This window comes from Nostoc sp., from assembly GCF_036919495.1.
GTDB lineage: Bacteria > Cyanobacteriota > Cyanobacteriia > Cyanobacteriales > Nostocaceae > Nostoc.
Genome location: NZ_JBALBZ010000153.1, coordinates 1 through 57671, shown reverse-complemented (window position 1 = coordinate 57671; position 57671 = coordinate 1). Strand labels below are relative to the sequence as shown.

Here is a 57671-nt window from a genome sequence, read left to right as displayed (position 1 = left end):
AGATTTCATTAAACCTGGAGAAGGTTAATTTGGTGGAATTGGTTCGCCAGAGTCTCAATGACCATGCACAAGTAATAAAGAGATCGAACCTGAACGTAGTCCAAGACCTACCAAACAAGCCTCTGTGGGCTTATGTTGACCCGACGCGGTTCTTCCAAGTCTTTGGAAACCTTCTTGATAACGCCTTAAAGTTTTCCCAGCCAGATGGAACGATCTGGGTGGATCTCTCATTTATTCCAGGTGAAAATGGCTCAGGCAGCGTAGGGGTATTATCTGTAAGAGACTCAGGCATAGGGATAGACCCGACAATTTTACCAGAACTATTCGAGCCATTTACCCAAGCCGATCGCAGTTTAGATCGTTCGAGGGGCGGGTTAGGTCTGGGATTATCGGTAGTAAAAAGTCTTGTGGAACTTCATGGTGGTAATGTTGAAGCTTCAAGTAGAGGGATCAATTTGGGAGCAGAATTCAAAGTCACTCTCCCAGTATGCGAAGAGATTACAGCTTGGGATAATGACCCGGAAATTATAGAAGCGGCTAAAAAATCGTTGAAGATTTTAGTCATCGAAGATAACGAAGATTCAGCCATAACATTACAAGCAGTGCTTGAGTACTTTGGGCATGAAGTTTCCATTGCCAATAATGGAATTTCAGGGGTAGAAACTGCAAGAGAGTTTGAGCCTCATGTGATTATTTGTGACATCGGACTTCCCGAAATGGATGGATTCGCCGTTGCACGGGAATTGAGTAAAGACTCTAAATTTACTCGCTCAATTCTGATTGCGCTCACCGGCTACGGTGGCCAGGAGGATCGGGAGCTTGCGCTTCAGGCTGGTTTTAAATGCCACTTGACCAAGCCTGTAGACTTTGAAATACTTACGGCAGAAATTGATCGATACTTTCTCATGAGTGCGTAAGCGTAGCCCATCGTAGAAATCGCTTTTATCCCATTAAATTATCTGTTGCAGGCTCACCTGGATAAAAGCGATCGCTCAAAATTTCCTCAAAAGGATATAAACATTGCTGGGGAAAAGTTGAGAGTGGCAGATTTGTTTCTCCTGATGCTAAATCCCTACCATTTTCATAAGATTCCTGAAGTGCTTCTTCAAGGTAAGGTTTCAGACTAGGATTTTCGCTCAACAACTTGATAATTTCCCGTCGTTGTATTCTAATTGTTGCTAACCAACTACGACTGCGTTGCTTTGGTTGATATTCCCATTTGAGCAAATGTCCAATTAATATACTAAGGTGATTTCTCAACTCTTGGCGTTCCTTTCTTCCCAAAGATTCGATTTCCTCAATTAAATTGGGCAAGTCAAGCTTGTTCCATTGGTGATGACGCAGAAGGTTAGCCTGTTCTTGAGTCCAACTGTAAAAGTCTGCTTCATAGAAGTTTAGCATCAGGTTTCCCTCTATTTGTCTGGTTTGTGGTGTTTGCATAGTGGGTTCAAAACCTGGTGAACCTTCCTTAATTCTAGGGTGCTTTAGCCTGGACGAAAGTCTTTTAATTATTCACACTTACCTATTTACACTACAATTAGTGCGTGATACAGCCAAAGAGTAAGTCGAATGAGCTTTTACTTGCGGAAAACACCAAAATGAGTAAGTCGAATGAGCTTTTGAGTAAGTAAAATGCCATTTTAATAAATGAATTAGGTATTTTGATAAAGTAATCAGCAAATATACTTGAAGAAGAATTCAGAATTTATAAATCAGAATTCAGGAGCAAAGCCGGAAATGCTCTGCGGCTTGACCAGAGGCAGCAGCCCTATTTTGAATATATTCCCAGCCTGGAGGCTGGGAACGAAGCAACACAAAGATTTAGGCTTTTATTAGTAGCATTCCATCAGTTACAAAGCCTTTTTTATTACGAATTACGAATTACGAATTAGAAAGTTACCACGCTGCGAATCGATTCACCTTTGTGCATCAATTCAAAAGCATCATTAATTTGCTCAATGGGCATTACATGGGTAATTAAATCATCAATATTTATCTTACCTTCCATATACCAATCTACAATTTTCGGCACATCTGTACGCCCTCTAGCGCCACCAAATGCTGAACCTTTCCAAACGCGCCCAGTTACTAATTGAAAAGGACGAGTGCTGATTTCTTGTCCAGCACCAGCAACACCAATAATCACACTGACGCCCCAACCTTTATGGCAGCATTCTAATGCTTGACGCATAATTTTGACATTACCGATACATTCAAAACTGTAATCAGCACCGCCTTTCGTTAAATCAACTAGATAGGGCACTAAATCACCTTCTACTTCCTGGGGATTGACAAAGTGCGTCATGCCAAACTTTTCGGCTATTGCGCGTTTGCTGGGATTAATATCCACCCCGACAATCATGTTTGCCCCTACCATCCGCGCCGCTTGGATGACATTTAAACCAATACCACCTAAGCCGAAAACCACAACATTTGCTCCCGGTTCCACCTTGGCAGTATTGATGACTGCACCAACACCAGTAGTCACACCACAGCCAATGTAACAAACCTTATCAAATGGGGCGTCTTCCCGAATTTTTGCTAGGGCGATTTCTGGTAGCACCGTATAGTTAGCAAAAGTGGATGTACCCATATAATGATGAATCATCTGTCCATCAATGCTAAAGCGACTAGTGCCATCGGGCATCACACCGCGTCCTTGAGTTAAGCGAATGGCTTGACAGAGATTAGTTTTGAAGCTCAAACAATATTCGCACTGGCGGCATTCGGGAGTGTATAGGGGAATTACATGATCCCCTGGTTTGAGACTGGTGACACCAGCGCCTATCTCCACTACTACACCAGCACCTTCATGCCCCAAAATTGCCGGAAACAAACCTTCGGGATCGTCACCAGATAGAGTAAAAGCGTCGGTATGGCAAACTCCGGTGGCTTTCACCTCAACTAACACTTCGCCTGCTTTTGGCCCAGATAGTTGAACGGTTTCAATTGTCAACGGCTTACCTGCGCTGTAAGCTACTGCTGCTTTAACTTGCAACATCAGCCCTCCTATATAGTTTTGTTATTGGGCATTGGTTATTCGCCTTATTTCCCTCATCCTCCCGTGCTTCCTACTCCTTTCCCAGTACCCAGTACCTTTTAGCCATTGAGCGTATGATACACTTTTGTCTCACTTAATCGTATTTACTAAGGACGATCGCCGCTATAACGATAAATATTACTTTGTTAAGATATCATTCTCTAGCTAGATTGGTTAAAGGCGGCAACAGCTGTATTGAGAACGATGTAAACTGGATGTCAGCAGCAATCGCCAAAAAATAATTTGTCCACCCCTCGATTAATACATTTTGTCACAGCTTATGAACCCTGCCCTAACTCAAATTGGCGCTCAAATGTCCAACCTGACTGGCGTCAGAGCAATCATGAAGGATATTATCGAAACATTACGAGCGGGTGCAGGGCAGCAGTTTATTAATTTGAGTGCTGGTAATCCGTTGATTTTGCCAGAGGTAGAACAATTATGGCGGGATTGTACTGCACAGCTTTTGGCTAGCCCAGAATATGGTGAGGTAGTTTGTCGCTACGGCTCAAGTCAGGGCTATGCACCGTTAGTTGAAGCGATCGCTAACGACTTCAACAAACGCTATGGGTTAAACTTAAGCGATCGCAATATCCTCATCACTCCCGGTAGTCAAACCCTCTACTTCTACGCTGTGAATAGCTTCGGTGGCTACACCCCTAGCGGCGAGTTAAAACAAATCGTTTTGCCCCTCAGTCCTGACTACACCGGTTACGGCGGTATCTGCTTAGTTCCAAAAGCCTTAATCGCTTACAAACCGACTCTCGATATTGATGAAGCCGCCCACCGATTTAAATATCGCCCCGACTTCAGCCAACTGTCGATTACAGAAAATACGGGTTGTGTCCTCTTCTCTCGCCCTTGTAATCCCACTGGTAATGTCCTCACTGATGATGAGGTGAAAAAGATTGCCGCCCTAGCTGCGCCTTACAATCTGCCCGTATTAATTGACTCAGCTTATGCACCTCCTTTCCCGGCATTGAATTTTACCGAAATGACACCAGTGTTTGGCGATAATATCTTACACTGCATGAGTTTATCAAAAGCGGGATTACCAGGAGAAAGGGTTGGTATTGCCATTGGGGATGAAAAGTGGATTGAAGTGCTGGAGTGTTTCCAAGCAAATATTGGTCTTCATTCTTCACGTTACGGCCAAGCGATCGCAGCTCTTGCAATTAACTCTGGTGCTTTAGTAGAAATTTCTCATACTGTCATCCGTCCCTTTTACCAAAATAAATTTACTGTTTTAGAAACCAGCTTAGAACAAGCAATGCCCAAGAATTTACCTTGGTTCCTCCATCGCGGTGAAGGAGCAATTTTTGCTTGGTTGTGGTTACAGGATTTACCCATCAGTGACTGGGAATTTTACCAGCAACTCAAGCAAGTAGGTGTGATTATTGTCCCTGGAAGTACCTTCTTCCCCGGTTTAGAGGAAGAGTGGGCCCACAAACACCAATGCTTCCGCATCAGCCTTACAGGCAGCGATGAAGAGATTGCCACTGCTATGCAACGTTTAGCAAAAGTGGCTGAGGAAGCTTACAAAGGTGCGGCGGTGACTGCCTAGTACCGCAAGGCGGAATTAAAAATTAAAAACTAAAAATTAAAAATGAATACAGAGGAAGCATTTCATTGATTTGGAATGGTGAGGTAGTCCGGTCTTCTCCCAAAGGGAGAGGCTAACGCCAAGGGGGTTCCCCCCATGAGGAACTGCCGTTAGCGCAGCCTTAGCGAGTCATCGAGCGTCAGGGGTGGTTTATTTCCGCCGTCTTGTACTAGTAGGAAAAATGGAAATGAAACACGAAGAAGCTAATAAAGAGATCGGAGGCAAAGGGGCAGAGAGGCAGAGGGGCAAGAGAGTAAGAGAAAATTCAAAAATTCAAAATGTCCAATCTCCAGTTCCTAATCCCCAGCCCGTAGTTCCCAGTACCCAATCTCTAGCCCCCAATCTCGACGATTGGCTAGAGATTGGTAAGATTGTTTCCCCTCAAGGATTGTCTGGGGAATTAAAGGTTTATCCTGTATCAGACTTCTCCGAAAGATTTGAGGTGCCGGGAAAACGTTGGTTGTTGCGCTCAGGTGACACAGAACCGCAACCAATCGAATTATTAACAGGACGTTATATCAGTAACAAAAACTTGTATGTGATCAAATTAGCTGGCGTGGAAAATTGCGATCAGGCGGAGGCGTTGCGTGGTTGTAAGTTAATGGTGCCAGCAAGCGATCGCCCCCAACTAGGCGAAGATGAATATCATGTCCTCGATTTGATTGGCTTGGAAGTCTTCATGCAAGCATCTGGCGAACTCGTTGGTACGGTGGTAGACATCATCCCGGCTGGCAATGATTTGTTAGAAGTAAAATTGCACCCATCTTTTGCCACTGACAAACAACAAATGACAAATGACAAAAAGCAAAAAACTGTTTTGATTCCATTTGTGGAAGCGATCGCACCAGTAGTAAACTTAAAATCCAATCGGATTGAAATTACGCCACCACCTGGGTTATTAGAAATTAATAATTAGGTCATTCCTTAAGCTACCCTAATTAATCTTAATCTCCGGTTTTTTCTTGGCAACTTGCGTTTAAATCAAAACTTTGACATTCTGTAGCTTCTAGTAATTGCCTAACCGTATTACCAGGCTGACAACTAATTAAAGTTGCCCCCATTGCAGCCAGTGTAATAACAGTAGCTAGTCCCAACAAAGTAGCTCGTTTTCTAGGTATTATTGTCCTGAGTAACGTATCTATCCTAGTGGCAGTACCAACAACCTGAATTGGTCTAAGTGCTTCCAAAGCAACAGCCGCATTAGCATAACGACGTTTCCGTTTGCGTTCCACCATTTTTATCAACCACGACCGAAAACGCGGACTAATTTGAGGAACTAATTGCTGAAAATTAAAGCGATAGTTTTCATCAATTAATTTTCCAATCTCAACAGAACGGGTATTAGTAAGTAAGCAAATCAGTGTTGCTCCTAAACTATATAAATCTGATGCCTCAGTTAGAGAATCACCAAACTGTTCCTCTGGTGGCATAAAACCTGGTGTTCCTGCTACAAAGCTACTCAGAGCTACTTTTGCACCCTGTATCCTAGCCAAACCAAAATCAACCAAATAAGCATTTAGTTGCTCATCAACCAAAATATTCTCTGGCTTAATATCACGATGAATAATTGGCGGAATTTGCTTTTGTAGATAAACCAAAATCTCTAAAATTGACAAAGCAATTTGCTTTATTTCCTCTGAATTAAAGCTGCTCGTTAAGCCTAAAGATGGGGCCTTTTTATATTCCTGAACTAGATAAAAAGCCCCTGGTATTTCAAAAGAATCTACATAGCGAGGGATGCGAGAATGATTGAGTTGCTGCAAAATTTCGATTTCGCGCTGATATACTTTCACACCTGATAAATCAGCATCCGCACGAGCAAAACAAAATTCTTTAATCACCACTTGTTGCTTAGAGTTGAGGACATTAGCTAAGTAAGCAATGCGTCCCCCTTCTCGGTTGCGTCCTAGTTCGCTAATAATTTGATAGCCTTGTTTGGAAAAATCTGGATGGTGATTTAAGGGAATTACCCCTTTATTATGTCCATTACGCACATCAAGCTCCATTACACACCATACGAGTTTGATTCTGTCAAGGTGCAATTATAAAGATTAAGATCCACTCTCCCAGATTGTTAGCGCCATTTTTACCCGGCATGTGCCAAGGCGCATCGGCTGAAAGTGTCTTTGCATTTGCGTCTTGGCGCGAAATTCTTAACTTTGCGCTAGCCAATCGACAATCTGGGCATTAACAATATCTGGAACTTCATCGTGGGGACAATGACCGGCATTGGGAATGGGAACAATTTTGATCTCTTTGCCATTCTCACGCGCCTCTTCGTAAATCTTTGCCCCGGTGATTGGTGTCCAAGGATCATCAGCACCCCAAATTACTAATAGAGGACGTTCTACTTTGGGCAAAAGTTCCTCTGGGCTTGGGCCAGGAGGAGCGGTGAGAATGGAGGCGAAAACTTGTTGCGCTCCTGGGTCGCAAGAGGGAGTATAAAGTAAATCGACTAATTCATCGGTGACGGCTTCACGATTCCGGTAAACTTGGTAGAGGGTGCGGCGAATTTGGGCTTTTTGACGGATGCGGTTATAGACAAATTTACCTGTAATTGGCGATCGCACAAACCGATTAAAAGCTGCCATCACCATCCGTAGTGGTGGGTTCAATTCGTGGGGACGATGACTCAAGCCACCCGCAGAGTTAATTAAAATACCACCAGCAGCAATTTCTGGATGTTCTACCAGTACAATCAAGCTCAAAAGTGCGCCGATGGAGTTGCCAATAAATACAGCAGGTTCGTGTATGTGTGCTGTGCAGAAATCTTTTAGCAGTTCCACCCAAACTTCCACAGTGTAATCAATGGTTGCTTTATCAGAACCGCCAAAACCTAAAAGGTCTATAGCAAATACTTGGTAGCCAGCATTAGCTAAAACTGGGATATTTTTGCGCCAGTGTCCAATGGAAGCACCGAAGCCGTGAACCAATACCAGAGGGCGTCCTGTACCCATGACAGTATACTGAATTTTGTAATCCTGCCAAGTCCAAATGAATTTTTCAAAAGCGTCTTGGGTTGCAAGCGGCTGTGTAGTTACAGTCATTATGAAGATTAATAAAGTCTTTCTTCAATATAGTAATGTTCTCTGACCTAAAATCAAGTCTGAACAAAATCCTATTTTTGAACTAGTCCCAATGAACAAGATGCAGAGAAGTGGGGATACGGAAACGCTTGCGTGCTTTGGTTGATTGTGAGTGAACTTCGTGCAAAAGTTGTAAAAGCCAACAAAGCTAACCCTGCATTAGTCTTTAGTAACCTTGATGGTACAGGTCATTACTTCTATGCCACAGCTTCGCAACAATGTTGCAACGCTGTAGCTACTCTAGCTGTATACGCCTGATAATAAAGGTAGGCGTTATCTTCACATAAGTTTATGTTTTTAACTTGGTTCGACAGCAACTCTTGGCTGCTGGAAATCGGCACAAAACGAATACTAATTGACCCTTGGCTGGTTGGTTCGTTAATTTTCAGCAACTTGGATTGGTTATTTAAAGGCTCGCGATCGCAAAATCGCCCAATACCATATAACATTGATCTGATCTTGCTATCTCAGGGTTTAGAAGACCATACTCACCCACCAACGCTTAAATTACTCGATCGCAACATCAAGGTTGTAGCTTCTCCCAATGCTGCCAAGGTTGTACAGCAGTTAGGTTACACCCAAGTAACAGTATTGGCTCATGGTGAAACTTTCACTTTAAATAATCAAGTTGAAATTAAGGCTTTTCCAGGCTCTCCCGTTGGCCCCACTTTGATAGAAAATAGTTATCTCCTCAAAGAATTGGATAGTGGTTTAACTGTATACTACGAGCCTCATGGGTATCATTCCCCAGAACTTAAGCAAGCTGCACCTATAGATGTAGTAATTACACCGTTTATTGACATGACATTGCCTTTGCTTGGGTCGATTATTAAGGGACAAAATAGTGCTTTAGAAGTAGTAAAATTGTTAGAACCTCAAGTAATATTACCTACGGCGGCTGGTGGTGATGTGGCGTTTGAGGGATTGCTGATGAAATTGATTCAGACTAAAGGAACTGCTGAGGAATTTCGTTCGTTACTTGAGAAAAACAATCTTTCAACGCGGATACTTGAGCCAAAACCAGGCGATCGCTTTGAACTACCATTAGAAAAACGAGCATTAACAATCTAAATCAGAACCTGGAAAGTTCGCGTATCGACGCGCAGCAACTACTCTTTTAGAAGGCCTCAAGGCAATCTGTAGGCTAGGCGCAAAGATGCAAAAAACAATTCATCCTTCGATTCAGCAATGCTGATAATTGCTGTACTCCCCCAATATCACTTAAGTAGGATATAAGATAAAACAATCTAGAAATCAACCGAAAATACCCTGAGGGGGCATTGCATTTTAATAATAGGAAAAGGTCTAATCAAAGATTGATTCTTTAATTTAGAAGGCTTGAATCTAATGAAGACCCTCCTTGGATTGCTATTTATATTGAGCTTCATGGTGGTAGCTTGCAGTCCCTCTCAGGATAAAACGGTGTCTTCTAATCCCGAAGTAACCAGCACTCCGGTTCAAGCAGGAGAGCAAAAGACACAGAATAAGCTTTTAGTTGTAACGACAGTTGCTCCTTTAACGAATATTGTAAGTAACATTGCAGGCGATCGCTTAGAAGTTAAGGGCATTATTCCAGAGGGAACCGATTCTCATACCTTTGAGCCTCGTCCCAGCGATGCCGATATCCTATCCAAAGCTAATCTGATCATTGCCAATGGGTTACATTTGGAATCCCCAACAGAAAAACTAGCTAAAGCTTCAATTCCCAAAGAAACTAAAATCTTTGAACTAGGCAGTAATACCATTACCCAAGACCAATGGCTTTTCGACTTCAGCTTTCCTAAAGAAAAGGGCGATCCCAATCCTCATCTGTGGGTAAATCCCAAGTATGCTGAGGCTTACGCCAAACTAGCCGCCCAACAGTTAACTACCTTAGATCCTGCTGGCAAAGACTACTACGCGACTAATCTCAAAAATTATTTACAACGTCTGGATGCCCTAGACAAGGCAACACGAGAAATTGTCGCCAGTATTCCTGCCAAAAACCGTAAACTGTTGACCTACCACGATTCTTGGGCGTATTGGGCTAGAGAGTATGGTTTTCAAGTAATTGGTGCTATTCAACCTTCAGATTTCAAAGAACCATCCGCTCAAGATGTCGCCAAGCTAATTGACCAAATTCGGAAAGTAGGCGTTCCAGCCATTTTTGGTTCTGAGGTTTACCCTAGCAAGGTAGAAGAACAAATTGCCCGTGAAGCGAAGGTAAAAACAGCCAACACTGCCGACGATGAATTACCAGGTAAAGGTTCAGCTAATGCAATGGATAATACTAATCCTGAGCATACTTATATTGGCATGATGGCTAACAATATGCGAATTATCGCCTCTAATTTGGGAGGAAATCCTAATTTGGTGAAGAATTTAAACACTGGAAATGTTGTTGGGCCAACAGCAACCAAATAGGATCAATAGAATAAGTACATGCAACCAATACTCGAAGTTAGAAATTTAACCTGTGGTTATCAAACCCAGCCAGTGTTTACCGATCTCAATCTGACCCTTTATCCAGGTCAACTTACTGGTTTGGTGGGGCCTTCTGGTAGTGGTAAAAGCACTTTAATCAGAGCTATTTTAGGGCTGGTTCGTCCTTGGGCTGGAGAGATTTGGTTTCGAGGAAGGCGCTTAAAGCCAGGAGTAGCACCGCCTTTGGTTGGCTATGTGCCGCAGGTAGAAACGGTGGATTGGACTTTTCCAGTAACAGCTTTGGAAGTGGTGATGATGGGGCGTTACCAAAAGCAAAAGATATTACCTTGGTCTTCGCGGCGCGATCGCCAGGTTGCCAAGGAACTCCTAGAGCGCGTTGGAGTTGCCCATGTTGCCCATCAACCCATTGGTAATCTATCTGGTGGACAACAGCAAAGGGTTTTTATTGCCCGTGCTTTAGTAGGAGAGCCGGAAATTGTTCTTCTAGATGAACCTACTAGCAGTTCAGACTTGCACGTTCAACACGAACTCTTGCACCTATTGGCTGATTTGAATCAACAGGGCTTGACAATTATTCTCTCCACCCATGACCTCAATTCAGTAGCGACTCATTTACCTTGGGTAGTGTGTTTCAACCACGGTTTAATTTGTCAAGGTCAACCTATTGATGTCTTCACTCCCGCAAATCTTGAGCAGACTTTTGGTGGGGAAATGGTAGTTTTCTACGAACAAGACCGAATTTTGATTGCTAGCGGCGGTACTTCTCTACGCCATCAAATGCAAGATAACTTGCCCCAAATATTGCGTCCCTCCAACTCGTCGAAATCTGCTTAATCTAAATACAGTGTATGGATCTTTTACTAGCACCCTTTCGCTACGAATTTTTTAGCCGTGCGATTCTAGTAGGCATGATGGCGGGGCTATTATGCGGCATTATGGGAGTTTATGTTACAACTCGCAGAATGAGTTACATTGCTCACGGTTTATCTCATGCGATTTTAGGGGGAGCCGTACTCAGTTATGTACTGGGCTTGAATTTCTACATCGGTTCTGGAATTTGGGGTTTTGCAGCTGCTCTGTTGATTCAATATTTGACGGGACGGAAAATTTACTCGGATGCAGCTATTGGAATTGTGACAACTGCTAGCTTTGCTTTAGGAGTAGCTGTAATCAGTAGCTATCGCAAATTTAGCCAAAACTTTGAAGCTGCTTTGTTTGGTAATGTGTTGGGCGTTTCCCCTAATGATTTGTGGGTGGTGACTGGTGTAACGATTGTCTTACTCAGCCTCGTTTTTTTGTTTTATCGCCCATTGCTATTTTGGTGTTTTGACCGGGAAGTTGCTCAGGTTCATGGCGTACCTGTTTTTGCAATGGATACTTTATTTGCTTTGATGTTGGCAACTTTACTGGTGGCTACACTGAATGTCTTGGGGGTGACTTTAATTATTTCAGCAGTAGTGATTCCAGCATCAGTTGCGCGATTAATGAGCGATCGCTTTGGTTATCTGATGATTATTTCCGGGGTTTTAGGAACTGCGATTTCCTTTGTGGGTATCTATCTCAGCTACTACCTCGATATTGCCTCTGGAGCCAGTGTGGTGCTACTCTCAACTGCGATATTTGCCTGTGTCTTGCTCACCAAGAACCTGCAAGGACGGTATAAGCGCCGTCTCCCTCCCCTTTCTACAAAACATCTCCCTTAGAAAGATAGGAGCAAGAGTTACGGAATAACAAACCACAGAGACGCAGAGGACACGGAGAAATAAGAGTTTGAGAGATATTTTGCGTAAGTCCTAAAAGAGTTAGTCCAAATTTTTATTAATATAATATAAGTTACCAATCTGATAAAGTTCTCTGATGGGAAAGGGAATTGTAATCCGTGTTTGCTGATTGAAATTTTCTTTCCTTATGGACTTGCCAATTATTTATCACCCAGATTACGTTGCCCCGCTACCTGAAGGACATCGTTTCCCGATGCCTAAATTCCGGCAACTTTACGAATTGCTGTTAGCTGATGGTGTGGCGAATCAAGAACAATTTCACACCCCCGAACGTCCACCGCTAGAATTGATAGAATTAGTCCACACCCCAAACTACGTTCAAGCTTACTGTGAGGGAACCCTAGATGCCAAAGCACAGCGACGCATTGGTTTGCCTTGGAGTCCAGCATTAGCGAATCGTACCTGTGTAGCGGTAGGTGGTACAATAGTAACTGCGAAACTGGCACTAAGTCAGGGTTTAGCTTGTAATACGGCTGGTGGAACTCATCATGCTTTTCCCAATTATGGATCTGGTTTTTGTATTTTCAACGATTTAGCGATCGCCTGTCGCGTTTTACAAAAATTCGGACTAGTCCAAAAAATCCTAATTGTAGATTTAGATGTGCATCAAGGAGACGGTACCGCTTTTATCTTCCAAGACGACGACAGCGTTTTTACTTTTTCCATGCACTGCGAAGTCAATTTCCCCGGTACTAAACAAAACAGCGATTTGGATGTTCCTTTGCCCGTGGGAATGGAAGATGATGCTTATTTACAAACTTTAGCGAATTATTTATCAGATTTATTATCTAAAGTCAAACCAGATTTAGTATTTTATGATGCAGGTGTTGACCCTCATATAGGCGATCGCTTAGGTAAATTAGCCCTTACAGATGCTGGGATTTTTCGCCGAGAAATGCAGGTTTTGAGTACCTGTATGAGTAGCGGTTATCCAGTCGCCTGCGTCATTGGTGGCGGTTATGCTGATGATATGAAATCTTTAGTTTGGCGGCATTCCTTGTTGCATCGCGCCGCCAGTGAAGTTTACCGTCAGTATAAACTTTGATGCAGCCGCTTACTTAAGCAATTTTTTCCTTCTATTTCTTCTCTTTGTGTCGCGCCAGTTGCTTCTCCCAAGGGGAGACGCTGCGCGAACAAGTCGGGGAACCCGCCCAACGCACTGGCTTCTCTGCGCCTCTGCGGTTAATTAAAAAAAAGACTTTAACAACCAGCACTAGCCTTAACTGAATCGTATTGAGTTCTAAAATATAAAAATCTTGTGTGCAAAGGCAGTACTGGATGAACAACGGCAAACTCAGAATCTACGAACTAGCAAAAGAATTAAATTTGGATAGCAAAAAGCTATTATCAATTTGCGAAAAACTCAAAATTGTAGTCAAAAGTCATACCAGTACAATCTCAGAATCCGATGTAGAACGCATTCGTCTAGCGATAAATAAACTAACAGCAAAATCCTCGAAAGCTAAAACAAACTCTGAAGATTGGGGCTATATGTTTATAGCTTCAGCAATAGATAGTTTTATCCGCCATCTTGAAGGTGAAACTGCCCTAAAATCATATCCTGAATTTAGGGAACGGCGCGATCGCGCCAATCAGTTAATGTATGAATGTGTCGGTAAAAAACCTTCTCTATTTTATGTACGTCGCAAAGGCGCGGGGAAAGAAGCAAGAGAAGAAATTTGGGATTTGACAATAGCAACAGACTCCGATGATTTTCCATTACCCGCAAGACTTGAAAAGCTCAGAAAAACATTAGGATTTAGAGCAGCTGTACCAAAAGATGGACGCGGCGGGATAAAAATACTTTCGGCTCAATTGTTACAACCCTCACGGGGACACGCTGATAGCTATGCTATACCTTGTCGCTTGCGTCTGTTACCTAATCATCAGCATCATCTCGACATTCCACCCGCAACATTGAAACGCATTGCAGCCGCGCCAGTTTGTGGCGAAAATGTGCCCACAGAAGATCAGCTTAAAGCTTGGAAAGCATTTTTGCAAATTGAAGAAAAAATCGCTAAAGCACGTCAGTTTTGTGTGCGTTATGTAAGTCATAATTATAACTTCAAAAGACGAATCAGTTTTGAAATAGATGTAGCTTCAGCTACCCTTGATGGCTTTTATCAAAATTCCCTCGATGTAGAAAACTTTTGGGAACGAGCAAGACGCACAAAAAACGAAGATTTAAAGCTTTTTGAAACTGCTCCTGTCGGCAAAAATTGGATTAGCGGTCGTCAATTAGGGACTGTTGAAGAAGTTGACCCTAACCGTTGTATTATTAGTCTCAGGCTAGAACGTGACTTAGCTGAATTCATGGCAACAGAGCGTTATAAGTTGCCTGATACAGGATTTTTGTGTTTTGAGGCAGTTGGTGATATTCAGCAGATTCAGCGCAAGAAAAAAGCTTTAGATGATTTGAATAATGGTTACACCCAAAATCCATATTTGGGTAACTTTTTATTCGATGCTTCTCAGGCTAGACAAATCAAAACAACTGTTGAACTTCAACCACAGGATTTATTATTATCTTCTGCAAATCCTGGCCAGAAAGCAGCAGTAGAAAAGGTACTTGCTGCTAAGGATCTTGTTCTTATCCAAGGGCCACCAGGTACTGGAAAAACTACCGTAATTGCCGAAATTTGCTATCAAATTGCACTTCGCGGTGGACGTACCTTAATCGCATCTCAAGCCAATTTAGCAGTAGATAACGCCCTGAGTCGATTAGTTCACAACCCTGTAATTCGCGCTGTAAGAAAAGGTAGAGCTGAAAAAGTTGGAGAGGAAGGACAGCCATTTTTAGAAGATCAAGTGATTGGCAGATGGCTAGAAAATACAGCAAATGATTGTGAAAACAATCTTACTCAACGGCTCGAAAATATCCAAACGTTCAGTCAATTACTCGCATCATCACAAAGATTTACAGCCTACTTCCAAGCAGAGGAAGAATTTAATCAGCAACAAATTAAATTCAATAAAAATAAATTAAAACTAGAGAGCGACTTTAAAAGTCAAGAAAAATCTTACAACGAAACTGTAGAAAAACAGAACGAAGTTGAATCCCTAATTGCAGGACTAGAAAATATACTAAATACTGCACCAAATATCAACTGGGAAGCTCCAGAAGTTACAGATTTTTTGCCGCTTCTTAAGCCATACACAGAAGGTAACAGTTTAGTAGAAGAATTTTTAGCAAATGTTCGTCAAACTATTAAATATACTGATGAATTTGGCTTTGCGCGTCCGGCGCTTGGTGCTTTTGGTTTAGCGGTTTGGTTGCGTGAAACTGTAGCAAGAGAAATTTCTGGATTTAAAACAGCTTTGAGTTCTGCTCAAGAGGCAAGTAAAGCTATATCAGAAGTTGCAGCATCGGTACAGATTGTACAACAAAATTTCGCCTCATTAAATCAGCTACAACCAGATTATCAGAAATATATTGCCAAACTGCAAAACATACAGCAAACAATCCAGATATGGGAAAACCGCAAACGGGAAATAGATTATATTATCTCAGCAGTTAAAGAATGGAAATCTACAGCACCTTCTCTTCTCTATCAAACTTTAAAAGAATGTCATCAATCAGGTTTACCACTAACAGAGAATTTAGTAGATTTACCGCTAGGTTTGTTGATGTTTGCTAATACATTAAAATTACCAATAGTACCAAAAGGTTACAAAATTAATCTGCCAGAATGGGAGTTATTGACAAAAGCGATCGCTTATGAGATAGACGGAAATTTTGCTGATCGGCAGGGTAAACAGCATAACTTTAGTTATTTTTTACAACAAAATTTTAGCCAGATTCCAATGGTGCTATCAAAGAGCGATCGCACCCAATGGCAAGAAACCTATCAACAGTTTAATAATTATCAGCTACTCAACCCCAAACAGCGAAAATTACTAGTTGAAAATACCCAGGTTTTCTTAATTAGAATGCAACGAACTTATGGTGCATCATGGGAATGGAATAACATCGACTCTACTCTCACCCAGATTAGACAAGAATTGCTAGATACAATCCTTGCAAATGCCCGTCAATGTGTTTTAAAAGTAAAAACAGAAACCGATCAACAGCTTCAGCATCTGCAACGCCAATTAAATGAACTTCAAAAAAACGAAGTTAGCCAACAGCAAATATCTATTACTCAAGCTGAAGCCGAAAAAGCACAGCAAGACGCTAATTTGCAACTTGGACGAGTTATTAACATTTTACAAGAACTTAACCAACAAAATATACCTGCTCAATTACGCATTCTAACTGAACAATATCTCGCAACACAATCAAAGATTTGGGAGCAACCGCAAGAATTTTCAAATCAAGTGCATTCTTGGGAAACTGCCATTAGTCAACTTGAAAACTTAATTTCATTATTAGAACCCTTTGCTGTGTTGGAGATGATTAAAACTTCTCTCTATGAGCATTTATCAAAGGTGCAACAAGAAACGGAGACTTCCATACAGCAGCTTAAAAAATTACAAATTAGCCTACGCGAATTAGAACAAAAATTACAACCACAGCCATCAGAAAGTTTAATAGAAGAAAGAAACTGGTGGTTGACAGAATGGCAAAGAATACCGGATAAATTTAAACCAGAAAAGTTTGCTAATGACTTGTTTAATATAGAATTATTACGCAGCATAAATATTAGTTTTGAATCTTGGCAACAGCAATTACACAAAGATGAAGCTTATCTCAATAAATATCAGAATTTTGTACAAGATTGGATAGGAAAATTAAGACAGCCAAATGAGCGAGATCAGGACGATTTAAGGCGCATATATTTAGATAATGCCAACGTCGTCGGTATCACCTGTGTTCAGGCTGCAAATAGAGGTTTTTCGGAAGAATTCAAATCTTTTGATGTTGTGATTATTGATGAAGTTAGTAAGTGTACTCCACCAGAGTTACTAATCCCAGCTTTGAAAGGCAAAAAGTTAGTAATGGTAGGCGATCATCGGCAATTACCACCCATGCTTGATACTAGCACTATAGAAGAAGTTGCTCAAACAATGGGTAATACAAGAGATGAACTACAATTCTTAGAAGAATCACTATTTAAAAGTCAGTTTGAATCTGCTGATGAAAGCATCAAACAAATGCTAACTACACAATATCGAATGCATCCATTTATTATGGGAGCAATCAATCAGTTTTATGATGGTAAGCTAGAATCTGGTATTTTGGAGCCTGATACAAAACGCGCACATCATCTAGCAGGCGAAATCATCCAAGAATCTCAGCATCTTATTTGGGTAAAAACGCCTATAGAGAATCAGTTTTTAGAGCAAAGAAATGGAACTTCTTACTTTAATACTCAAGAAATTGATGCGATTGAACGTCTGTGTCAGCAGTTCGAGACGACTTGGGCTTCTAGAGTTGCTAAAGGTGAACCGAAAAAAGAAATTGCCGTAATTACATTTTATGGCGCTCAATTAAGAAAAATTGATGAACGTCTACAATCTGAAATTTTCCCTTCGTTAGAAATTCGTACAGGTACTGTAGACCGATTTCAAGGTATGGAAAGACCTGTTGTAATTGTGAGTATGGTTCGCAACAATAGCAAAGGAGATGTAGGATTTGCGAAGAAGCCAGAACGGGTAAATGTTGCATTTTCTCGCGCTCAAGAACTCTTGATAATTGTAGGTTGTCATAATTTATTTACCCATCAATCAGGTAAAGTCGGAAATATGTATTCTGAAGTATCAAATATTATCAGTCTTCATGGAGGTTTAGTTGATGTTTCTCGAATCATTTGAAAAGTGATTTTGTTGTGAATTAAAGGCTTAGGTGAGAAACAGCAAATATAAAAAGCTGAGAAAAAGTAATTTTTAAGCTCCTAGAAAGAAGTTACAATTAACAAACTGCCCTCCAAAACTGATTATTTCTCGTTTAGAAATAGACTGGAGACTTTTATGACCCCAGCAGCGATCGCTACACCCACAAAAGAATCACCTCTTTTGTTTGAAGGACTGACTTGGAGAGAATTCAAAGCAATTGAGCAGTTATTAGACCGTCCAGGATATCGCCTGTCTTTCCTGGATGGCGTTTTGGAGATCCGAAGAATGCCTGGAGAACCACACGAAACCGTTAAGAAGAGAATTGCCGCATTGTTAGAACTGTACCTGCTCATGGCAGGGTTTGACTTTACTCCAACTGGATCAATGACCTTAGAAAGCGAATCAGGTGCTGTCAAGCGAGAGGCGGATGAATCTTATAAACTTGCTCCTGGTCGAGTGCGTCCCGATTTAGCGATTGAGGTGGTATTTAGCAGTGGCGGTATCAACAAATTGGAGGCATACAAACGGTTATTGATTCCAGAAGTGTGGTTCTGGGAAGATGGAGTGTTAGAAGTTTATCACTTGCAAAAAGAAAGCAACGCACTTCACTATGAAAGGGTTTCCAGTAGTGAGGAAGTTAAAGGTATCGATCTGGATTTATTGTTGCGCTGCATTAATATGGTGAATCATGTTGATGCTATCAAGACTTTTCAGCAGGCGCTTCAGAAATAGCTGGCGATTTCTGCTAAACCAATTACCGAAGAAGAATTCAGAATTCAGGAGCCAGAATTCATTCTGGATTCTTTGCGATTGGATGTATAAGAGAGGTTTAGACCCGTATTTCTCACAAGCTTCAGGCGTTTGATGGAGCAGAGGAGCGGAGGGGCAGAGGGGAAAGAACAAGGCACATTGATTGAACTCTCCCCTGCTCCCCTGCTCCTCTGCACCCTTGCACAAGCGCAGGCTTTGAGAGGTGTGGTGAGAAATCCGGGTTAGAGCAAGCGATTGTTAGGGCAATTACAGTAGAAGTAGGAATTCAAAATGGGACTCTGGCGATCGCGATCGCTTCTCATCTACGCTGCTGAATAGTCCTACAATGGCCATTCCTGGTGCAATTTATGGTCTGCTAATGTTTATAACCGGCGCTGGATTTGCTTGGTGGGCTAGTCGTCACCAAGGCTTATTGAAAACATAAAAGTAGTTTGCCTCATTGCCAAGTCTGTTTGTCCAGTGGTTGAAAGTATTTCTATACAAGCTACACTTTCATTCCTTTGCTAAGTTGTAAAGTGGAATAGGAAGTTGAAGAGAGCATCAAGAATATACATGTACGTACTAATTGGTGGTGCAGGCTTAGTGGGCTTAAGTTTGGCGCAAAAACTGGTAGAACTGGGACATACTGTTGCCGTAATTGACATTGATCCTATCGCTTGCCGCTATGCCCGTGAACAAGTAGGAGCAATGGCTTTTGAAGGCAGTGCTGTAAGTACAGAAGTATTGTTAGAAGCGGGGATTCGCAAAGCCGGTTCCTTGGCAGCTGTTCTGAGAAGTGATGCCTTAAACTTGGCAATGGTAACTCTTGCTAAACACTACGGTGTTCCCCATATTCTGAGTCGGATGCGCCACCCCGATTTTGCCCAACCGTTACGTATCGCTGGAGCTAACCATATTGTCAGTACTGTTGAACTATCAGTTTCAACAATGGTGAATGCCATTGAGTATCCGCAAGTGGAATCAATGATGCATTTTGAGCAGGGACAGATTGAGGTTCTGAAACTTTCCATCCCCAACAATTGTTATGTTGCTGGTCGTAGCCTTGCCGAAATTGCTCAGGATTCCCAATTTCCTAGTGGTTCGCTAATTATTGGCTATCAACCCCATCCCCACGAAGATTTGATGATTCCTAACGGTAGTACAATACTGGAACCTCATTCAACTGTGCTGATTGTAACTAAACCAGGATCTTTACATGAAGTCATTGATTTTATTGAACAACAATGTTGAGCTTAGTTCATAGCTAAACTCTTTAATTTGGTGGGGTTAGCTACACATATAAATAAAAAAATTGGTGTAAATAGTTTTGATGAAGCTGTATCGATATATTTATTTAGCGATCGCTGTTATTTTTCTTGCATCTTGTCAATCATCCGAAATTCCACCAAAGTCACAACCCAATGCCATTCCAGCAACCCCATCCCAAAAAATAGTGACACTGGATAAGAATTTTAAGATAGCAAGCGGTCAAACTGTTTATGTTCCTGTCTATTCTCATATCTATCATCACAATCGGCAGGAAATTTTCGAGTTAGCAGTTACGCTAAGTATTCGGAATACAGATTTGACCAATCCGATCGTTATTACTTCTGTGCGCTACTATAACTCAGAAGGGAAACTAGTTAAAGAATATTTGGAGCGCCCTATTCAACTTGATGCCCTAGCTTCTACAGATTTTTTTATCAATAGAAATGATACCACTGGAGGTTTAGGTGCAAACTTTATTGTCGAGTGGGTAGCCCAAACAGAAATATCCGAACCGATAGTGGAAGCAGTCATGATTGGTACTGACTTTCAACAAGGAATTTCTTTTATCAGTCCTGGTAGGGTAATTAAAAGTCAAAATAACGATAAGCGATCGCCTTTAAAATAATTCGTAATGACGCTCGAAGACTCGCTAACGCTGCGCTAACGTAATTCGTAATTAAGTTTTTCCTCGTTTTCTTGTTCCCATGCTCCACATAGGAATGCAATCATTAAATTTCCTCGTTCCCATGCTCCGTATGAGAATGCATTCATTGAGTCAGAGATTCAATATCTAACTAGAGGCAGCAAATTCTAATCAGTCAAAGCTCAAAGGTTCATTGACAAAGCTCAGACTATCCCCAGTTCCCAATCCAATACGGTTTGGATAAGACTCGATCCCCCCAACCCCCCTTTTTAAGGGGGGCTAAAAATGGCTCTATTTCCCCCTTTTTAAGGGGGACTAAGGGGGATCTTTAAGACCTATGCACCTTAACTGAACCGTATTGGTTCCCAATCCCTAATCATCTTCAAGCTTCAACAATTGTTCATCAAGATTTTGTATCCGTCCGCGTACAATTTCTTCCGAGAGAATTCGTTTCCGCATTGCCTCATTGAGCGCTCCTTTTTCTGCTAGGAGTAAACGCCGGCGAATGGCATCAAGTTTACTGCTCTTGCCACTTCTACCTTCCACCTCATCAGGGCGACGATTATATAGTTCCCGCAATATCTTTTCTGCACCCGCAATTCTTACCTGATAAGCTGAACGCATCTCTTCATAAACGGCTTTTGGTAATACCCCTGATTTCAACAGGCTATCTAATTCATCTTGTGCCGCCTTGCCCGTCATCAATTGGGCTTGCAATTCTTCAACCTGTTGTTGAGCTTCAGAAAATTTAGATAATTTTAAGCGTTTTACTACCCAAGGCAAACTTAAACCCTGCCCCACTAACGACACCAGCACACAGCCGAAGACTATAGCTATCAGGACTTCTCGCCCTGGCAGTGTTATAGGTAAACTCAATGCCAGAGCCATTGAGAGTGAACCTTTGATGTTGCCTAAAAACAGTAAATGTTGCCAGCGCAGCGGAATTGGGCGGTCAATCCAACGAACCACCGCTAGTAGCGGATAAACCGTAAGAACTCGCCCGACTTGAAAAGCCAAAACTGCAAGTAGAATTGCAGGTAAAGTTTTCCAGAGCGTTACCAAGTCTATTTCTACACCAATCAACAGAAAGATAAACGTGTTGACAGTAAAACCGGCATATTCCCAGAAACTCAACAAGGTGATGCGGCTAGAAGCAGAAGTATTGCGAGAAAGCCCTAAATTCCCGAAAATTAATCCCGCGACAACTACAGCCACAGCACCTGATACACCGAGAAATTGCCCAACCTGAAAAGTTCCTAATGCAACCGCAACTGTCAATAAAAGACTGCTAAGAGCATCATCTAAACGGGCGAATATAGGTATACTCAAGTAGCCCAAGGCTAACCCTACAACGCAGCCTCCTAGAGAAATAACTAGCAGTTGTTGGATTCCCTCTATAAATGTGAGTGAGCCTGTTGAATATACTTGCACAATCAGGTTGAACATAACCAGGGCAGCAGCATCGTTAAATAGGGTTTCTCCTTCAACGATGGTGGAAAGGCGCGAGGGTACTGGTATTTCCTTAAAGACGGCAATCATTGAAACTGTATCAGTGTTTGCCAGCATTACTCCTACAAATAAGGCAGGTATCCAACTCAGCCCCAGCGCAAATTTCAACAGTACGGCAATAATCCCACTGGAAAGTACAGCCCCTGGCCCAGCAAGTAGAGCAATTGGTTTAAAGGTGCTGCGTAGGCGGCTGACATCTGTATTAATACCAGCTTCAAAGAGGAGAATTGGCAGGAAAAGCTCCAAAACAAGGGTTGGATTTAAACCAATCGGACGAGATAATAGCTCAGTGATGGGCAAACCAGCTAATACTAAACCCACAACATAAGGGATTCGCAACCGCCGGGACAGCAGAGCTACACCTGTAGCAAGCAGCAAGAGAATAATTGAAACTTTGACTAATTGAGTTACATCCACTATTAGCTTCTGAAAAGTTATTTTGACTTTAGTAATGCTACATTAGCAACTTCAGGGTGTGGGTTCAAAACGGCGAATTTCTTTCACTTGAGGGAGGAGGCACAGCGCAGGGGGTAGGGGAGATAAAACCTATTCCAAATGGCAGAAAATGCGTAGGGATAACTTACCATCGTTTACACTATTTTTTAACCGAAGCTCCCTGTTCTAGTTCCCTCCCTATTCACTCAGCAGCATGGACAAGTCGGGAGTATGTACTCCGAAGTTTCAAATATCGTGCGTCTACATGGAGGTTTCGTTGATGTTTCTCGCCTCTTCTGCTAAACCGATTGATGACAATCTCAAAAAATTGGTAGACGAAATAGAAGCGCAAAGTCCTAGCTTATCAGTTTTAGCAGCGCGTGAATTCCGTTATGGTTTGCGGCAAACTCCTGTAGAACTAAATATCAAGGAACCTCGCCAGTTTAACATACTTGAAGAATTTATTATCCGCGCCGCTATTGAATTTCAACCTCCGCCAACAGAGGATGAGTTAGCCTCTGTACTTGGGCTAGATTCTGTCTTTATTAAAACTACTACTACTACTCTTCGTTCCTTACAAACACTATCACCAACATCGCCGCTTACAGTTACTTCTGAAGGTCGCTCATTTTATGAAAAAGGGTCTGTACCACAGCCGCCATATCCTATACAAATTTATGCTATTACAGACCCTTTAAGCGACAAGATAACTTTCCAATCTGAATCCTTAAACGAGACAACGATAACTTTACCTGACTTGGCAGACTTTATCACTATTAATCATATAATTGCTGATATTGCTTCCTTACCCCTTGAGGAAATCCAAAAAAGTATTCAAGCTTCAGGTTTAGCGCTCCATGTACCAGAAGAGGGAAAAATCGTAACTTCCTATAAGGTACTAGCTTCGACTCAAAAAATCTGGAGAAAAATATCGCTTTTCGTTATCTTTGATGCTCTTGAAGATAAATTGACCATTCAAATAAGGAATGGAAAGCAAATTTTAGAGTCAGCATCAAATTGGTTAGAAGTGCTACACGCTGAAGGTAAAATATCTTTGCAAGCATTATGTAAATTATCAACCGAAACCATCAACTTTGAACGTGAAGCCATTCTCAAGCAGAAAAATACTGAAATAGAAGCTAGACTTGAAAATATTCGCCAAAAGGCACTAAAAGCTGCCACAAAAACTACTAGTGAGGGAGATAACTATAAAGCGTTAGGTGAAGCTGTACAGTTACGCGATGGAAAAATTAGTCTAGCTTTTTCAGAAGTTTTAAATTCGGCTAAAAATCAGATTCTAATCTATTCTCCTTGGGTGAATCAGGCAGTTGTCAATGAAAAATTTTTAACTTTGTTACAGAAATTAGCTAATCGCGGAGTTCGGATTTTAATTGGACATGGAATTGCGCGGCGACAAGAAGATGAAGATAAACCAATTCCACCAGAAGTAGAGAAAAAACTTCGAGCGATCAAAACACCTAATGGTTTACCATCTGTACAGGTTTTTTGGTTGGGAGATTCCCATGTTAAAGAAATAATAGTTGATAAAGAAATCCATCTTTGCGGATCTCATAACTGGTTATCCTATCGCGGCGATTACCTACCACGAGGTGAGTCAGTTTATAAAGTTACAATTCCAGATCAAGTTCAAGAAGCTTATGAATTTCTCGCTAATCGCTTCCAAAATCAGGCTCAAAATTTATGGGAAAATGCTTTAGAAAACCGTGATTATCAACTGGCTGTAGAGTCTTTATGCGTGTGGGGTGCGCTAGGTATGGAAGGTATTGCACTCAAAGAGATAGAGAAAAATAATTGGTTGGAACTTCTGCCTGTTTGGTTGGATGTAGCACTACAGGGATTAAAATCGAAAAATTTGGCAGGTGAATCAGAAAGTTTTAAAACTGCACTTTCGTTGCTGAGTCAAGTTTCTATCGAAGAAGCTTTTATTGAGGAATTGCAACAGGGCTGGCGTAAAGTTATAGGCGCGATCGCAATTAATAATCTCAAAACTGCTTTAAATTTACTTAGTGATAAAGTTTGGGCCCAATTTATACGCCTCAGTATTGCCCAAAAGAGTGATTCACCTGATAAGTTTATTTCGCAATATACCTAAAATAAAACAAACATAGTAAGTAAATCTTAGGTTTCAATTAACCGTTTGAAATAACCAAATTTCTGAAAATACATAATGCCTAACTATACAGTGCGTAAATTCAACTAGATGTTTCTCTTACTTTAGTAGTAAGTAATAATTCTCCGAAAGACAGCGAATCAATCCGTCGTCCTGATTTGGTATGAATTATCAACAAAATGATTCTTAACCTTTGATTGGCTTAAAGATAGATCCAGAGATTCGTCTTATTCGATACAATTTATAGGTAGAGAGAGCCGAGGAGAACAAAGGTGGTTTTATTAAAAGGCTTTGAGATTGAGATGTACACTGGCACGCCTCAAGGTGAAATCGTCGGTCTCTCCGACAAAATTGTTGCCGATTTGGATGGATTTATGCGGGAGCCAGATAGCCGCAACGTGGAATACATAACCGAACCATCCCAAAATTACGAAAATTTACTGTGTGCTTTGCTGCGTCCGAGGCGGGTGTTGCGAAACTACCTGAATCGTTTGGGCGATTACACCCTCATACCGGGGAGTACTTTGTCTTTGAGTGGGAGCGATCGCTTTCTCCGTTCCGATCCAGCAAACCCTTATCATGACTACATTGCGAACACCTACGGCACAAAAGTAGTTACCGCCAGCGTCCACATCAATGTCGGCATCAGCGACCCAGAAGTATTAATGCGGGCCTGTCGGGTAATCCGTATGGAAGCACCTTTATTTCTCGCCCTCAGCGCCTCATCTCCCTTCCTAGAGGGCAAAACTACTGGCTATCACTCCACTCGTTGGGGCGTATTTCCGCAAACGCCTAGCCATGTGCCTTTATTTGCTAGCCACGCCGATCATATTCAGTGGGTGGAAGATCAACTCCTTGCCGGAACTATGCAAAACGTGCGGCATTTGTGGGCATCAGTGCGACCAAATGGCGATCGCCGTCCTTATGATCTAAATCGCCTAGAATTGAGAATTTGCGATTTAGTTACAGATCCCATTGCCTTGCTAGCCATTACTGCCTTATTAGAAGCGCGTTTGTTGCAAATAATCGAAAATCCCAGCATCGATCCCTTAACTCAAAGTACCTTCTCTCCCCAAGAACTCGTCACCCTGACTGCTGAGAACGAAGCTGCTGCTGCTACTGGTAGTCTTGATGCTCATTTGAGGCATTGGCAAGATGGTAGAAGTATCCTAGCCAGAGATTGGATTTATGAAATGTACCACGATGTTTGGGCGATCGCTAAACAACAAGGCTTTAGTTGTTTCCTTTCCCCTTTGCATAAAATCCTCCGCGAAGGCAATGAAGCTCAACAGTGGTTGCAACTACACGCAGTCGGTTTTGACAGCCAGCGCGTCATCACCCAGGCTATTGTCGCCACCCAAGAACGCGAAATCGAACTCGAAAACAAATTGTGTTCATTCCTAATGGCTTAACTCAAGAGACATTGGGCATGGTGAAGAGAAATTAGACATAGGAGTGAAAATGAATGTAGAGACGTTGCATTGCAACGTCTCTAAAAGAGTTTCAGGTAACGCATAATTAATTTCTGGAGATATCTATTGCAAATCTAGAGCTTCGGCCAGGCTAATAATTCTAAGTCTGCCGATTGCATAGTTAACTACCGCTATAGACTGCAATGCAGACGTATAAATAGCTTCTAAATAGCTTCTACCAAGGGCATGCGCTAGGAAGTAGCCAATAATACAGAACTTAAATGTGCGATGCCTGTGGTGATCACTGAGCTTTGTCGTACCCCTACAGGGAAGCAAGCTACGTGCAGCGTCTCCTAGAGAAGTACGAGACACGCTTATACGCGCTTAAATGGATTTCCCAAAGTATAGATTATCCCATCTTTTAGGTTAAAGAAAAGTGTAAAGTTATGTAAATGAAATTAACAAACATAACAATAATTTGTAATAAATAATGACGCGACAGCATTGTATAAAGATATCTTGGAAGGATAAAAACAACATCTTAATCAGGTTTTCCAGTCGTTCACAGAAGTTTGAAGTTTTTTAACAAAAGTTTTAATCTGAAAGCCTGGAGATCGTAAACTTATTCCGTGGATGTCTGTTTTGAACCTTTCGTAACTCGTCAGGCAGTACTGACATCAAAAATAAACTGAACCATTCAGTTTTGAGTCCAATTATTCTTAGCAAGCAAATTAGGAGATTTAAGGCAATGGTTTTAGATGCATTTGCAAAAGTAGTTTCCCAAGCTGATACACGTGGGGAATATCTCTCCGATGCACAATTGGATGCATTGAGCGAACTAGTCAAAGATGGTAACAAGCGTGCAGATGCTGTTAACCGTATTACCAGCAATGCGTCAGCTCTAGTTGCTGCTGCGGCTCGTGATTTGTGGGCAGAACAACCCCAATTGATCACTCCCGGTGGTAATGCTTACACCAGCCGTCGTGCAGCTGCTTGTATCAGAGATTTGGACATCATTCTTCGCTATATCACTTATGCGATCTTTGCTGGCGATTCCAGCGTGTTAGATGATCGTGCCCTCAATGGTTTGCGGGAAACCTACTTGGCATTAGGAACTCCAGGAGCTTCAGTTGCTGTTGGTATTCAAAAGTTGAAACAAGCTTCTCTGGCTATTGTCAACGATACAAACAACATCACCAGAGGAGATTGCAGCGCTCTATCATCTGAAATAGCTGGCTATTTTGATCGTGCTGCTTCAGCAGTAGCTTAAGGCAGATACCACTGCTATTGACTGAGATAATAGTCCATTAGGACAAAACAAAATTTCAACCAAAAATTTGTAAAAGGGAAATACCAAAATGACAAAAACACCTCTAACGGAAGCAATCGCATCGGCTGATTCTCAAGGTCGCTACCTCAGCAGCACCGAAATTCAAGTTGCTTTTGGTCGCTTCCGCCAAGCACCAGCTAGCTTACAAGCAGCAAAAGCATTGAGCGGTAATGCTCAACGCTTGACTGAAGGTGCTGCTCAAGCAGTTTATAGCAAGTTCCCTTACACCACTCAACAACAAGGCCCCAACTTCGCGTCTGATGCACGCGGTAAAAACAAGTGTGTACGTGATGTCGGCTACTACTTGCGGATTATCACATACGCTTTAGTTGTTGGTGGCACAGGCCCCTTGGACGATTTCTTGATTTCTGGCTTGGCTGAAATCAACCGGACTTTTGATCTATCTCCTAGCTGGTACATTGAAGCTCTCAAGTACATCAAAGCTAACCACGGTTTAAGCGGCGATCCAGCTGTTGAAGCCAATTCTTACATCGACTATGTAATCAATACTCTAAGCTAGAGTGTTTCTTTAGCCCGGAGAGAAAATCAGCTCTTATGACAAGTGAGTTCTATGAGTTGTTTACCTCTCCGGGCAGTTTTATATTCAAAAGACTGTTAAAAGACTAGAAAAAAATTTTTCTAAAAAGTTTTCAGTTTTGCAGTAAAAACTGAGGAGGTTAAAGATGGCGGCTTTGGGACAAGCAGCAAGATTAGGGATTGGAGAATTTGAAAACTTACCACTAGTAGAACTACGTCCCGATAGAACAGAAGCGGATGTAGCAGTGGTTATCCGGGCGGCTTACCGTCAGGTATTGGGTAATGCATATCTCCTGGAAGGAGAACGTCTAGATAGTGCAGAATCACTGTTGCAGCAAGGTGGAATCTCAGTTCGGGGATTTGTGCAAGCCATTGCTCAATCGGAAATCTATCGGGATAAGTTTTTCTACTCCAACTCCCAAACTCGGTTTATCGAGTTGAATTATAAGCATCTATTGGGGCGGGCCCCAGAAGATGAGTCAGAAATTTCGTACCATGTTGAGCTTTACAACTCACAAGGTTATGAAGCTGAGATTAATTCTTACATTGACTCATTAGAATATCAAGAGAGTTTTGGCGAAAATATCGTGCCCTACTATCGAGGCTTTAAAAGCCAAGTAGGATTGAAAAACGTTGGCTACAGCCGACTGTTTCAACTGTATCGAGGTTATGCCAATAGCGATCGCGCTCAAGGACAAAAGCAAGGGCGGCTAACCTGGGAAGTAGCTAAGAATCTAGCTTCACCCATTTACCCAGTCTCCTCCGGAGCCTTAACAGGTCTCTCTACAGGTAGTCGCGGGGAAACATACCGCATCAGAGTGTTACAAGCAGCTTCCCCGAACTCAACTGTAGTGCGGCGGGGTACTGCGGAATTGCTCGTACCATACGAGCAACTTTCTAGTAAATTGCAGCAGTTGAATCGCAAGGGCAGTAGGGTTATTAGCATTACAGCCGTATAAATAGGCAATCGGGAATTAAGGAGGAGTTAGAAGTTGTGAGTTAAAAGTGAGGAGTGAGAAGTAAGGAGTTTTGAATTCCTAACTCTACCCCTCCTCTTAACTCCTAACTCCTAACTCCTAACTTTTCGCAAGTACTAACTTACAAAGGGAAATATTACCAATGGCTATTACAACAGCAGCTTCCCGTCTGGGAACAGAACCTTTTAGCGATCAGTCTCCTGTGGAATTGCGTCTAAATGCAACCAAAGAAGACATTGAGAGAGTAATTGCTGCCGTCTATCGTCAAGTTTTGGGCAACAACTACATTTTGACATCTGACCGCCTCATAAGTGCTGAATCTATCCTGCGCGATGGGAAAATTACAGTGCAAGAGTTTGTGCGTCAACTAGCTAAATCAGAGCTGTACAAATCCAAGTTTTTCTACGACAATTTCCAAACTCGCGTCATCGAGCTGAACTATAAACATTTGTTGGGTCGTGCCCCTTATGATGAGTCTGATGTGGTCTATCACTTGGACTTGTACCAAAACAAGGGATATGAAGCCGACATAGATTCTTATATTGATTCGCCAGAGTATCAATCTAACTTTGGTGAAAACATTGTGCCTTACTATCGTGGCTTTAAAACCCAAACAGGACAGAAAACTGTGGGATTTAGCCGGATATTCCAACTTTATCGCGGTTATGCCAGTAGCGATACCTCCCAACTCAAAGGCAAGTCCTCCCGTCTTGCTAGCGAACTCGGTCGTAATAGTGCATCCGTTGTTGTTCCTCCCTCTGGTGGCCCTTCCGGTTTTTCCTACGTTGCTCCTGAAAAAGGCGTTACCCCCAATAGTACTTTTGGCGGTGCAGGAACTTTTGGTCAAGAAGGCAGACTCTACCGCATTGAAGTTGCAGGCGTTTTTGGAGCTGGGTATCCTAGCACACGCCGGGTCAATCAAGCTGTTATCATACCCTATGAAGGACTATCTGCTTACTTCCAGAGAGTGGTAAAACAAGGTGGCAAAATAGCCAGTGTGAAACCACTTTAGTGTCAATAATCATAAGGACAAAGAGAGAAGTCTGAGCGAAGGCTTAGACCATCAGAACTTCTCGCAAAGGAAAGAGCGCGCGAGCTGAGACTAATAACAATTTAGAATTGGGAATTAATCTTATGGTTGGACAAATTAGTAGTAGAACAAGTAGTCGCTACTTTCGGTATGAAGTAGTGGGTCTGCGCCAAAGCGAAGAAACCGACAAAACCAATTATCCGATTCGTTCTAGTGCCTCTGTGTTTTACACAGTGCCTGAGAACCGGATGAATCAGGAAATGCAGCGCATTACTCGCTTGGGTGGCAAAATAGTCAGCATTCAGCCATTGAACGCTGATACAACACATAGCGAACACAGCCATGAATCCCAGTCTGGAGAACATTAAAAATTTATCACTGACAGTTGACAATGCCGACGGTGGATCTTTAACTGTAGAGCAGGCGATCGCTAATCTTGAAAGTGCAGATTTAGGTCTGCGATTTTATGCTGCCTGGTGGTTGGGCAAGTTTCGTATAAGTGAACCAGCTGCGGTTACAGCACTGATCAAAGCCTTAGAGGATGAAGCCGACAGGACACCAGAAGGCGGATATCCTCTGCGACGAAACGCAGCTAGAGCCTTAGGCAAACTTGGCGATCGCCAGGCAGTATCACCTTTAATTGGGTGTTTAAACTGCTCAGATTTTTATGTGCGGGAAGCTGCGGCACAATCCTTAGAGATGCTGGGCGATCCGGTTTGTATTCCGGCCCTAATCAAGCTATTAGTAGTAGGTTTGCAGGGAGAGCAGCTCATATCACAGCCTGATTTATCTCAACCCTACGACGCTATCTTAGAAGCCTTGGGAACATTGAAGGCTACTGAATTTGCCCCTCTGGTAAAGGCATTCTTAGAGCATCCAATCGAATTAGTGCAATATTCTGCCGCCCGAGCCATGTATCAATTAACCCAAGAACCAGTTTATGGAGAACGGCTAGTACAAGCTCTGGCGGGAGAGAAATTGCAATTGCGTCGATCAGTGTTAGCAGATTTGGGAGCGATTGGATATTTACCCGCAGCAGATGCGATCGCACAGACTCTTGCTGAAAATAGCCTCAAGCTAATTTCTCTTAAAGGATTACTAGAACATCAAGTAAATCACATAACACCAAGCACTTTCTCAGAAGGTGCGATTAAAGTGATAAATTTGATGGACTCGCTATTGTAGTCATAAATTCTAGATAATCAGTTGTTATTAATACGTTACAACCAAATTTTTACTATACATAAACCCCCAAGCTTACTGTAAAATCAGGGCTAGGGGGTTTATGTATGATGCCAACTACGGATAGCTCAAGCTACAATTGGCTGACGACTCATTGCTGAAGAAGAATTATTATGAATAACAGCGATCTGGCCCAAATATTGATCCGTGCTGTAGAAGAAGCAGATTCCTCGGATCGGTTATTAGACGCAGTTCAGGAGTTAGCAGCATCTGGTATAGAAGAAGGTGTTCCTACACTAATTGCAGCTTTGGGCTACAACAATCCAGGGGCAGCAGTGGCTGCGGTAGATGGGCTGATTGCGATCGGGGAAGCCGCAGTGCAGCCACTATTACAACTAATTGATGGCTACAACTATGGTGCTAGAGCCTGGGCTATTCGTGCCTTAGCGGGAATTGGCGATGTCCGGGCGCTGGATACCTTGTTAGAGGCAGCAAAGACCGATTTTTCCCTGAGTGTGCGGCGGGCAGCTGCGAGGGGATTAGGCACTTTGCGCTGGCAGCAAGTACCGCCTGAAAAACTAGAATCTATTCAGACTCAAGTACTAGAGGCGCTATTACTAATTTCTCAAGATCCAGAGTGGGTAGTGCGCTATGCAGCAGTGACAAGTTTAGAAACACTAGCGATCGCTATAGCAGTCACTTTACCCGATCAAGCGTCACGGATTAAAAATCAACTTCAGCAAATGCTCGATAATGATGTTGATCTCGGAGTTCGCACCCGTGTAAAATTTGCACAGGAAAAAATTCAGCCGCAACAGCCGCAACAACATCAAGAAGTCTTTGCACCTAAAATGAAGCTACAAGACACTGAAGTGTCTGAAGTGCCTCATCGTGGTGCTAGCAGACGTTAAGTAATTCAAAATTTCCAGCCGATTCAAATTTAGAATACAAGTTTGTCGTAGGGGTGCATAACTGTGCGCCCCTACTGTGTGTTGCATCTAAATCAGAATCGCTGTAAAACTAATCAGACAATAAAGACTGAATTTCCCCCTGGATATTGCCACGGGCACATGGTTCGGCGAACTCTGACATTAAAGGCGTAAAGTAGATATGCGATCGCTGTAAAAATCGTTCTAAAACCTGCTGACGACCTGTGATATAATCTGCCTCTGCCATCCAGCCATATTCCTGGCGAATGGCATGGGCGTATTCTCCATACTGCACTTGGTTAGTAGCCAAAATCGCTAAATCGGCATCAAGCAGAACTTGGCTATCATAGTCATCCACCGCAGCTTGGTGGTCTTTAGTATTCAGAATTATACGAGTGACAATAGTTATGGTACTTTCTGGAATACCCAAATTACTCAGCAGATCAAAAGCATAGTCTGCACTTCGTTGTTCATTATCTTGAGCTTGAGTGTCATATACTACATCATGAAACCAGGCAGCTAGTTGAACAGCAGCGAGATTGTTGGTGTAGCCTTGCAAAATCTGAATTGTTTTGAAGACGCGATCGATGTGTTTTAGTGTATGGTAGTAACGACCAGGGGCAGAGTAAGCTGCAATCAAGTTATTAAAAGCTTTCTCAGCCGCTACCTGGTCAACACCAAAGGGTTGGAGTGTGTGTTGCCAGTTAGAAAATAAGATATGCGTAAGGTTTTCTGTAGGCATAAACGTAGTATTCACACTCTTAGTATGACTGAGCTAATCTCTTGTGTTGCAACAATCTGTCTAATCAAATTAGAAATAGATCAACAAAAGGATAACACTTGTTATTGAATTGGGCATTGGGCATTGGGGAAAGAATTCTTATAACTCCAAACTCTTAACTCCAAACTCTTAACTCCCCACTCCCCACTCCCCAGTTGATATATGAAAGCGTCAAAATAGAAGACACAGGCTTTGTACAAAAAGCCTTGCTTTGATTAACGGAGTTTATTATCAGTGGTATTACAAGTACAGACAAGCACCTACGAAGCTAAAACCCAAGAAATTGCTAAACAACTTCTAGCAGCAACGTCGGAAAATCGTTCGTTTTTTTCTTCCCTGCGGGATCAAATGCGCTGGGATGATAAATTACTAGCTTGGGCGATGAGTAATCCTGGGTTGCGGGTGCAACTATTTCGCTTTATAGATACGCTACCTGCTTTACACAGTAAATCAGAAATTGCCTCACATTTACAAGAATATTTAGGAGATGAGTCTGTAGAATTGCCAGCAGCTTTGAAGGGAATGCTAAACTTTGCTAACCCCGACTCGATGCCAGGACAAGTTGCTGCTACAACCGTTGGTACAGCCGTTGAAACTCTTGCTCATAAATATATTTCTGGGGAAAATATTAAACAAGTCATCAAAACAGTTGAACGACTGCGAAAAGAGAAAATGGCTTTCACCATCGATTTACTTGGTGAAGCAGTAATTACCGAAGCCGAAGCGCAGTCTTATCTAGAACGCTATCTAGAATTAATGCAACAATTGGTAGAAGCATCGAAGAATTGGGCAGCTATCCCGGCTATTGATGAGGCTGATGGCGAAGCAATCCCAAAAGTTCAGGTTTCTGTGAAGTTAACGGCGTTTTATTCCCAATTTGACCCTTTAGATGCTAAAGGTAGTGAGGAGCGAGTTAGCGATCGCATTCGGATTCTCTTACGTCGTGCTAAAGAATTAGGCGCGGCTGTCCATTTTGATATGGAACAGTATGCCTATAAAGACATAACTCTTAGCATCCTGAAAAAACTGCTCTTAGAAGAAGAGTTTCGGCAACGCACAGATATTGGCATAACCATTCAAGCATATCTGCGTGATAGCGAGCAAGATACTAAAGACGTAATTTCCTGGTTGAAAGAACGTGGCTATCCCCTGACAATCCGCTTGGTAAAAGGCGCATATTGGGATCAGGAAACTATCAAAGCAGCGCAGAAGCATTGGCCACAGCCAGTTTACAACGACAAAGCGGCAACTGATGCTAACTTTGAAACCATCACTCAGTTATTGTTAGAAAATCATCAATATGTTTATTCTGCCATTGGTAGCCATAATGTGCGATCGCATGCTCGCGCCATTGCCATCGCTGAAAGTTTAAATGTCCCCCGCCGTCGCTTTGAATTGCAAGTCCTCTACGGTATGGGTGATAAAGTTGCCAAGGCGTTGGTTGACAAGGGTTATCGAGTCAGAGTTTATTGTCCTTACGGTGAATTATTACCTGGAATGGCGTATTTAATTCGGCGGTTGTTGGAAAATACAGCTAATAGTTCTTTTTTACGGCAAAATCTCGAAAATCGACCAAGTGAAGAATTATTAGCGCCGCCGATTGTCGAAGAGGAAAAGAACTCTTTAACTCCTAACTCCATTCCTAACTCTCATTTTATCGGTGCTGCTGATACTGATTATGCTGAGGAAGAGGTGAGAACGAAGGCGGCGCAAGCTTTCCAAAGCGTTCGTCAACAGTTGGGTAAAACTTATTTACCCCTAATTAATGGCGAATATGTTAATCCGCCGGAATTTGTTGATTCTCTCAACCCTTCTAATTTCAGTGAGGTAGTTGGTAAGGTTGGGTTGATTAGCGTTGAACAAGCAGAACAGGCGATGCAAGCTGCTAAAGCTGCGTTTCCTGGTTGGAGGAAAACACCAGCCAAACAACGCGCTGATATTTTGCGAAAAGCCGCTGATTTGATGGAACTCCGCCGCGCTGAACTTTCAGTTTGGATAGTTTTGGAAGTTGGAAAACCTGTTAAGGAAGCTGATGGAGAGGTTTCGGAAGCGATAGATTTCTGTCGTTACTACGCTGACGAGATAGAACGGTTAGATAAAGGTGTCAATTATGACATAGCTGGCGAAACTAATCATTATATCTACCATCCACGCGGTATTGCTGTAGTGATTTCTCCCTGGAATTTTCCGCTAGCGATCGCTTGTGGAATGACTGTTGCAGCTTTAGTTTCAGGCAATTGCACTCTCCTCAAACCTGCGGAAACATCTTCTGTTATTGCAGCAAAACTCACAGAAATCTTGGTAGATGCTGGTTTTCCTAAAGGTGTATTTCAATACGTCCCTGGTAAAGGTTCGCAAGTCGGCGCTTATTTGGTAAATCATCCAGATACTCATGTAATTGCTTTTACGGGTTCCCAAGAAGTCGGCTGTAGAATTTACGCAGAGGCGGCAATCTTAAAACCCGGACAAAAGCACATGAAACGGGTGATTGCTGAAATGGGTGGCAAGAATGCCATTATTGTAGATGAAAGTGCTGATTTAGACCAAGCTGTTGTGGGGGTAGTGCAGTCGGCATTTGGTTACAGTGGACAAAAATGTTCTGCTGCTTCCAGGGTGATTGTGCTGCAACCGATTTATGATGCCTTTGTGCAACGGTTGGTGGAAGCGACAAAATCCTTGAACATTGGGGAAGCAGAGTTACCAAGTACACAAGTTGGGCCAGTAATTGATGCTAATGCCCGCGATCGCATCCGCGAGTATATTGAGAAGGGTAAGGCAGAAGCAGAAGTAGCGTTAGAATTACCAGCACCCGAACAAGGATATTTTATCGGGCCTGTGATCTTTAGTGAAGTATCACCAAATGCGGTAATTTCCCAAGAAGAAATTTTTGGCCCTGTGCTGGCGGTAATTCGGGTGAAAGATTTCCAGGAAGCGTTAGCAGTCGCCAACGGTACAAACTACGCCTTAACTGGAGGACTTTATTCTAGAACACCTTCGCACATTCAACAGACGCAGGCAGAATTTGAAGTTGGAAATTTGTACATCAACCGCAATATTACAGGAGCGATCGTTGGGCGGCAACCCTTTGGTGGATTCAAACTTTCTGGAGTCGGTTCTAAAGCAGGCGGCCCTGATTACCTCTTGCAATTCCTCGAACCACGCGCGGTAACAGAAAATATTCAACGCCAAGGTTTTGCACCAATTGAAGGTGCTGAGTGAAATAATTCGCAATAATGCTCTCTACGTTCGCGCAGCGTGTCGCAAACAGACGCTAAAAGCGAACGCAATTACGTTTTGTAATGGGCTTTAACCTCAACACAAAACCTGCTACCTGTCTTGGTGGAGACTTAAACCTCCACCACTAAAGCTTGTAAGGTGGGTAATGCCCACCTTATATTACCCAAGGAGCAATTATTTTTCGTGAAATCGATTTTTTAGATTTTGATGAAAAATCTAAAATTGGCTTAATTATCTACTAGAATTGTCGCCAATTTCATCGCTACTTTCATTATTTTTCACCAAAATTATTAAACAGAAACAACTAGCAGCTAGCTTTATTAAATTCAAAGCTTCGCTTTTTAAGACAATAAAAGCGCCTAATCCTATAAGAACAAAAGGCACAATATTATTACCATAGCGAGTCAATACATCGGCTATTACTCTGTAGTTAATTAATTTGTATGCCGCATAACACCATACTCCTAACAATAGAAAAAATAATCCGATAATTATTACAAAACTCTCTAAGTTACTGCTGGCAAATAACGGTACATAGACACTAATATTGTCACTACCATTTGCAACTGTAATAGCTGCCACACTATAAGTTTGAGGAGATAGGAAACTAGTAATGTTTGATGCCTCAGATTCTTCAGTTGTAGCTACAACTTCCTCTAATGCATCTTCTTCCTTATTGACTAAGCTGCTGATACCTATAGCAATTGGTACTAAACCAAGTAATCCAATCCAGCTTTTTGATAAAACTAACCCACCAAATAAACCAGAAAGGCTAAGGATTAATAAAACTGTAAAACCTAGAAACTGACCAGCAACTATATGCCTGCGGCGAAAATTAGCATTTATTTGAGAAAAAAGCAACAATAAAATGACAATATCATCAATGTTAGTGGCAATGAACGCAATTGCCCCAGTAGTAATTGCAGTAACTAACTCGCTCATATTTTAAGATAAACATAGATATGCTTTTATCTTGCAGCAGGCTACCGCGTTCGCATTGGCAAAGCCTCTCATAGATAGGACTTACGCAAACTCTACGATTCTTGGCGTTCTTCTCTAACGAGACGCTGCGCGTTGGCGGAAGCCTCTCGTAGAGATGGCGTCTTCTCTGCGAGATGCGAAGCGCGATGGCGGTTCGATAAATTAAGCTTTTTAGCACTTTTTGCGTAAGTCCTAATAGAGAAACTTACCAAACAGAAGAATCCAAAGAAATTCAACAACAGATACACACCTTCAATTATCTGTGTTTATCTGCAATGCCAAACACCAAATTTAAATTTTTGCGATAAATCTCGTAAATCGTTGAAATTCCTTGAATAATTACTTTGTCTATTTTAAAGCTTAGTTGTGCTAGAAGGTTAATTTGGTATGGTGATAAATCGTAGGTTCTAAAAATCCAGGATGAGTAAGCTAGGGACAACCTTCAGTGAAGGAATAATTGCCTTCATCGCCACTAACATAGATGACATCATTATATTGTTAATATTTTTTTCACAAGTAGATGTTAATTTTCGGCGACGGCATATCTTACTCGGTCAATATTTGGGTTTCACAGCCATTATCATCGCTAGCTTACCAGGATTTTTTGGTGGCTTAGTTGTACAAGGAGAATGGATAGGATTGCTAGGACTACTACCAATAGCAATTGGAATTCAGCAATTAGTATCTAGAAAAGAAGAAACTATAACAGTTCAGACAGTCAGTAGTGATTTTATGCAGTCCACACCTAGTAACCCTGTATTGTCTTTTATTTTGAGTATTTTACACCCCCAAACCTATAAAGTAGCGGCAGTAACGATCGCTAATGGTGGTGACAATATTAGTATATATATCCCTTTATTCGCTGGTCACGATCTTACCAGCTTGGGAGTTATTCTAAGTATATTTTTTATCATGGTAGGGGTTTGGTGTGCGATCGCTTATTTTTTAAGCCGTCAACCTACCATTGCTAATATTTTAAGTCGCTACGGCAAAGCTATCGTACCTTTTGTGTTGATTGGCTTGGGTCTGTTCATTATGTATGAGCGAGGTACATTCACTCTACTACCTTGGGTGAGAAGTTAATCAATGTTGGATGTTGGATGCTGGATTTGGGATTGAAAATCTAAAATTGGTCAAACCTGATGAACTAATTTCCAACTCACCATCATTAGGATGGTATAAATGATAAACCGTAGTGGGCGTTGCGGAGCTACCTGGCAGATTTTAGCGCCTACTAACACCCCTGGAACAGAGCCTAGCCATATAGGTACTACTAGACTCCAATCAACTGTTCCCAGGCTGAGGTGGCCGAGAGCAGTAAACAGCAGTAAAATTGCTGCGTGTGAAATATCTGTACCCACTAACTTCCGTGCATCAAGCCGGAAAAACCCAATCAGCACCAGGGCAAACATTGAACCTGAAGAGACGCTAGTTAAACCAACCAAACAGCCTAAAATTGCTCCCAAAGTAATTGTTACACAGCGACCAAAGTTAGTTTCTAAGTCTAATTTTGGCAATTCGGGTAAATTAAATTTGGGGAAAAAAGTTAATAGCAGCAATTGCACTAGTGCTAATACCGTGACTAGCAAAATCATCACACCAAGCAAACGCAGCAAGATGTTATCCAGGCTATACTCACCTGTACGTTTAAGAAAGTGCAAAATCCCCACGCCGAACAGTGAGCCTGGAACACTCCCAAAAGCCAGCCATTTAACAACTGTTGTGTCAAGAGTTTTCTGTTCCCAATGTTTGACGCTACCAACAATCTTCATCAATGTGGCAGCCACAACATCAGAACTTACAGCGATAGAAGGCGGAACCTGAAAGACAAAAATCAACATTGGGGTAATGAGAGAGGCTCCGCCAATTCCCGTCAAACCAACGATGATGCCAACAAAAAAGCTTAAGAACGGTAGTAATAAATATTCCATACTCTTCGGGGGTTTCAACAATCAGTTATGAGTTATCAAAGTCCTGTTGAGTTTCCCACTTCTATTAAGTGAGCAACATAGGGTTTAAATCTCCAAACAAAGCCTTAATAACTGTTCACTGACTTAACTACGAGCAGCTATGATTGAAAATCAGCTAAAGCTTCACTGCTAGAAAGCAGCAATTGTGCCAAACTATAGCCCAGTGGTAGACGGAGCTAGTCATGACAAGTTATTGTGTTTCTCAAGGGATGAGTGACACAAAGGTTATCCAGCTAAAAGTTAGGGCAGAGGATTCCTGGACAACTTAAAACCTGTCTGGAAGTTTTTGGTAGGATGACAACTGGCATTTAGCTGAAACAGGCTCTAATAACTGCTTATGGGTCAGTTGCTCTACTAAACTCAACTTCTAACTGGTTTGTCTGTGGTTTTACATGTAAAAGCACGTAAGGCGATGCACTTACCGTATTTTACTTGTAAGTATGAGCAAACGTCCAGCGTATTCGCGTTGTATCTCGCTAGATTAAGTAAAACGGCGTAAATAATTAAAGGTTTGTAGTAAAGACTTCAGTCCTTCTTTTAGGGCTAAAGTCCTTACTACAAAATTGATTTCAGCAATTTTACATAACTTCACATAGTTCGATTTATTCACACCGAATTAGTTATGTGGATAAAAATGTTAATTATCAGTCTCAGCATAGGGAATGGGAGTGGGGAGCTAGGGGAAGAATAATAATGCCCAATGCCTAGTTCAGAACTCAGCGCTGAAAAATTGTTGAATTTAAAGCGCTTATCGTGTTAAGCGTATTTAGTAGTTTCGCAGAAAATCCACCTATCAAGGGAGGGTGTCCACTGCTGAATACTGCTGTGGAGAGTGATGATGCTCATCCGGCGTTGCGGGAACGCACTCAACAAGCGATGAATTCTTGGCTGCATCTGATTCATCGCATTGTTGAAACGGGAATTAAAAAGGGTGAAATTCGCACTGAAGTTTGTGCTGATGAAATCGCTACTATCATAATTGCAACATTAGAAGGAGCAGTAATGATGAGCAAGCTTTATGGAGATTCAATTCACATGCACAGGGTTATTAATTACCTGAATCAATATTTAGAGACTCACCTGAGAATGTATGACAAAAATCATGGGATAAAAAATAATGCTACTAAATAGCTTGCACAGACCATTAGAAGTAGTATTAGAAATTCCTGTAAAAACATACGATATTGATTTTATGGGAATCGTGAGTAATATTGTGTATATCAGATGGCTAGAGGATTTATACCGTTTCTTTGTGAAGCTGCATATATTTACCCCCCGGCTACGCCGTCCCCCCTTGTGAAGGGGGGACTGATTATGTGCATCTTCATACAGAATTGGTATTACTTAGCACTAGTCAATATCTTTTCGATATCTGCTAGCTGCACCACTCCTGAAAAAGTTGGACTATTAATTACAAAAAAAGGTGTGCCAGAAACAGCCAATTTCTCAGCTAGTTGAATATCTTTTGTAATTGCGGGATTAGCAAGAGTAAGGTCGCGTTTAAATTTACCCAAATCTAGATTGAGTTTTTTAGCAATATCTAAATATAACGCCTTACCTAGTTGCTTCTGATTAGTAAATAGCGCATCATGATATTCCCAGAATTTGCCTTGCTGATATGCTGCCCAAGCTGCTGTTGCAGATGGCAATGCTTCAGCATGAATTGAAATCAACGGTAAATTCTTGTAAATTAATCTTAGTTTATCTGGATACTTTGCTAACAATTCTTTCAATGTTTTATGCGCCTCAGCACAGTAAGGACATTGAAAATCTGAAAATTCTATTAGCAGAGTTTTTGATTTAGTTGAACCTGTGGTGGGAGAGTCACCAATCACGGTTTGAGGATTTGTCTTTAAATCCTGTAAAAATCCTTGCTGTTCTTGCTTGACTTTCTGTTGTTGTTGCTGTTGATAGGCTTGAACAGATTCGATAATTGCCTCTGGATGTTCGCGGATAACTTGTAATACTTGCTGTTCTAACTGCGGATCAATGCGGCTAGCAGCTTGTGCAGGAAATGACCAGGTAACAACCAAAACTAGTAAACCTATGGCTGTCCAACTACGGAGATACTGAAATAAGGGAGTAAAACAATCAAAGAATGTACGCATACAAAAACTCATAAATATTTTTTTTTCAGCTATAGACACGCATTCGCTTCTACTTAAGAGTAATATCATGTCCGCTTTATTACTTATTAAACTTCAAGAACCCCACCCAGCCTCCGGGGAGAGGCTAGATGCAAGGTATAACTAATTACGTGTACTTTATGTAAGCTTTATTTTAAAAAGAGCCAGCAATCATCCCAGCAAGTAAAATAAAACCAATCCAGACGTTTTGCCGGAACATCTGACCATAAGCAGGATTAGGTAAGTCTCGCTGCCTTAATCGCACAGACTGCCAAACCCATCCGATAGTAGCAACTGCAAGGCTAATCCAGAAGGCTAAGTGCAGATGTATGAATACACCTAACCAAGCCAATAACAAGATTGTGCCAGCAAAGAAAATTCCAATAGCTACAGGGGCATAATTCCCAAAAAATAGAGCGCTAGAATTAATACCAATGCGGCGATCGTCTTCCTTGTCGCTCATTGCATAAACTGTATCAAATCCCAATGTCCACAGTACAGTCGCGCCCCAAAGTAACCAAGTTGGTTGGGAAATGGTTTGTGTGACTGCACTCCAGCTAATCAACACGCCGAAACCCCAAGCGATGGAAAGCACCAGTTGCGGTACAGGAAACACCCGCTTTGCACCTGGATAAAGTACAATTACTGGCACTGCTGCCACGCATAACCAGAAACTCAGGGGGTTAAGATAAAATGCCAGGATAGCTGCACATGCTAGGGAGACGATCGCAACTACAATCCCAACTTTCACAGACAAGGCGCGAGAAGCGAGGGGGCGATCGCGTGTTCTCTCTACTTCTGGATCAATATCCCGATCCCACAAATCATTGACTACACATCCGGCGGCACTCGTAGCCAGAGTACCTAATATAATCACACCAACCAGAGGTAAAGGCGGTTTCCCAGAAGCTGCCAAAAAAACAGCCCAAAGGGCAGGAATCATTAAAATTAACCGTCCTTCTGGTTTATGCCAGCGCAAAAGCCGGATAATTACAAGCCAAACTGGTTTTTGGGGGCGTTCTGGCGTCCTTAACATAAGAGTGGGGAGTGGGGAGTGGGGAGTGGAGAGTAGGGTATAGGGAGTGCAAAGAGGGCATTGTATATTTAAAATTGCGTATTCAAAAAACTTTTCTTTAGTTTCTATTCCCTATTTCCTAATTCACATATCTTTACATTTATAGAATAACGTTATTTGTTATTTGTAAAAACATAACCTCAAGTGGCAACTTTAAATATTTTTAAATAGTCACTAGGTTAGGAGCAGTAGAGTGAATATACTTAGCTCAGTTACCCTCGGACAAAGATAAAGAGTGCTGAGTATTTTTTAATTTACTCAGTAGACCTCTTGCATAAATCAAAAACAAGAACCCCACCCCGCCAAAGCTACGCTTTGTCTCCCCTCCCGAAAAGCGGGGAGGGGTTGGGGGAGGGGTGTTAGGGACTTTTGCAATAGGTCTAGTGCTAAGTACGGGCTAAACCTTAGCTATCCGCTAACACTACTCAGTTTGAGCAAGTGTGTTGCGACAAATATCAGTGCCAGCTACCCCGGCATATTACCGTTTGCCATTATTTCTTATAAAGAGAGAAAACTAGATGCTGAATTTAGCTTCTAGCTGGGAGAGTGTTCCAACTCAACCACCTAAGCAAGACCGGATTATTGCTGCCATTGACCTGGGAACAAATTCTCTACACATGGTAGTAGTCAAGATTGATCCCACATTACCAGCTTTCAGCATTATTGCTAGAGAAAAAGAAACTGTAAGACTAGGCGATCGCAATCTTAAGACTGGGGAACTTAAACCAGACATAATTGAAAAGGCGATCGCAGCCTTAGGACGCTTCCAAGAAGTTGCCAAAACTATCAATGCTGAAACAACCATTGCTGTGGCAACTAGTGCTGTGCGGGAAGCTCCCAATGGGAAAGATTTTTTGCACAGAGTAAAAACGGAGTTGGGTTTAAGCGTTGACTTGATTTCTGGTCAAGAAGAAGCGCGACGAATCTACCTTGGCGTGCTATCGGGGATGGAATTTAACAACCAGCCCCACATGATTATTGATATTGGCGGTGGTTCCACAGAGTTAATTTTGGGCGATAGTCACCAAGCACGCACTCTCACTAGTACCAAAGTTGGTGCGGTGCGACTAACTAGCGAGTTAATCACCACCGATCCCATCAGCAACACTGAGTTTCAATACTTGCAAGCCTATGCACGCGGGATGTTAGAACGTTCTGTGGATGAGGTACTAGCAAATCTAGAGTTTGGGGAATCTCCCCGTTTGGTGGGTACTGCTGGCACAATTGAAACCCTGGCCATAATTCATGCACGAGAAAAATCGGGTGTTATGCCTTCGATTCTCAATGGCTACCAGTTCAGTCTTAAAGACTTGCAAGAGTTGGTAAATCGCTTGCGGAAACTGAATAATTCAGAAACGGCTGCGATTCCCGGTATGCCAGAGAAGCGGGCTGAAGTTATACTCGCTGGTGCTGTCATATTACAGGAAGCAATGACGCTTTTGGGTAGGGAATCGGTAACAGTTTGTGAACGTTCCTTGCGGGAAGGTGTAATTGTAGACTGGATGCTAACCCACGGTTTAATTGAAGATAAGCTGCGCTACCAAAGTTCAGTTCGGGAACGCAATATACTCAAACTCGCTAATAAATACCATGTCAATTTAGAATATAGCGATCGCGTGGCAAAATTTGCCGAAAGTTTATTTGACCAAACTCAAGGTACGTTACACCACTGGGGATCTGACGAGCGACAATTGCTGTGGGCAGCTGCGATATTACACAATTGCGGTCATTATGTTAGCCATTCGTCTCACCACAAGCACTCTTACTATCTAATTCGCAATGGTGAATTACTCGGTTATACAGAAACTGAGATTGAAATCATAGCCAATTTAGCGCGTTATCATCGCAAATCGCCGCCTAAGAAAAAACATGAAAATGCCCAGATTTTGCTGAATAAACACCAGCGACAAATGGTCAGTCAATTGAGCGCAATTTTAAGATTAGCGGTGGCATTAGATAGACGACAAATTGGTGCGATCGCGCAAGTCCAATGTGAGTATTATGAACAATTTCAGCAGGTGAATTTGCTGATTTTTCCATCTCAACCTGATGATGATTGTGCTTTAGAACTTTGGAGCTTAGATTATAAAAAAGGAGTATTTGAGGAAGAATTTGGAGTGAAATTAGTAGCGACTTTAGAAAAGTCTAGCGTTGCTAAATTGTCTTAGAAGTAGGGTGCGTTGACGCAGTGTAACGCACCTACTTAATGTCTAAACGCACATATATGCGCCATTACAAATCATATCTAATTTATGCATTTGCTTTCAAAATTACAGCTAAATTTTAATCCTGCTTAAGGATGAATAAATAAACTATCTAAAGAAATAGTTTAAAAACAAAAATTAGACTTAGAATGATATCTATAGTTAATAGTCTATTTACTCTAGGTTATGTTGCTATTGGATATCTAAGCTGGGAAAACTTAGATATCCTTATATAAAATTATAATTAAACAGGTTAAATTGTTTAGTTTTATGCACTGGAGAATACTCAGACTTCAGCATATAGCTTGTGTTGCATTATTGTAATAATTCCTCAGCTTTGGGAGGTATGAGCTATATCAAAGCTTGAGGTAAAAAACCGATGAATTTATCTCTCACAGCTTCCACGGCTAAAACTGTTAAAAACTAAAGAAGATTTGAAAATTACAATGATTATCATTGCCATCTAAGTGAATATTTAATTTACTGAAAGCCTTATCTTGTCGTGGTTTTGGTAATTTCTACTCTGATTCCGCCTCGTCAATATTTAGATGCGTTTGCCCTGACTTGTGTGGACACCGTAGCCTTGCTAAGGGGAGCCAGTGCGGTCTTGGGGTCTCCGCAAGTGGAGCATCTGGCGTGTGTGGTGCAATGACTATGGAATCATAACGAATTATCCGAACATGATATAAGCGATATAAGCACGCTTTGTGCTTACTACAAACTTTTCATTACTAGTTTAGACATTGTATTACTGCTGTTCACGCAAAAAGTTCTTTAACCACTTAATTACTTCGCTTGTTGTTTGCTCATTTGCCATTTGGAGACATTGCTGTACAATTCCTCTGACGTTAGGAAAGTAGCTACTTTCTGTAAGAACATAACTTTCTTCCTGCAATCTATAAATTAATAACCGATTACTCTTTAATATCCAAACTTCTGGTACTCGATAAGGTAAAAAATCATTAACGTCGGTGTAGCTTGTCACATCTATTTCAATTGCTAAATCTGGCGGTGGATCTGACTCCCAATTAATTCTTTTTTTGCCTACTACTGCTCTGCAATTTTCAATGTAAAAGCAAAAATCTGGTTCAATACCACTAATTTCTGGCAAGCTCATGGTGATGGGCGTAAATGATTCGTATATGCGGTTTAAATAATCCAACAAAACTTTAGCAATATCTGCCAGTAAACTCGCATCTCTTCCATGCTCCGGTAGCGGTGCCATTAGTAAAATTTCTCCTCTTCGATATTTAATGCGAGGCGAGGAGCGATCGCCTAGTTGCTGACTCAATTCTTGATAGTCTTTCCAGTCTCCCAAAAGCTTCAACACCGCGCCAGGTGGTAACTCGATTCTTTCTGGTGTAATTACGGTATCCATAATTAGCTCGCATTATTTACATCGAAGATAGGCGATCGCAGGATTTATGAATTCAACGGACAGATTCTTATATCAAAGGCTTTTGCTGACAAATACAAAGCCACGGCTCTTATTTACTGAGGCATCATTTGTAAGCATTGCTTTCCATAAATCTGATGTTTTTACCCAGACTGGTGGATATTTGTAACGAGAAACATCAAGAATTAAAAACCTATCTGTTTGCTCATTATATGCTGCTAAAGGAGAAATATGTCCACCTGTCTCTTGACCTATTTCTTTGCGTAAATAGTTTACTAAAACAAAGTTTTGCGGTTGTTTTAAATTTTCTGCCGCTTGTTTGCGGAACTGCTCTAAACTAGTGTCGGCAGCGTGGTAAACATTAACTTTAACACCATAGCTGGCTAGTAATTGCCCTAACTGATCTAAAGTCATACCTTGCCGAGAGACAACTTCAGGACTTAGCACTTTTTTTGTATTATCATTACTAAAAAAGTTTTCTTGAGTAAATATTCGATATGGCTTGTACTGCGGTGCTTCTGGTGCTGGAATTTGTAAACTATTCAGTACCATAACCATACTCGCAACACCACAATATGCCTGATTATTTTGAGTGGTGAATTGTATACTCAGTGGAAAGAAGTCTTCATTTGATTTACTCTGAAGTAATAATTTTTCCCCTTCAGGCGTATTAAAACCTACTAAGTTTGACGAAAGCGGTAATGTTTGAGAAAGAACGCTTCCACTAGAGATACATAATCCAATAGTTAAAGCTTTGAAAAAAGTTTTACTTATTTTTCGTAACATAGCATTTATAAGTACTGTAAAATTTTCAAATCAGATCATATCAATAATCTCACGCCAAGATGCTAAACAAGTATAAGATTTTAGGAGAAATGGTATAAAAATGCTTAGTGTTACTAAACCCAAGCGAGTTGCGCTGGCAATCTTTTCTTTTAGTGTCTTGCTTTACAGCCAAGTTGCCTCAGCTGCCTTAACTTTACCTCTACGCAGCAAAAAGGGGATGGTGGTTTCGGCCCATCCCTTAGCAAGTGAAGCGGGAATTTTGATGTTACGCAAAGGTGGTAATGCAGTAGATGCAGCTGTCGCTACAACCTTTGCAATTTCAGTAGTTGAGCCTTTTTCAGCCGGAATCGGCGGCGGCGGATTTTTGCTGATGCATTCTGAGAAAACTGGCGAGATGAAAGCGTTAGATTTCCGTGAACGCGCACCACTGAAAGCTACAAGAAATATGTATCTAGACGCCAAAGGAAAGGTGCGTCCCAATGCAAGTATTAATGGTTATTTGGCAGTAGGCACACCAGGAACGGTGGCGGGACTTTATGAACTGCATCGTCGCTATGGTAAGCTTTCTTGGCAAGAGGTAATGAAACCTGCGATCGCACTTGCTAAAGATGGCTTTGTCCTCAGTCCTCAAATTACTTGGCGTTCCCTCCCAGAATACGAAAACCGTAAGGAAGCAATCCTCAACAATCCAGCAGCGCGGGAAATTTTTACTCGCAATGGTGAGTTTTATCAACCAGGAGAGAAGCTGGTGCAGCGTGATTTGGCACGTACTTTAACAGAAATTGCCCAAAATCCCCAAAGTTTTTACACCGGAAGTATTGCTCGGGCGATCGCTTCTGATATGGTAAAAAATGGCGGTTTAATTACTCTAGAAGACCTCAAAGCCTACAAAGCAATCTGGCGGACTCCTGTTTGTAGCAATTTTCGTAAAGCTAAAATTTGTTCAATGCCACCACCGTCATCAGGAGGCGTTCATCTATTGCAGATTTTAAATATTATTGGTGACACTGATTTGAAATCTTTGGGATGGCATCATCCCGACGCTATACATTTAATGGTTGAAGCAATGAAGATTGCTTACGCCGATCGCTCAGAATATTTAGGCGATCCTGATTTTGTCAAAGTTCCTGTGCAAGAACTGCTTAGTCCAGGTTACGCCAAAAAACGCCGTCAAGAAATTAATATGCAAGTGGCTAGACCTTCGACCGAGGTCAAGCCAGTAGATAGAGAGACACTAAAACGTTTTAGTCAAGCTAATAATCAGAAATCGGAAAATAATATCATCCCATCATCGCTTCAGTCTCTGCAAACGAAGACAAGTCGCCATGAATCTACTGAAACCAGTCATCTTACGGTTGTGGATGAAGAACGCAACGCCGTAAGTCTGACTTTCACAATTAACCTTGGTTTTGGTGCTGGTGTCGTGACACCGGGAACTGGAATTGTCCTCAACAATGAGATGGATGACTTTGCTTCTGCGCCAGGAGTGCCTAATGCCTTTGGTTTGGTTGGTAACGATGCCAATGCGATCGCACCTCGTAAGACTCCTTTATCTAGCATGACTCCCACAATTGTCACAGAAAGCGGTCATTTTCGCATGGCAGCAGGTGCGCCTGGTGGTAGCACCATCATCACCCAAGTTTTGCAAGTGATCCTAAATGTGCTGGAATACAACATGGATGTTGGTGCGGCTGTTTCTGTTCCACGCATACATCATCAATGGCTTCCAGATCAGTTGCGTGTGGAATCTTGGGGCTTAGATGCTCTCACTATGGAAGACTTACGCCGTCGGGGACACAAAATAAAAGAAACTATTCCTTGGGGTAATGGTAATGCGATCGCTGTAACATCTGATGGAACTTTAGAAGGGGCCGCTGATCCTCGCGGTGAAGGTTCCCCTAGAGGTTTATGAGCGATTCAGAGACTGGAAAGACGCAGATACGCCAAAAATAACCAATGACCAATGACTATTGATTTTGGGCTGTTGACTCTACGTAGCTGCTGCTGCCGAACTCATTTGCGCGGGCGCTAGGTACTAGTGTCCAACCTGCTTTGAGAAGTTTTTGACAAGTTGCCCAACCTTTAGAACCACCTGGTATTTGATAATCTGGGACTTTAAAATGTCCAAAAGCTGTGTAAGGACGCCAAGGTTGATTAGGTTCTGTCTGCAAATACAAAATTTTTTCTCCGTTGCCACCAAACTTAGGTAACCAGCACATTTGTCGATGCATTGCAAACTCCTTGTTCTTTTAGCTAATAATGCATAATAGCAGAGCTTTGTCAAGCTAATTATCACCCTTCTGGGATACTTTTTTGCCTTAAAGTGGCAAAGTGTAATTAAGTTCTATACATTTCAGGATAGTTACTTAACAAGTCATAGCTTGAAAGACATCTGCTAGAGGGATACGAAGATAAACAGCTTTGCCTCACCTTGTTTATCGGGTGAGATTTTTCTAATGTTATCCGCGTTTTTTGGGATTGTGTGTAACCATAACTACTATTTTTGCTGAAGTTCGCAATTAGACTATTTGTTTTTCTGATTAGATACATATAGCCTATTGTCGGTTTCGGAAATTACTTATAAAACTAAGTAAGTCGGAGTTGCAATTGCGCCTAGCGCAACCGTCATCTCCTAGTGCGCCATTCAATAGGGACTTCCAAATAAAAAAATGTTCCAAAACTGAGGCAAAAACTCTCTCTATTTCTTCTCTCTGCGTTCTCTGCGCGGCAGTCGCTCATGGGGGAAACCCCCAAGACCGCGCTGCCTTGTCTCTGTGGTTCGTTTCTTGGAATAATTTATTTCTTGGAAGTCCCATAAACCTCTTGCATAAATCAAAAATAAAAAACCCCACCCCGCCAAAGCTACGCTTCGTCTCCCCGCAAGCTGGGAGGGGAGCGTTTGCGTTAGCAAATGCGGGGTGGGGTTCTTGCGTAGTAAGTAATCAAGCGGACATGATAAGCTAAAAATCTTTTAATTTGCATCCTCCAAAAAATAAATTTCTTGTGGGGTGGGCATCTTGCCCGCCCTAATTGTGCAAATTAAATGCGCGACAGCTTATTAGGGACTTTTGCAAGAAGTCTAATAAGAAATTGGTCTTTGATAACCTGTAACTTGGGTTATTAGAAAGATGGAGCATACAACTTATCGCCGACAATCTGGCGAATTGTCTCTACTAGTTTAGTGTATGCAAAGTCAGATAAAACTGGTTTTGCTCCTTGCAAGTGAATTGGTTGATCTAAATCAATCCATGACTTGCAACCGCCGTATTTAGAGTGATAGGGAATTTCTTGTTGGGGTAGTTTATATGTCCGCAGGAGCAGAATATAAAGCGGCTGGCGTGGTTTCCATTTGAGGCGATCGCTAATAAAATGCTCGTTCCAAATATGGAAGGGAAGCAAGGTGTTGACAATAGACTCATCGCTAACTGGCAAAATATCTGTAATTTCAGCCCAACTGCCGATGGGAACTGTCTCTGGATGCCAACCTGATGTTACTGGATAAACACGATTAGCATACTCAGCTTTCAGCATGAAAGCTTGTTGATGTTCATAAGTAGGGTAAAGCAAAATTTGCTTGTGGGCAACTTGGAAATGTCCATTTCGTTCATGGATACCGCCTTTGCGGAGCAACATAATTGTTTTGCCACTTTCTAAGGCATTTACGGCGACTGCCCATTCTTTGAGAGCATGAAAAGTTGTAGTCAATTCCATCAGTATCTACTGTAACTCTGGTTTAATTTCAAGCTAAGACCGATAACGTGTGAAACTATCTAGGGGAATGAATTAAAAAGCAAGCAGTTATGGAAAAGCGATGTCTACGACGGGCTTCGCCTACGCTAGGTACTTCTGAAGTCCAAATCACACCCATCCTTATGGGAACTTGGCAAGCTGGTAAAAGAATGTGGGTGGGAGTTGAAGATGCTGACTCGATTAAAACGATCCGAGCCGCTTATGAAGCTGGTATCACGACAATTGATACTGCTGAAGCTTATGGTGAAGGACACTCTGAGCGAATTGTCGCTGAAGCTTTATCTGATGTACGCACTCATGTGGAGTATGCCACAAAAGTTTTTGCTAACCATCTAAAGTATGAACAAGTCATTGAAGCTTGCGATCGTTCCCTAACCAATTTAAAAACTGATTACATTGATCTTTACCAAATACATTGGCCCTCCGGTGCTTTCAATAGTGAAATAGTACCTATTGAGGAAACTATGAACGCTCTTAATCTCCTTAAAGAGCAAGGTAAAATTCGAGCTATTGGTGTTTCCAATTTTTCCTACGCCCAGTTGGCAGAAGCAGCACGTTATGGACGTATTGATAGTTTACAACCACCCTATTCTTTATTCTGGAGACAGGTAGAACAAGATGTATTGCCCTATTGTATCGAAAATAATATTTCTATCCTTGCTTATTCGTCTTTAGCACAGGGGTTGTTAACAGGTAAATTTGCTCACGGTCATAAATTTGACCCAGCAGATAACCGTGCTAAAAATAAACTGTTTCAAGGCGAAAACTTTGAACGTGCTCAACAAGCGCTACAACAACTGCGTCCCATAGCCCTTCTTCATAATTGTACACTTGCTCAGTTAGCTTTAGCGTGGTTAATTGCTCAACCTCAAACAAATGCGATCGCTGGGGCGCGTTATCCCGAACAAGCAGGAGACAACGCATTAGCCGCTCAAATTAAGCTTTCCGCCGCCCAATTGGCAGAAATTGATGCCATTGGACGTATTGTTACCGACCATCTGGATAACAGTCCAATTATGTGGAATTGATGACAATGCAGTTTGGTTAGTTATGCTTATCTCTCCAAGATCCCCTCAACTCTCTTAAAAAGATAGTCGGGGATCAAATCTCTGGAGCTAAATTGCAAAATCTAACAAAACGTCAACTTTAGTAAACTAGGGGTTGCAACTCACAAATTAAGCGATAAATTAAATAGTAGGACACCAAACAAAAAACCAAACTAAAAGGGGAAATGACTTAGTGTCCCCTGTCATCAACCCAAGCAAATTTCAGCATATCAAATGAAGTGGTAAAAAGCCGAATCTAGAAGGCAAACCCAAATCCTAAAGCGGAAAAACGCAATAATGCTGAGTTTGTTCGTCGTTTAGTCAACCTTAGTTATTAAGTTTCAATTACTTAACTTAGTTTAACAATTTGAACCCTGTAAACTCGATAAAACCTGGTCAACCTCGACCAGGTTTTTGGCATTTTATGGTAATAAACTTTTTTAGTACGGCAGGGAGTGCTGGAATCCCCACTTGAGGGGCAAGTACCGCAAGGCGGAAGTTAAAAGTCAAAAAGCTTTAATTTGGGGCTTTGTGGCTGTAATTAAATGGTGGTTTATTTACACCATGCTGTACTAGGACATTAACAAAAGACAGTTAATGTGCCCAAGAAATCTAAAACCTTTTGGTTAGGGTACTTGACTTATTTTACTTATAAAAATCAGCCCACTAAGTAGGCTGATTTTTTACAATATTTATTAACTCAAATAAGATTGTGAGAGCTACGACATGAGCAATGAATGCAAATGGTAACATGACCCTGGTAGCCTAAATACCTACAGTAAATCCTGTGCGTTTCTGGTTATTACTTACTTCTTGTCATGCTTATGGCTATAAAAACTAGGGTTTTTGGTGTGAATTCTGTAAAAGTTAAAAAGCAAAAGCAACCAGGGAATTGGCAGAAAAGCACGCTGGCTCAGTTTTTACGCTTGCCTTTGTATTTCCTGATAGCTCTGCTATGCATTCTTGGTTCACCCGTGCTGGCAAAAGTTCCTAGCTCAATTAATTTATCATCTCAACTACCAATTCACAATCTTACGTCGCTGGCTGTGGTTGCTGACCCAGCCTCACTAATAGAGCAGGGCAAAGTTTTATACAATAGCGGAAATTTTACCAAAGCGGTAGAAGTGTTACAACAGGCTGTTCAATTATATAGGCAGCAAGGGGAGAGCATCAGACTGGCAGCGACACTGAGTAATCTTTCTTTAGCTTACCAACAACTCGGTGCATGGAATCAGGCACAGCAGGCAATTACAGAGAGCTTAAATTTGCTCAAAGGACAGGATGACAACCAAAATTTGCAAATATTTGCTCAATCACTCGATATTCAAGGTCGTCTCCAACTGACAATGGGACAGGCGGAGGCGGCTTTAACAACTTGGCAGCAGACAGAAAAAATTTACAGGCAAGCAGATAATAAAAGCGGCGTGGTGCGATCGCTAATCAATCAAGCGCAGGCGTGGCAAACCCAAGGATTTTACCCTCGCGCTCTCAAAACACTCGATCGTGTTAGTGAGACTTTAAAATCTCAACCAGACTCTATAGAAAAGACAGTAAGTTTGCGATCGCTCGGTGATGCGCTTTTAGTAGTGGGCGATTTGAAAAAGTCACGTCAGGCGCTAGAAGCAAGTCTGACGATTGCTCGAAATCTGCAATCAAGCGTTGATATTGGGGCCAGTCTGTTCAGCCTGGGGAATAATGCTCTTAAACAACAAGATAAAACAAAGGCGATCGCCTATTATCAACAAACAGTTGCAGCATCTCCCTCACCCATTACAAAAGTCCAAGCACAACTAAATTATCTGGGAATACTCATTGAAGATCAACATGCCGCAGAGATTCAAACTCTCTTGCCGTTGATTAAGTCCCAAATCGACCAACTCCCCCTCAGCCGTGCGAGTATTTACGCTCAAGTCAACTTTTCTCAAAGTCTAGCAAAAGTCAAGAGTGGCATATTGCACGCATCCAGTCAGAATTACTATAAAGCATTCAGTACCAAAGACTCAGCAGTATTACTTGCTAGCGCCATCCAGCAATCCCGCAGTTTAGGGGACAAGCGAGCAGAAGCGTATGCACTGAAGAGTTTAGGAGGCTTGTACGAAGAAACCAAGCAGTGGTCAGAGGCGCAAGAGCTTACCCGGCAAGGATTAGCCTTGGCACAGAGTAGCAATGCACCAGAAATTACTTATACCTTAGAGTGGCAATTAGGTAGATTGCTTTGGGCACAAAAAGATATTAATGGTGCGATCGCGGCTTATGATGCTGCTGTGGCAACTCTCCAGTCTCTTCGCAGAGATTTAGTAGCCAACAAAGATGTAGTAAACCAGGATGTGCAATTCAACTTTCGGGACAGCGTGGAACCCGTCTACCGAGAGTCAGTAGAGTTACTGCTGAAATCCCAAGCAGGAAAATCACCAAATGAAAAAATATTAGAGAAAGCAAGAGAGCGCATTGAAGCACTCCAAATAGCAGAATTGAACGACTTCTTCCAGCAAGCTTGCCTACAAGGTCAAAGAGTATCCCTCGATCAAGTGGTAGATAAAGATAATCCTACGGCTGCCATTATTTATCCGATTATTCTTCCTGACGAACTTCAAGTAATTGTTAAAATTCCCAAACAACCCTTACAAAGCTACAGTAACAAGATATCCCAAGCAGATGTAGAGAAACTTTTAGTAGAACTGCGAAAAAATCTTGTCAATCCCACCGCTACCAACGCAGTTCAAACCCAAGCACATCAAGTTTACGACTGGCTGCTCAAACCCATTGAGTCACAATTGCAAAAAAGTGGAGTAGATACCTTAGTGTTTGTCCTGGATGGAGCATTACGCAATTTACCAATGGCCGCTCTCTATGATGGTAAGCAATATTTGGTAGAGAAATATGCAATTGCTCTGAGCGTGGGTTTGCAACTCCTCGACCCTAAATCGCTAGTACAACAGCAATTAAGGGCGCTAACCGCAGGACTGACTCAGCCGCCACCAGGTTTTTCTAAGTATGCACCGTTGCTTGCGATCAAATCTGAATTCGACGGCATTATGAAAGCAGGAGTCTCGACTACTAGCCTAATGGATAGAGATTTTAAGAAAAAGAATTTAGAGAGTGAAATTGCTCATACTTCATTCAACATAGTGCATTTAGCAACCCACGGTCAATTTAGTTCCCGCCTTGAAGACACTTTTATTTTGGATTTCGATGGTCAGATCAACGTCAAAGATTTTGATACTCTCTTCCGCAGTCATGGTAAAAGCATAGTAGAGTTATTAGTTTTGAGTGCTTGCCAGACAGCGACAGGAGACAAACGTGCAGCACTCGGTCTTGCAGGAGCAGCTGTACGAGCTGGGGCACGCAGTACCATAGCGTCCCTGTGGCAGATTGACGATCGCTCCACAGCAATGTTTGTTAGTGCCTTCTATCGAGAACTCAAGAAGGGCAAAATTAGCAAAGCCGAAGCTGTCCACCGGGCCCAGCTAGAACTGCTGAAACATCCTAACTACAAAGCACCAAGCTTTTGGTCTGCCTATGTGTTGATTGGCAATTGGTTGTAATTTGGAGATAAACAAAATGATATCATGTTCGCTTGATTACTTATTAAACCCGAAGAACGCCACCCCTTAATCCCCTCCCCGCTTGCGGGGCTACGGTGTACACACAAGTCCAATTACCCCCCTTAATCCCCCCGATATATTGGGGGGAAACCGGAAATCTAGTTCAATCCCCTTTAGAAGGGGAGGGTTAGGGTGGGGTAAAACCTTGGGTTTTTCAGCTATTTCAGACTTGTGTGTACACAATAGGCAAGCGGGGAGGGGATACGAAGCGTAGCTTTGGCGGGGTGGGATCAATGACTGTGGAAATCATAACTAATTATGCAAGCATGATATGAGTCGTTTTTTTGTTGCCCTTTTACCACCACAAGACATTCAAGACTACGCCAATCAGATTAAGCAATACTTCGCCGATCGCTATGCTAGTAGCGGAGCGCTAAAATCTCCACCTCATATTACCCTGCAACCACCCTTTGAATGGGCAGATGATAACTTGCCACTCTTAGAAGCATCCTTGAAGGAATTTGCAAGTAGACAACAGCCAGTAGCAATTACCCTCAAAGGGTTTGATGCCTTTGCACCTCGTGTCATATACATTAGTGTAGTCACAAGTCAAGAACTTTTGACTTTGCAAGCTGATTTAATGACTTATGCAGAAAGCAACTTGGGAATCGTTGACAAGGTTGCTAAAACTCGCCCTTTTGCGCCCCATATAACGGTTGCGTTTCGAGATTTAACAAAGCAAAACTTTAGAGATGCTTGGCCAGAATTTGAAAAGCGTCAGTTGCATTTTGAGTTTACTGCCGACAAATTAACATTACTGCTTCACGATGGTAAGCGTTGGAATATTAAATCGGAGTTTGGTTTTCTGAGCAATGAGTAACGTCTCAAATCTATGGTTACATTACTTTTACTTTAGCTTTGCCTGCGAGTCATAGCCATCACCGCGTTAACCATAAGCTCCGGCAAATCTCCCAAAGTTGGTAAAATGTCTTCTGCGGAACAAACCAGTGGCAGATCATCTCCAAGCCATACCCAAATCTGTTTCACGAGAGAATTGGAAAAAACGTGCGATGAAAGCAGAAAAAGAATTACGTATCCTTCATGTCAACGTGTTTGATGGACAAAGAAAGGGGAAGAAATTTCCGAAGAAATAGAGATATTAACAGCGATTGGGCATCATTATAGTGTTCAAACAGTACAAAAAGCAGTACAACAAACAATTGATTCTGGGAGTAGCTTACGAGGAGTTGAGAACAACTTTAAGTTGGAAGTATCTGAGAAGGAAGAGACAACTCCAAGTTTTAGTAGTGTGAGAAATTGGTTAGGAAAAAGTGGTTTATATGAGTTGCAAAGAGAAAAAGAATACCGAAATGATTGGGTTTTTATTATAGACCTAACAGTAGAATTGGGGAAGCAAAAATGTTTGGTGATTTTAGGAGTTTTAAAACCTTTTTCCCTTCCCTAATTCGCATTGCCGACAATAGACCTGGGATGCCTCAAGAATTGCAGCAGCAAATTATAGAGTCATTTTCTCTTGAAACAAAGAATAGTAAAAATACTAGTTTAGCAGTAAGCTATCGAATTAAAATCGTCAGACATGGCGGAAAATTAAATTTCCATTCATAGATTGGTATAGGCACTAGGGCGGCCGCATCATGTCAATAAGTAAAGTCTATTCTCAATAGAGCTAATAATAATGTCATTAACCCTTGCTTATTGCGAAGAAAGTAGGCGATCGCTTTGGGGCTTTAAAAATAATCAAACGCGAAATCCTGATTTTTTCGTTGTTTCTTAAGCTTCGTTGTGATCAAGAGTAATTTAGATGCGTTTGCCCTAGTATAGGCACTGAATTTGAAATTTTATTGCCTTTAATTTGATTGATTCAAAATTCTGAATTAACTTTTGAATACGTACCATAACGTTGCGTTACATTACTTCCTAAACTTGCTGCTGGATAGGAATTTGAACCACAAACTTCGTTCCTTTTCCAGGTGTCGAAACAAACTCTAACTTGCCGCCATGTTTTTCGGTGATAATTTGATAGCTGATAGCCATTCCCATTCCTGTTCCCTTACCGACAGGTTTTGTTGTAAAGAAGGGATTGAAAATCTGTTTTTGAATCGATTCGGGAATTCCAGAACCATTGTCAGTAATGGTAATTTTCACCCACTGCGAATCAATGGCAGAGGTACGAATCGTGATGCTACTAGGATTATCCTGAATTTCCTGATAAGTTCGTTTGGCATTGAGTTCTTCGAGGGCATCGAGTGCATTTACTAGAATGTTCATAAACACCTGGTTGATCTGTCCAGCGTAGCATTCTACATTGCATAAATTGTTGTAGTCTTTGATGATCTGAATTTCTGGGCTTTTGTCAGTGGCTTTGAGGCGGTGTTGCAAAATCATTAAACTATTGTCGATACCTTCATGAATATCCACCGCTTTACAGCACTTGCGTCTGTTATGAGGTACAATAAAATAAAATATAAATACATTTAAATGAAGTCATACTCTGTCGATCTTCGAGAAAAAATAGTTGCAGCACATCTTCAAAAAAACATCTCAATCAGGAAAGTAGCTAACATATTTTCCGTCTCAAAGAGTTTAGTGCAAAAGCTGGTAAAACAACAAAAACTGGAAGGGAATTTACAATCCAAGCCGCGAGGAAAGCCACAATTTAGTCATTTAACAAATGCTGACATAGAGTTGAGAGAATTAGTTGAATTATATCCAGATGCAACATTGATAGAGTTGTGTGAATTATTTGCAGACAAGACTGGTAATTGGGTAGGTCAAAGTGCAATGTCTCGTGCGTTACAGAAATTAGGATGGGAGTATCCCATTTTTGCAAAGACATTAGATAGCAAGTTGACCATTGAGGTAGGCACAGCGAAGTTGTAGTATGGACGGCACATTGGCAGGATTCCACTG

Annotated in this window: 47 protein-coding genes and 3 pseudogenes (1 of these 50 running past the window's edge); 35 read left to right on the top strand and 15 right to left on the bottom strand. The window is 41.8% G+C overall.

Going from position 1 to position 57671, the window contains the following annotated elements; all coding sequences use genetic code 11:
* Positions 1 to 917: the 3' portion of a hybrid sensor histidine kinase/response regulator gene (locus tag V7K25_RS22110; protein ID WP_335160599.1), read on the top strand. Its footprint begins 757 nt before the window's first position; 917 of the gene's 1674 nt are visible here — the last part of the coding sequence; the start codon falls outside the window, past its left edge; it ends in the stop codon at positions 915 to 917.
* 25 nt (positions 918 to 942) lie between these two features.
* Here the strand turns inward: V7K25_RS22110 and V7K25_RS22105 are convergent, their stop codons facing one another.
* Positions 943 to 1440: a DUF29 domain-containing protein gene (locus tag V7K25_RS22105; protein WP_335160598.1), complete on the bottom strand. Its 498-nt coding sequence runs from the start codon at positions 1438 to 1440 to the stop codon at positions 943 to 945.
* A gap of 448 nt (positions 1441 to 1888) precedes the next feature.
* Positions 1889 to 2998 carry an S-(hydroxymethyl)glutathione dehydrogenase/class III alcohol dehydrogenase gene (locus V7K25_RS22100; RefSeq protein ID WP_335160610.1) on the bottom strand — a complete coding sequence of 370 codons (1110 nt, stop codon included), beginning with the start codon at positions 2996 to 2998 and terminating at the stop codon, positions 1889 to 1891.
* 322 nt (positions 2999 to 3320) lie between these two features.
* Here V7K25_RS22100 and V7K25_RS22095 point away from each other — a divergent pair, with 322 nt between their 5' ends.
* Positions 3321 to 4604 (top strand): valine--pyruvate transaminase, encoded by a 1284-nt coding sequence (locus V7K25_RS22095; RefSeq protein ID WP_335160597.1) that lies wholly within the window; start codon positions 3321 to 3323, stop codon positions 4602 to 4604.
* A gap of 226 nt (positions 4605 to 4830) precedes the next feature.
* On the top strand, positions 4831 to 5559 hold the full coding sequence (gene rimM, locus V7K25_RS22090; protein WP_335160596.1) for a ribosome maturation factor RimM: 729 nt from the start codon (positions 4831 to 4833) through the stop codon (positions 5557 to 5559).
* Between the two features lie 28 nt (positions 5560 to 5587).
* Here the strand turns inward: rimM and V7K25_RS22085 are convergent, their stop codons facing one another.
* Both V7K25_RS22085 and V7K25_RS22080 read right to left on the bottom strand, forming a co-directional pair.
* A complete protein-coding gene (locus V7K25_RS22085; protein ID WP_335160595.1) occupies positions 5588 to 6649 on the bottom strand; it encodes a serine/threonine protein kinase in 1062 nt (353 codons plus the stop codon).
* A 147-nt stretch (positions 6650 to 6796) separates the two neighbouring features.
* A complete protein-coding gene (locus V7K25_RS22080; RefSeq protein ID WP_335160594.1) occupies positions 6797 to 7690 on the bottom strand; it encodes an alpha/beta fold hydrolase in 894 nt (297 codons plus the stop codon).
* 132 nt (positions 7691 to 7822) lie between these two features.
* On the opposite strand from V7K25_RS22080, the gene V7K25_RS22075 reads away from it, so the two are divergent.
* The 10 genes from V7K25_RS22075 to V7K25_RS22030 all read left to right on the top strand — a co-directional run bounded on the left by V7K25_RS22075 (position 7823) and on the right by V7K25_RS22030 (position 20353).
* Complete coding sequence (locus V7K25_RS22075; protein ID WP_335160593.1) at positions 7823 to 7987, top strand: hypothetical protein; 165 nt, start codon at positions 7823 to 7825, stop codon at positions 7985 to 7987.
* 33 nt (positions 7988 to 8020) lie between these two features.
* Positions 8021 to 8800, top strand: a complete 780-nt coding sequence (locus tag V7K25_RS22070) for an MBL fold metallo-hydrolase (protein ID WP_335160592.1) — start codon at positions 8021 to 8023, stop codon at positions 8798 to 8800.
* 276 nt (positions 8801 to 9076) lie between these two features.
* Positions 9077 to 10132, top strand: a complete 1056-nt coding sequence (locus V7K25_RS22065) for a metal ABC transporter substrate-binding protein (protein ID WP_335160591.1) — start codon at positions 9077 to 9079, stop codon at positions 10130 to 10132.
* A gap of 18 nt (positions 10133 to 10150) precedes the next feature.
* Positions 10151 to 10987, top strand: a complete 837-nt coding sequence (locus V7K25_RS22060; protein ID WP_335160590.1) for a metal ABC transporter ATP-binding protein — start codon at positions 10151 to 10153, stop codon at positions 10985 to 10987.
* Positions 10988 to 11001: 14 nt separating this feature from the next.
* Complete coding sequence (locus tag V7K25_RS22055; RefSeq protein ID WP_335160589.1) at positions 11002 to 11856, top strand: metal ABC transporter permease; 855 nt, start codon at positions 11002 to 11004, stop codon at positions 11854 to 11856.
* 205 nt (positions 11857 to 12061) lie between these two features.
* Complete coding sequence (locus V7K25_RS22050; RefSeq protein WP_335160588.1) at positions 12062 to 12979, top strand: histone deacetylase family protein; 918 nt, start codon at positions 12062 to 12064, stop codon at positions 12977 to 12979.
* A gap of 233 nt (positions 12980 to 13212) precedes the next feature.
* Positions 13213 to 17688 carry a translation initiation factor IF-2 N-terminal domain-containing protein gene (locus V7K25_RS22045; protein WP_335160609.1) on the top strand — a complete coding sequence of 1492 codons (4476 nt, stop codon included), beginning with the start codon at positions 13213 to 13215 and terminating at the stop codon, positions 17686 to 17688.
* 156 nt (positions 17689 to 17844) lie between these two features.
* On the top strand, positions 17845 to 18441 hold the full coding sequence (locus V7K25_RS22040) for a Uma2 family endonuclease (protein WP_335160587.1): 597 nt from the start codon (positions 17845 to 17847) through the stop codon (positions 18439 to 18441).
* Positions 18442 to 19032: 591 nt separating this feature from the next.
* Entirely contained in the window at positions 19033 to 19710 is a 678-nt protein-coding gene (locus tag V7K25_RS22035; RefSeq protein WP_335160586.1) for a potassium channel family protein, read from the top strand.
* A 79-nt stretch (positions 19711 to 19789) separates the two neighbouring features.
* Positions 19790 to 20353: a DUF3124 domain-containing protein gene (locus V7K25_RS22030; protein ID WP_335160585.1), complete on the top strand. Its 564-nt coding sequence runs from the start codon at positions 19790 to 19792 to the stop codon at positions 20351 to 20353.
* A 390-nt stretch (positions 20354 to 20743) separates the two neighbouring features.
* On the opposite strand, the gene V7K25_RS22025 is transcribed toward V7K25_RS22030, so the two are convergent.
* Complete coding sequence (locus V7K25_RS22025; RefSeq protein WP_335160584.1) at positions 20744 to 22297, bottom strand: cation:proton antiporter; 1554 nt, start codon at positions 22295 to 22297, stop codon at positions 20744 to 20746.
* Between the two features lie 298 nt (positions 22298 to 22595).
* Between V7K25_RS22025 and V7K25_RS22020 the strand changes: the two genes are divergently transcribed.
* The 9 genes from V7K25_RS22020 to V7K25_RS21980 all read left to right on the top strand — a co-directional run bounded on the left by V7K25_RS22020 (position 22596) and on the right by V7K25_RS21980 (position 31825).
* The gene (locus V7K25_RS22020) at positions 22596 to 24428 is read left to right on the top strand and encodes a phospholipase D-like domain-containing protein (RefSeq protein WP_335160583.1); all 1833 of its coding nucleotides are present in this window, start codon (positions 22596 to 22598) and stop codon (positions 24426 to 24428) included.
* A 290-nt stretch (positions 24429 to 24718) separates the two neighbouring features.
* Entirely contained in the window at positions 24719 to 25858 is a 1140-nt protein-coding gene (gene gshA / locus V7K25_RS22015) for a glutamate--cysteine ligase (protein WP_335160582.1), read from the top strand.
* Between the two features lie 748 nt (positions 25859 to 26606).
* Complete coding sequence (locus V7K25_RS22010; RefSeq protein ID WP_335160581.1) at positions 26607 to 27128, top strand: phycocyanin subunit beta; 522 nt, start codon at positions 26607 to 26609, stop codon at positions 27126 to 27128.
* A gap of 88 nt (positions 27129 to 27216) precedes the next feature.
* Entirely contained in the window at positions 27217 to 27708 is a 492-nt protein-coding gene (cpcA, locus tag V7K25_RS22005; protein WP_335160580.1) for a phycocyanin subunit alpha, read from the top strand.
* A gap of 163 nt (positions 27709 to 27871) precedes the next feature.
* A complete protein-coding gene (locus V7K25_RS22000; protein WP_335160579.1) occupies positions 27872 to 28684 on the top strand; it encodes a phycobilisome linker polypeptide in 813 nt (270 codons plus the stop codon).
* Positions 28685 to 28844: 160 nt separating this feature from the next.
* Complete coding sequence (locus V7K25_RS21995) at positions 28845 to 29714, top strand: phycobilisome linker polypeptide (RefSeq protein WP_335160578.1); 870 nt, start codon at positions 28845 to 28847, stop codon at positions 29712 to 29714.
* A gap of 122 nt (positions 29715 to 29836) precedes the next feature.
* On the top strand, positions 29837 to 30100 hold the full coding sequence (locus V7K25_RS21990; protein ID WP_118168221.1) for a phycobilisome linker polypeptide: 264 nt from the start codon (positions 29837 to 29839) through the stop codon (positions 30098 to 30100).
* Positions 30075 to 30917 carry a HEAT repeat domain-containing protein gene (locus V7K25_RS21985; protein ID WP_335160577.1) on the top strand — a complete coding sequence of 281 codons (843 nt, stop codon included), beginning with the start codon at positions 30075 to 30077 and terminating at the stop codon, positions 30915 to 30917. The genes V7K25_RS21990 and V7K25_RS21985 overlap by 26 nt, the downstream gene beginning before the upstream one ends.
* A 170-nt stretch (positions 30918 to 31087) precedes the next feature.
* Complete coding sequence (locus V7K25_RS21980) at positions 31088 to 31825, top strand: HEAT repeat domain-containing protein (RefSeq protein ID WP_335160576.1); 738 nt, start codon at positions 31088 to 31090, stop codon at positions 31823 to 31825.
* A gap of 109 nt (positions 31826 to 31934) precedes the next feature.
* On the opposite strand, the gene V7K25_RS21975 is transcribed toward V7K25_RS21980, so the two are convergent.
* Positions 31935 to 32585: an HD domain-containing protein gene (locus V7K25_RS21975; RefSeq protein WP_335160575.1), complete on the bottom strand. Its 651-nt coding sequence runs from the start codon at positions 32583 to 32585 to the stop codon at positions 31935 to 31937.
* A 273-nt stretch (positions 32586 to 32858) separates the two neighbouring features.
* Here V7K25_RS21975 and pruA point away from each other — a divergent pair, with 273 nt between their 5' ends.
* Entirely contained in the window at positions 32859 to 35843 is a 2985-nt protein-coding gene (gene pruA / locus V7K25_RS21970; protein ID WP_335160574.1) for an L-glutamate gamma-semialdehyde dehydrogenase, read from the top strand.
* 249 nt (positions 35844 to 36092) lie between these two features.
* Here pruA and V7K25_RS21965 read toward each other — a convergent pair whose 3' ends face one another.
* On the bottom strand, positions 36093 to 36803 hold the full coding sequence (locus tag V7K25_RS21965) for a cadmium resistance transporter (RefSeq protein WP_335160573.1): 711 nt from the start codon (positions 36801 to 36803) through the stop codon (positions 36093 to 36095).
* 459 nt (positions 36804 to 37262) lie between these two features.
* On the opposite strand from V7K25_RS21965, the gene V7K25_RS21960 reads away from it, so the two are divergent.
* A complete protein-coding gene (locus V7K25_RS21960) occupies positions 37263 to 37925 on the top strand; it encodes a cadmium resistance transporter (RefSeq protein WP_335160572.1) in 663 nt (220 codons plus the stop codon).
* Positions 37926 to 37975: 50 nt separating this feature from the next.
* Here the strand turns inward: V7K25_RS21960 and V7K25_RS21955 are convergent, their stop codons facing one another.
* Positions 37976 to 38773 carry a sulfite exporter TauE/SafE family protein gene (locus V7K25_RS21955; protein WP_335160571.1) on the bottom strand — a complete coding sequence of 266 codons (798 nt, stop codon included), beginning with the start codon at positions 38771 to 38773 and terminating at the stop codon, positions 37976 to 37978.
* A 792-nt stretch (positions 38774 to 39565) separates the two neighbouring features.
* Between V7K25_RS21955 and V7K25_RS21950 the strand changes: the two are divergent.
* Both V7K25_RS21950 and V7K25_RS21945 read left to right on the top strand, forming a co-directional pair.
* Positions 39566 to 39943: pseudogene (locus V7K25_RS21950) on the top strand (TetR family transcriptional regulator C-terminal domain-containing protein); the annotation flags it as partial.
* A pseudogene (locus tag V7K25_RS21945) lies at positions 39930 to 40076 on the top strand (acyl-CoA thioesterase); the annotation flags it as partial. The pseudogenes V7K25_RS21950 and V7K25_RS21945, both read left to right, overlap by 14 nt.
* A gap of 76 nt (positions 40077 to 40152) precedes the next feature.
* Here the strand turns inward: V7K25_RS21945 and V7K25_RS21940 are convergent.
* Together V7K25_RS21940 and V7K25_RS21935 are read right to left on the bottom strand one after the other, a co-directional pair.
* Positions 40153 to 40920 carry a DsbA family protein gene (locus V7K25_RS21940; RefSeq protein WP_335160570.1) on the bottom strand — a complete coding sequence of 256 codons (768 nt, stop codon included), beginning with the start codon at positions 40918 to 40920 and terminating at the stop codon, positions 40153 to 40155.
* Between the two features lie 172 nt (positions 40921 to 41092).
* Entirely contained in the window at positions 41093 to 41974 is an 882-nt protein-coding gene (locus V7K25_RS21935) for a 4-hydroxybenzoate solanesyltransferase (protein WP_335160569.1), read from the bottom strand.
* 557 nt (positions 41975 to 42531) lie between these two features.
* Here V7K25_RS21935 and V7K25_RS21930 point away from each other — a divergent pair.
* On the top strand, positions 42532 to 44181 hold the full coding sequence (locus V7K25_RS21930; protein ID WP_335160568.1) for a Ppx/GppA phosphatase family protein: 1650 nt from the start codon (positions 42532 to 42534) through the stop codon (positions 44179 to 44181).
* Positions 44182 to 44965: 784 nt separating this feature from the next.
* Here the strand turns inward: V7K25_RS21930 and V7K25_RS21925 are convergent.
* Positions 44966 to 45595: a Uma2 family endonuclease gene (locus V7K25_RS21925; protein ID WP_335160567.1), complete on the bottom strand. Its 630-nt coding sequence runs from the start codon at positions 45593 to 45595 to the stop codon at positions 44966 to 44968.
* A gap of 72 nt (positions 45596 to 45667) precedes the next feature.
* A complete protein-coding gene (locus tag V7K25_RS21920) occupies positions 45668 to 46399 on the bottom strand; it encodes a phytochelatin synthase family protein (protein WP_335160566.1) in 732 nt (243 codons plus the stop codon).
* Between the two features lie 100 nt (positions 46400 to 46499).
* On the opposite strand from V7K25_RS21920, the gene ggt reads away from it, so the two are divergent.
* Positions 46500 to 48311, top strand: coding sequence for a gamma-glutamyltransferase (ggt, locus tag V7K25_RS21915; RefSeq protein ID WP_335160565.1), 1812 nt, complete (start codon positions 46500 to 46502; stop codon positions 48309 to 48311).
* A gap of 55 nt (positions 48312 to 48366) precedes the next feature.
* On the opposite strand, the gene V7K25_RS21910 is transcribed toward ggt, so the two are convergent.
* Positions 48367 to 48630: a hypothetical protein gene (locus V7K25_RS21910; RefSeq protein ID WP_335160564.1), complete on the bottom strand. Its 264-nt coding sequence runs from the start codon at positions 48628 to 48630 to the stop codon at positions 48367 to 48369.
* A gap of 889 nt (positions 48631 to 49519) precedes the next feature.
* The gene (locus V7K25_RS21905; RefSeq protein WP_335160563.1) at positions 49520 to 50110 is read right to left on the bottom strand and encodes a DUF1802 family protein; all 591 of its coding nucleotides are present in this window, start codon (positions 50108 to 50110) and stop codon (positions 49520 to 49522) included.
* A gap of 89 nt (positions 50111 to 50199) precedes the next feature.
* On the opposite strand from V7K25_RS21905, the gene V7K25_RS21900 reads away from it, so the two are divergent.
* From V7K25_RS21900 to V7K25_RS21875, 6 genes and pseudogenes are all read left to right on the top strand, one after another.
* Entirely contained in the window at positions 50200 to 51177 is a 978-nt protein-coding gene (locus V7K25_RS21900) for an aldo/keto reductase (protein WP_335160562.1), read from the top strand.
* 836 nt (positions 51178 to 52013) lie between these two features.
* Positions 52014 to 54740, top strand: a complete 2727-nt coding sequence (locus V7K25_RS21895) for a CHAT domain-containing protein (RefSeq protein ID WP_335160561.1) — start codon at positions 52014 to 52016, stop codon at positions 54738 to 54740.
* 331 nt (positions 54741 to 55071) lie between these two features.
* Positions 55072 to 55620, top strand: a complete 549-nt coding sequence (locus V7K25_RS21890; protein WP_335160560.1) for a 2'-5' RNA ligase family protein — start codon at positions 55072 to 55074, stop codon at positions 55618 to 55620.
* A gap of 127 nt (positions 55621 to 55747) precedes the next feature.
* A complete protein-coding gene (locus V7K25_RS21885; protein ID WP_335160558.1) occupies positions 55748 to 55894 on the top strand; it encodes a hypothetical protein in 147 nt (48 codons plus the stop codon).
* 110 nt (positions 55895 to 56004) lie between these two features.
* A complete protein-coding gene (locus V7K25_RS21880) occupies positions 56005 to 56205 on the top strand; it encodes a hypothetical protein (protein WP_335160614.1) in 201 nt (66 codons plus the stop codon).
* Positions 56205 to 56366 (top strand): annotated as a pseudogene (locus V7K25_RS21875) (ATP-binding protein); the annotation flags it as partial. The gene V7K25_RS21880 and the pseudogene V7K25_RS21875, both read left to right, overlap by 1 nt.
* 312 nt (positions 56367 to 56678) lie before the next feature.
* Here the strand turns inward: V7K25_RS21875 and V7K25_RS21870 are convergent.
* Positions 56679 to 57179 (bottom strand): sensor histidine kinase, encoded by a 501-nt coding sequence (locus V7K25_RS21870; protein WP_335160557.1) that lies wholly within the window; start codon positions 57177 to 57179, stop codon positions 56679 to 56681.
* Positions 57180 to 57239: 60 nt separating this feature from the next.
* Here V7K25_RS21870 and V7K25_RS21865 point away from each other — a divergent pair, with 60 nt between their 5' ends.
* Positions 57240 to 57641 carry a helix-turn-helix domain-containing protein gene (locus V7K25_RS21865; protein WP_335160555.1) on the top strand — a complete coding sequence of 134 codons (402 nt, stop codon included), beginning with the start codon at positions 57240 to 57242 and terminating at the stop codon, positions 57639 to 57641.
* Positions 57642 to 57671: the final 30 nt, after the last annotated feature.

Excerpts from the sequence above, each read along its gene's own strand:
- V7K25_RS22105 (WP_335160598.1), bottom strand. The coding sequence starts at position 1,440 with ATGCAAACACCACAAACCAGACAAATAGAGGGAAACCTGATGCTAAAC.
- V7K25_RS22095 (WP_335160597.1), top strand. The coding sequence starts at position 3,321 with ATGAACCCTGCCCTAACTCAAATTGGCGCTCAAATGTCCAACCTGACT.
- rimM (WP_335160596.1), top strand. The coding sequence starts at position 4,831 with ATGAAACACGAAGAAGCTAATAAAGAGATCGGAGGCAAAGGGGCAGAG.
- V7K25_RS22085 (WP_335160595.1), bottom strand. The coding sequence starts at position 6,649 with ATGGAGCTTGATGTGCGTAATGGACATAATAAAGGGGTAATTCCCTTA.
- V7K25_RS22080 (WP_335160594.1), bottom strand. The coding sequence starts at position 7,690 with ATGACTGTAACTACACAGCCGCTTGCAACCCAAGACGCTTTTGAAAAA.
- V7K25_RS22070 (WP_335160592.1), top strand. The coding sequence starts at position 8,021 with ATGTTTTTAACTTGGTTCGACAGCAACTCTTGGCTGCTGGAAATCGGC.
- V7K25_RS22065 (WP_335160591.1), top strand. The coding sequence starts at position 9,077 with ATGAAGACCCTCCTTGGATTGCTATTTATATTGAGCTTCATGGTGGTA.
- V7K25_RS22060 (WP_335160590.1), top strand. The coding sequence starts at position 10,151 with ATGCAACCAATACTCGAAGTTAGAAATTTAACCTGTGGTTATCAAACC.
- V7K25_RS22055 (WP_335160589.1), top strand. The coding sequence starts at position 11,002 with ATGGATCTTTTACTAGCACCCTTTCGCTACGAATTTTTTAGCCGTGCG.
- V7K25_RS22050 (WP_335160588.1), top strand. The coding sequence starts at position 12,062 with ATGGACTTGCCAATTATTTATCACCCAGATTACGTTGCCCCGCTACCT.
- V7K25_RS22045 (WP_335160609.1), top strand. The coding sequence starts at position 13,213 with ATGAACAACGGCAAACTCAGAATCTACGAACTAGCAAAAGAATTAAAT.
- V7K25_RS22040 (WP_335160587.1), top strand. The coding sequence starts at position 17,845 with ATGACCCCAGCAGCGATCGCTACACCCACAAAAGAATCACCTCTTTTG.
- V7K25_RS22035 (WP_335160586.1), top strand. The coding sequence starts at position 19,033 with ATGTACGTACTAATTGGTGGTGCAGGCTTAGTGGGCTTAAGTTTGGCG.
- V7K25_RS22030 (WP_335160585.1), top strand. The coding sequence starts at position 19,790 with ATGAAGCTGTATCGATATATTTATTTAGCGATCGCTGTTATTTTTCTT.
- V7K25_RS22020 (WP_335160583.1), top strand. The coding sequence starts at position 22,596 with ATGTTTCTCGCCTCTTCTGCTAAACCGATTGATGACAATCTCAAAAAA.
- V7K25_RS22010 (WP_335160581.1), top strand. The coding sequence starts at position 26,607 with ATGGTTTTAGATGCATTTGCAAAAGTAGTTTCCCAAGCTGATACACGT.
- cpcA (WP_335160580.1), top strand. The coding sequence starts at position 27,217 with ATGACAAAAACACCTCTAACGGAAGCAATCGCATCGGCTGATTCTCAA.
- V7K25_RS22000 (WP_335160579.1), top strand. The coding sequence starts at position 27,872 with ATGGCGGCTTTGGGACAAGCAGCAAGATTAGGGATTGGAGAATTTGAA.
- V7K25_RS21995 (WP_335160578.1), top strand. The coding sequence starts at position 28,845 with ATGGCTATTACAACAGCAGCTTCCCGTCTGGGAACAGAACCTTTTAGC.
- V7K25_RS21990 (WP_118168221.1), top strand. The coding sequence starts at position 29,837 with ATGGTTGGACAAATTAGTAGTAGAACAAGTAGTCGCTACTTTCGGTAT.
- V7K25_RS21985 (WP_335160577.1), top strand. The coding sequence starts at position 30,075 with ATGAATCCCAGTCTGGAGAACATTAAAAATTTATCACTGACAGTTGAC.
- V7K25_RS21980 (WP_335160576.1), top strand. The coding sequence starts at position 31,088 with ATGAATAACAGCGATCTGGCCCAAATATTGATCCGTGCTGTAGAAGAA.
- V7K25_RS21975 (WP_335160575.1), bottom strand. The coding sequence starts at position 32,585 with ATGCCTACAGAAAACCTTACGCATATCTTATTTTCTAACTGGCAACAC.
- V7K25_RS21965 (WP_335160573.1), bottom strand. The coding sequence starts at position 36,803 with ATGAGCGAGTTAGTTACTGCAATTACTACTGGGGCAATTGCGTTCATT.
- V7K25_RS21960 (WP_335160572.1), top strand. The coding sequence starts at position 37,263 with ATGAGTAAGCTAGGGACAACCTTCAGTGAAGGAATAATTGCCTTCATC.
- V7K25_RS21955 (WP_335160571.1), bottom strand. The coding sequence starts at position 38,773 with ATGGAATATTTATTACTACCGTTCTTAAGCTTTTTTGTTGGCATCATC.
- V7K25_RS21940 (WP_335160570.1), bottom strand. The coding sequence starts at position 40,920 with ATGCGTACATTCTTTGATTGTTTTACTCCCTTATTTCAGTATCTCCGT.
- V7K25_RS21935 (WP_335160569.1), bottom strand. The coding sequence starts at position 41,974 with ATGTTAAGGACGCCAGAACGCCCCCAAAAACCAGTTTGGCTTGTAATT.
- V7K25_RS21930 (WP_335160568.1), top strand. The coding sequence starts at position 42,532 with ATGCTGAATTTAGCTTCTAGCTGGGAGAGTGTTCCAACTCAACCACCT.
- V7K25_RS21925 (WP_335160567.1), bottom strand. The coding sequence starts at position 45,595 with ATGGATACCGTAATTACACCAGAAAGAATCGAGTTACCACCTGGCGCG.
- V7K25_RS21920 (WP_335160566.1), bottom strand. The coding sequence starts at position 46,399 with ATGTTACGAAAAATAAGTAAAACTTTTTTCAAAGCTTTAACTATTGGA.
- ggt (WP_335160565.1), top strand. The coding sequence starts at position 46,500 with ATGCTTAGTGTTACTAAACCCAAGCGAGTTGCGCTGGCAATCTTTTCT.
- V7K25_RS21910 (WP_335160564.1), bottom strand. The coding sequence starts at position 48,630 with ATGCATCGACAAATGTGCTGGTTACCTAAGTTTGGTGGCAACGGAGAA.
- V7K25_RS21905 (WP_335160563.1), bottom strand. The coding sequence starts at position 50,110 with ATGGAATTGACTACAACTTTTCATGCTCTCAAAGAATGGGCAGTCGCC.
- V7K25_RS21900 (WP_335160562.1), top strand. The coding sequence starts at position 50,200 with ATGGAAAAGCGATGTCTACGACGGGCTTCGCCTACGCTAGGTACTTCT.
- V7K25_RS21895 (WP_335160561.1), top strand. The coding sequence starts at position 52,014 with ATGCTTATGGCTATAAAAACTAGGGTTTTTGGTGTGAATTCTGTAAAA.
- V7K25_RS21890 (WP_335160560.1), top strand. The coding sequence starts at position 55,072 with ATGAGTCGTTTTTTTGTTGCCCTTTTACCACCACAAGACATTCAAGAC.
- V7K25_RS21865 (WP_335160555.1), top strand. The coding sequence starts at position 57,240 with ATGAAGTCATACTCTGTCGATCTTCGAGAAAAAATAGTTGCAGCACAT.